Here is a 57,671-nt window from a genome sequence, read left to right as displayed (position 1 = left end):
CCGAATGCGGCGGCGGCTGGATGGGTTGGTGTGTTGCCGTTGACGATCTCTCGCCCTTCGAGGAACGCCTCGGCCGGCAGTCCGTCCCGGGCAACCGCAAGTTCCCCGACGGCCAGGAGCTGACCTGGCGGCAGATCGGCATCAACGGCTTGATTGCCGATCCGCAGGTGCCCTACCTGCTCCGCTGGGACGACGGCACAGCGGAGCTGCACCCCTCCAACGCCATTCCGGGAATGCCCGGTTCGGTGAAGCTGAAGTCCCTGACCATTGCCGGGTCCGCCGCACGCGTCACTGACTGGCTGGGCCATCCCGTGGAGAAGCCGCTGGAGAACGTGGATGTCACGTGGATTGCCCCGGCCGGCACCCCGGGCATCATGTCCGTCACCTTCGACACCGCGAACGGTCCTGTAGAGATCTAGCACTGGGTTTCTGCTGCTTCTGCTGCCGTTTTGGGGTTTTCCTGCCGGTTCGGGAAATCCCTGCGCTGCGCCGTGGCAGGAATTTCCCAAACCGGCAGCCTTTTCCCCAAAATGTGCCCGCACGGTGCCCGGACCCCCTGCGGTATGTCCGGTTCCCTGCGGTTTGTCCCCGCACTGAGTCCGAACCCCTGCGGTCTGTCCCTGCGCTGTGTCCGGATCCCTGCGGTCTGTCCCTGCGCTGTGTCCGGATCCCTGCGGTATGTCCGGATTCCTGCACCGCGCGGCGCAGGAATTGTCACAAACCGCAGGGATCGCGACAAACCGCAGGGCATTGCCACGCCGATGGGGCTCCACAAACCGCAGGGATCGCGACAAACCGCAGGGCTTCGCCACGCCGATGGGGCTCCACAAACCGCAGGCATCGCGACAAACCGCAGGGCTTCGCCAGACCGAGGCGCCCGAGGGTTTTCCACAATAGGGGGGCATACCCTCGCGGGTCCGCTGTTACCCATCCACCTTTGAGTTCATGGATCCGGAGCTCATTTTCACAGCCGATGCGGAGGCCCACGGTGCTGACCGCCGTGCCTTAGCCTCGAGCTGCCGGTCCGGTCAGCTGATTCGCGTCCGTCATGGTGCCTACATGAAGGCGGATGAGTGGCAGCATCTTTCTCCCTGGGAACAGCAACGGGTGCGGATCCGGGCGGCCGTGGAACAGGGACACGGTCAGCGCATCCTTATCCAGCAATCTGCTGCCGTCATGTGGGGGCTGCCCGTCATTGGACACTCTGCTGAGGTTCTGCTGTTGGCCGTACCTCCCACTCATGGCCAGCGCCGTGGTGGGCTCCGCTGGGTGGAGCGTCAGCTGTTGGAACCGGTCACCACCTTGGATGAGGTGGCCCTGACGTCCCGGGCGCAGACCGTCCTGGACATGGCTGCCTATCTCCCTTTCGAGCACGCAGTTCCGGCCATGGACCACGTGCTACGGCCGGATACCGTTCGTGGTTTGCCTCCCCTGGCAAAGGACCGCCTGCGGGAAACAGCCGGGAACCTGCCCGGTCAGGTTAAGCAGCTCCGAGCTCAGCGGGTTGTCGACTTCGCCGATCCACATTCCGAATCGGCGGGTGAGTCCTACTCCCGGGCAGTGATTCACCGGCACCGTTTCCTTCCGCCGGAACTCCAGCAACAGTTCAACACGTCCGCCGGCCGCTTCCGCGTCGACTTTTATTGGCGCGAGCAGAGGCTCGTTGGGGAATTCGACGGCGCAGTGAAATACGGTCGGGGCGATGCAGCCCTTGCCCCTTCGTGGGACACGCTGCGTCAGGAGAAACGGCGTGAAGATGCCCTCCGCGCAACGGGGGTCAGTTTTATACGCTGGTCCTGGGACGACATCTCAAGAGAGCCCCAGCACCCTGAGTCCTTGGTACAGCGCTTGCTCCGCGCGGGTCTCCCCCGCGCCCGACGCCACTGATTCCCTCCGGATTGTCCGAATCCCTGCGGTTTGTGGCAATCCCTGCGCCGCGCGGTGCAGGGAATCGGACAATCTGCAGGGATCCGGACAAAACGAGGCAAACCCGCAGCAAGACGGGTCAGCCCCCGGCAGCCCGGCGAAGCCCCGCATTGATCCCCCGCACCAGCTCGGCGTCGAGCTTTACCACCCGGCGGTCATAGGTAAGCAGCCCGTTGACCTCGTCCTCGACGTCGGTGAGCTGGGTGTAGACCGTGGCGGCCAGCCCGCCGGCAACCGCAGGTTCAATCTGCCGCCGGTGCAGCCGCTCGTAGGCGCGGGCCAGGGCACTCCGGGACCGGAACCGCCGGTAACCGAACTCCTTGTTGTTGAAGGTGTGCCCGGGGATCCGCAGGCTGTACCCGCCGTATTCGGACAGCACCACTGCACGGCCGCCGGCCAGCCAGCCCTTCCGCAGCCGGAAGGGCACAAAGTAGACGTGCACGCTTTTGAGGTCTCCCCCGCCCTGGTCATGCCAGCCGCTGGCGTGGTCGATGGTCCGGGTCGGGTCCAGGCTCCGCAGCAGTTCGGCGACGGCATTGGCATCGAACTGGCCCCATCCTTCATTGAACGGCACCCACACCGCGATGGAGGGGCTATTGTCCAGCAGCTCCACCGTGCCGTGCAGTTCGGCCAGGAACTGTTTCCTCCCCTGCTCGTCGGCCCGCCCGAAGGCCGCGTAGTCGTCGTCGGCCCGGTGCGCCGCACCCACCGCGGGGGCAGCGACCACGGAGTGTTTATAGGTCGTGCCGCCGTTGACCAGGTCCTGCCAGACGAGGATGCCCAGCCGGTCTGCGTGGTAATACCAGCGCAGGGGCTCGATCTTGATGTGCTTGCGCAGCATGTTGAAGCCCAGGTCCTTCGCCGCACGGATGTCGGAGGCCAGGGCCTCGTCCGACGGCGCGGTGTACAGCCCGTCCGGCCAGTACCCCTGGTCCAGCAGGCCCGCGTGAAAATACGGCCGCCCGTTCAGCAGCAGCCGGAGGTGCCCGGCGTCGTCGGGTCCCGTTCCTACGGTCCGCAGCGCCGTATAGCTGCGCACACGGTCCGCTTCCTTCCCGCCGGTGAGCAGCCGCACGGTGACGTCGTAAAGGAACGGGTCCTCCGGGGACCAGAGGTGCGGATCCGGTATCGGGATCCGCACCGGGGTACCGGGAACGACGACGGCGGCCGCCACCGGGTGCCCGCCCGCGGTCACGGTGACTTCCGCCTGCAGGTCAGTGCTGTCCGGGGCGGACCGGACATCGTCGACCAGCACCGTGGCGGTCACCGAGTCCAGGTCCGGAACAAGGACCAGACGGGTGATGCTCGCCTGCGGCACCGCTTCCAGCCAGACCGTCTGCCAGATCCCGGACTGTGCGGTGTACCAGATCCCGCCGCGGTCCAGGGTCTGCTTGCCGCGGCTGGCGGAACCGGCGTTGCTTAGGTCACGGACCCGGACCACGATTTCGTGCTCAGCCCCGGGGGAACCGCCGTCCGGACCCGCAGCCAGCGCGTCGGTGATGTCCAGGGAGAACGGCAGGTAGCCGCCGTCGTGCCCGCCCACGGAAATGCCGTTGACCGTGACCCGGCAGCTGGAGTCCACAGCGCCGAAGTGCAGCAGTACCCGCTCCCCCGCGAAGCCCTCGGGCAGGGTCACGGTCCGCCGGTACCAGAGCAGCTGCTGCGGCTGGAGGTACCGGTTCACTCCGGAGAGCGGCGCTTCGGGTGAGAACGGCACCAGGATGTGCCCGTCCCAGTCCCCGTCCCGGGGCGGCTGCTCCCGACGGGTGCCTGTGATGGCATACTGCCAGTAGCCGTTGAGATTGAGGTAGCTGTCGCGGGCCAACTGGGGTCGGGGGTATTCCGGCAGGACGGATTCGGGGTCCAGGGCTGCACCCCAGGAGGTCATCAGTGTCACGGGGCCATACTATGTGCCCGTGGAGTCGCAGTGCCCGAGGAGTCGCAGTGCCCGCTAGTCGCCGATCCCGATTGCCGAACCGAAGAGGGCGAACCCGACAAACCCGGCAACGTCCACCAGCGCGTGCGCGATCACGAGCGGCATCACCCGCCGCGTCTTGGTGTAGACGTAGCCGAAGAGCAGGCCCATCAGGAAGTTCCCGATACCGGGGCCGATGCCCTGGTAGAGGTGGTAGCTGGCCCGGATCAGGGCGCTGGTGAGGATGATCGCCGGCGTCCCCCAGCCCAGTTGCCGCAGCCGCAGGAACAGGTAGCCCACCACAATGACTTCCTCGAGCACGGCGTGCCGCATGGCAGAGAGGATCAGCACCGGCAGTGTCCACCAGTAGGTGTCCAGGGCTGCCGGGACAATGGCGGTGGTGATGCCCAGGGCCCGTCCGGCGGCGTAAACGCCAAGCGTGCCGATACCGATGACCGCTGCCAGAGCCGCCCCCAACGCGAAGTCCCGAAGCGGCCGGGCAAACGTGAACCCGATCCGGCGGAACGCGGACTTCCCCGGTTCGGTCAGCAGGAACAGGACCAGCGCCACGGGCAGCAGGGAGAAGAAGATCCCCAGCAGCTGGTACACCAGGTCGAAGTACGGCCGGTCATCGAGGACGGGATTCAGCGTGGTGGTCTGGTCGCCCAAGGGCGCCTCGGTGGCCTTTTCGATGAGTTCGACGACGGCGTAGACCCCGGACCTGCCGAGCGAAAGCCCCAGCACAATCAGGATTTCGAACACCAGCATCCGGCGTGCCCGCGGATCCAGGGATTCGGCGGGGGCGGAGGGGAAGGCAGCGCGCATGGACACCATTGTGCCGGACGCCGCCGGGTGGATCCCGGTGCGGAGCTGCCCGGATGCGGGCCTACCCCGTCTCGTATCGGACCTGGACCATGCCTTGCCCATCGAAGCGCCGTTCCCGTGCCAGCCGGAGGTTTGCCCTTAGCCCCTCGGGAAACACCCGGGTTCCGCCGCCCACCGTCACGGGCCAGATCATCAGTTCCACCACGTCCACGAGTCCCATCCGGAGGGCGGTTCCGGCCAGGGTGGGGCCTTCAATGGTGAGGTCGCCGGGCGTTTCGGCTTGCGCCCGCTCGACGGCCTGAGCCGTGAGTTCCCTTTCCAATCGGGTCCGTTGCGTCCAGACATCGTCCAGCGTCCTGGAAAAGACCACCTTTCGGGCGCGCTTCCAGACCTCGACGAAGCTGGCCGATTCCGGTGACTCGTCGGCTGCGGAGGGGTCGGTCTCCCAGACGGCCATGGTTTCGTACATCCGCCGTCCGTACAGGTACGTGGTCACGTTCGCCATGTCCTCGGTGAGCGCTGCAATCACTGCTTCGGCGGGAAAGGCCCAGGAAAAGTCGCCCTGGGCATCTGCAATGTAGCCGTCCAGGGTTGAGGAAACCGAATAGATGATCTTTCCCATGCGTCAACTCAACCCGGCACCTCAGCGGAGGACAAGGGTGCGATCAGCGGAGGACAAGGGTGCGATCAGCGGCGCACCGGCACCCCGGCTCGAAACACCATGCCGGTCAGCGGCATGCCGGGCCGGTACGCCAGATGGGCGGCCGAGGGAGCGTTGAGCAGCTGCAGGTCGGCACGGTGCCCGACGGCGAGCGACCCGACAGCCCGTGCACCGTCCCGGTCCTCCCCGGTGTGCACCCGCAGTGCCAGAGCGCCGCCGTAAGTGGCGGCCCGGACGGCTTCCTGCACGGTCAGTCCCATCTGGAGCACAGCGGTGGCCACGCAGAAGGCCATGGAGCTGGTGAAGGACGTTCCCGGGTTGCAGTTGGACGCCAATGCCACCTGCACGCCGGCGTCCAGCAGCTGCCGTGCCGGAGCCAGCGGTGCCCGGGTGGACAGGTCGCAGGCGGGCAGGCATGTTGCCACGGTGCCGGGAACTCCGGTACCCGCATCCCACCCGGACCATGTGTCCGCGAGCGCGGCCACGTCGTCGTCGGACAGGTGGTTCACGTGGTCGACGCTGGCCGCCCCGAACTCCACGGCGAGCCGCACACCGGCCCCCGGGCCGAGCTGGTTGCCGTGCACCCGCAGCCCCAGGCCCGCATCCCGGGCCGCCTGCAGCACCCGGCGGGACTGTTCCTCGGTGAAGGCTCCCTTTTCGCAGAAAACGTCTGCCCACTGCACATACGGGCGCACTGCAGCGAGCATGTCGGTGCAGACCAGCTCCGTGTACTCGTCGGCGTCGGCTCCGTCCGGAACGAGGTGCGCGCCCAGGAAGGTGACGGTGTCCGCCACCGTGGAAGCGATCCGGGCATGCCGGCGTTCCTCTTCCACGCTCAGCCCGTAGCCGGTCTTGGTTTCCAGGTAGGTGGTCCCGCCCGCCGCCGCTTCGGCAGCCCGGGCCAGGAGCATCCGGGTCAGGTCATAGTCCGACGCCGCCCGGGTGGCTTCCGTCGTGACGGCGATCCCGCCTGCTTCGTAGGCCTGCCCCGCCATCCGTGCCTCGAACTCCGCGCTGCGGTCCCCGGCAAACACCAGATGGGTGTGCGAGTCCACCCAGCCCGGCAGCCCGGCCCGCCCGCCGGCGTCGATGACCTCGTCAGCCGCCGGAGCGTTCCCCGCCGGGCCGATCCAGCTGATCCGTTCCCCCTCGAACACCACGGCCGCGTCCCGCAGCACGGGGGTATCCGCGGTGTCGTCCTGGGTGGATAGTTCGCCGATGTTCGTGATCAGTGTTGAAGCGGAGCTCATGGGCGCCGGGTTCCTTCCAAGCGGGTTTCGTCCCCCGGTACGGCCGCAGAGTCGACGGCGGCAATGGCCTCCCGCAGCAGGGCGGCCGGGTCTCCGAGTGAAGTGTGCGAACCGTTCCGGGCGCGAAGCCGGCCGCCGACGACGACGGCGGTTACGTCCGCAGCGGTGGCGGAGAAGGCCAGCTGGTCGGGCCGTGACCCGGCGGTACGTAGGCTGTGGGAGTCCACGGCCATCAGGTCGCAGGCCTTCCCCGGTTCCAGCCCGGGCGCTGTCCGTCCCTGGGCGCGCGCACCGGCCTCGGACACAGCGAAATGCAGGGCGGCCGGAGCGAAGGCCCCGCGCTTGCCGCTCCGCAGCCGCTCTCCGTATTCCAGCGCCCGCATTTCCAGCCACGGATCGACGACGGCGTGCTGGTCACTGCCCAGCGCCAGGGCAACTCCGGCTTTCCGCAGGGCTGACGCCGGTCCGAGTCCGTCAGCGAGGTCGGCCTCCGTGGTGGGGCAGAACACCGCGGTGGCGCCGGCGTCTCCCAGCAGGGCGATGTCGGCGTCGGTCAGGTGCGTCGCGTGGACCACGGAGAGTCGGGGCCCGAGCAGCCCGTGCCGGTGCAGCAGCCCGGTGGGGGTCAGCCCGGTGGCAGCGAGGCAGTCGGCGTTCTCCTGCGGCTGTTCGGACAGGTGGATGTGCAGCGGAATCCCGGCCGGGAGCCGCTCCGCGATGCGGGCCAATGCAGCTTCCGGTACGGCGCGGACCGAGTGCAGGGCGGCCCCGACACTCACCTGCTCCGGATCGAACCGCTCCCCGACCACCACCTGCAGCGACGCGAACCGCTCCAGCCAGGCATCGGCGTCGGCATCCCCGAACCGCCGCTGCCGGGCGTCCAGCGGTGTCCCCGAACTACGTGTCCCGGAACCGCCTGGTCCGAAACCGCCGGAAAGATAGCAGGTGTCCAGCAGGGTCAGCCGGATGCCGGCGGCAACTGCGGCCCGGGCCAGGGCCAGTTCCATTGCGTGCCCGGGATACGCGGAGCCGTCCGACGCATGGTGCACATAGTGGAATTCGGCCACGCTGGTGTATCCCGAGACCACCATCTCCGCGAAGACCGCCGTCGCCAGCTGCTCGTAGAGTTCCGGCGTGAGGGTGCCCGCGGCCGAGTACATCTGCTCGCGCCAGCTCCAGAAGTCCCCGGCGGTGTGGGTGCGTCCACGCAGCACCCGGTGGAAGGCATGCGAGTGGGCGTTGGCGGCTGCCGGATAGACGACGCCGGACAGCACCAGGTCCCCGGGTTCGGCTTCCGTTCCGGGTGCGGCTGCCGTGACTTCGCCGGCGGAGCCGACCGTCAGCCGGATGCCCTCCCGGATACTGCCCTCGTACCACCCGGCCTCGCACCAGACGGCGGCACCCTCGACCGAAGGACCCGCGGCATCTTTCACAGCAGCGCCTCCAGCGCGTCGGCAAGCGCCACGGCGCCGGCATCGGCGTCCTCGGCCTCCACGTGTTCCTCCGGGGAGTGCGAGATCCCGGTCGGGTTGCGGACAAACAGCATTCCGGAAGGCACGTGTCCGGCGAGGATGCCGGCGTCGTGCCCCGCCCCCGTGGCCAGCACCGGGGCCCCGGGAAGAGCCAGCTCCAGGCTGCGGCCCAGTGCGGCGTCGAAGCTGACTGCGCCGGTCCACGATTCCGGTGTCAGGGAGACGGTGCAGCCTTCGAACGCAGCGATTTTCTGCGCCTTGCCGTGGATGTTTTCCACGAGGGCCAGAGCGGTGGTGTCGTCGGGGTGCCGGGCGTCGAGCCAGAGGTCCACCCGGGAGGCGATGACATTGGTGCCGCCGGGCACCGGAGCGATGCGGCCCACCGTGGCCCGGGCACCGTCGACGGCTTCGGCGGCCTTCTGGACGGCAACGATGATCTGCGCGGCTGCAACCATGGGGTCGGCGCGGTCCGCCATGGCCGTGGTGCCGGCGTGGTTTCCCTGCCCGGAAACGCTGATCCGCCAGCGGCCGTGGCCCAGCACCGATCCGCCCACTGCCACCGCCGGTCCGTCCTCGCCGAGCCCGCGGCCCTGCTCCACATGCAGTTCCACGAAGTCGCCGATCCGGGCCAGCGCCTCGTCGTCGCGTCCCAGCCGTGCGGGGTCGAGTCCGTTGGCCCGGGCGGCGTCGGCGAAGGTGGTGCCGTCGGCATCGCGCAGGTTCCGGGCCTTGTCGGCATCGATTTCGCCGGTCAGCAGCCGCGAGCCCAGGCAGGCGACCCCGAAGCGGGATCCTTCCTCTTCCGGGAAGACGGTGATGGCGAGGGAGCGGTTCCGGCTAATCCCGCGCCCGCGCAGCAGGTCCACGGCGGCAAGCGCGGAGGCCACCCCCAGCGGCCCGTCGAAGGCTCCGCCGCCCGGCACCGAGTCCAGGTGGCTGCCGGTCACCAGTGCCCCTCGTTCGGGTTCTCCCCACCAGGCCCAGAGGATGCCGTTGCGGTCCGTTTCCACGTCCAGGCCACGGCGCTGTGCCTCCTGGACGAACCACTCGCGGAGCGTCAGCTCCGGTGTGGAGAACACCGGGCGCGAGTAGCCGCCGCGCCGGGAATCCCGTCCGACGTCGGCAATGGAAGCGAGCAGGCCGGTAACAGTGTCAGTGTCCATGGTTTTCTCCAGGCGGGATGCTTATTCGTTCATGGGGATGCGTACTCCGCGTTCGGCGGCGACGTCCGCTGCCCGGGAGTAGCCGGCGTCCGCGTGCCGCATCACGCCGGTGCCCGGATCATTGGTCAGAAGGGTTTCCAGTTTACGGGCGGCCAGCTCGGTTCCGTCCGCCACGCCCACCTGGCCGGCGTGGATGGATCGGCCGATGCCCACGCCGCCGCCGTGGTGCAGGGACACCCAGGTGGCGCCGGAGGCAGTGTTCAGCAGGGCGTTGAGCAGCGGCCAGTCCGCAATGGCGTCCGACCCGTCGGCCATGGCCTCGGTCTCCCGGTAGGGTGAGGCCACCGACCCCGAATCCAGGTGGTCACGGCCGATCACAATGGGGGCGCTCACCTTGCCCTCGGCGACGAGCCGGTTGAACAGGAGCCCGGCCTTGGCACGGTCACCGTAGCCCAGCCAGCAGATGCGTGCGGGCAGGCCTTCGAACTCGACGTGTTCGGCCGCGGCGTCGATCCAGCGGTGCAGGCGGAGGTTCTCGGGGAACAGCTCCTTGATGGCTGCATCGGTCACCGCTATGTCCTGCGGATCGCCGGAGAGCGCCACCCAGCGGAAGGGCCCCATTCCCTCGCAGAAGAGCGGACGGATGTACGCGGGGACGAAGCCGGGGAAGTCAAAGGCCCGCGCATAGCCGCCCTGGCGTGCTTCGTCGCGGATGGAATTGCCGTAGTCGAACACTTCGGCACCCGCGTCCTGGAATCCGACCATGGCGGCAACCTGCCGGGCCATGGATTCGCGGGCCTGCTTGGTGAAGCCTTCCGGATCCGCGGCGGCTTCGGCCTGCCAGCGGTCCACGGGGATACCGGCGGGCAGGTAGCTCAGCGGGTCGTGGGCGGAGGTCTGGTCGGTGACAATGTCGACGGTGACCTCCCCGGCCTGCTGCCGGCGCAGCAGCTCCTCGAACACTTCGGCGGCGTTGCCCACCAGCCCCACGGACAGGGCACGTTTTTCGTTCCGTGCAGCCATAACGCGGGCGACGGCGGTGTCCAGGTCCGGTGCCACCTCGTCCAGGTAGCGCTTCCCGACGCGTCGGCGCAGGCGTGACTCGTCGACGTCGACAATCAGGACCGCCCCGCCGTTCAGGGTGACAGCCAGCGGCTGCGCACCGCCCATGCCGCCGCAGCCGCCGGTCAAGGTCAGGGTGCCGGCCAGGGTGGCGTTTTCGTCGCCGAAGAGCTTCCGGGCCACGGCCCCGAAGGTTTCAAAGGTGCCCTGCAGGATGCCCTGGGTGCCGATGTAGATCCACGAACCGGCGGTCATCTGGCCGTACATCAGCAGGCCCTCCGCTTCCAGCCGGCGGAACTCCGGCCAAGTGGCCCAGTCCCCCACCAGGTTGGAGTTGGCGATCAGGACACGCGGCGCCCATTCGTGGGTGCGGAAAACCCCCACCGGTTTCCCCGACTGCACCAGCAGTGTTTCGTCGTCGGCCAGCGTGGAGAGGGTCCGGATGATGGCGTCATAGGCTTCCCAGCTGCGGGCAGCCCGCCCGGTGCCGCCGTAGACCACCAGGTCCTCGGGCCGTTCGGCTACTTCCGGGTCCAGGTTGTTCATCAGCATCCGCAGCGGCGCCTCGGTCTGCCAGCTGTGCGCGGTGAGGGTGGTGCCGCGGGGCGCCCGGATGCGGCGGGACGGGTCAGAGGTGGAAGACATAGCCAGACCGTAGCCCCCGGGCGGTTCAGGGTACATCCGCCCCGGTGGTGACGTCTGGGATGCCAGACACATTGGAAGCAGGTTGCGGCCGGGCACCGAGCCGGCGGGAAAGCTCTGCGGCGCACCGCAGCAGAGCGGGCAGGACCTGGTCCGCCAGAGCCTCGATGCCCGGTACCGGTGCACGGTTGGGTGCGGTCAGGGTCAGGCCGGCAACCGCATGCCCGGAGCGGTCCGGCACGGGCACGGCAATGGAAGAGAATCCCTCAGTGACTTCGTCCTCCTCCCAGGCATAACCGCGCCTTCGGACCTCTTCAAGCAGGCCCGGCAGGCGGGTACCGCTGCTGCGGGAGGACCGCACCGCCCCGGGGTCCGGGTAGAGCGCGCGCAGCTGTGCACCGGTCATCCCGGCCAGCAGGACCCGGCCGCTGGCAGTGCGGTGTGCCGGAAGCCGGATGCCGGCGTCGGTTACCAGCGGCTGCTGGCGCGGAGCCCGTTCCTCAATCACGTAAATCACGTCCGTTCCCTGCAGCACTGCCAGATGCGCGGTGAAGCGGGTCTGCGCCACCAGCCGGCGCAGCGGGAACCGGGCAATGCGCTGCAGCGGAGCCTGCCGGGCATAGCCGGTGCCCAGTTCGTGTGCCGTAGCGCCGAGGGCATACCGGCGTTCTTCCGGCAGGTGCACGGCAAACCCATCGCCTACCAGTGCTGCGAGCAGGTGGTAGGTGGTGGAGCGAGGCAAGGAAAGGTCCCGCGCGACGGCGGACGCACTGACCGGTCCGGCCTGTTGTCCCAGATAGCGCAGGATGGCCAGGACCTGGGCTGCGGCCGGGACCTGGACACGGGTATAGGCGGCGGGCATGTCCAGAGTCTAGGCCAGTGTCTGGGATCCCAGAAGCCGAATCTGCCCGGGTCCCTCCCCGCACCGGATTGAAAGGGCAAGATGGATAGCAACCACCGGCACGAGCAGGCCGGGCACCTAAGCCCGGACCGCCAAGTTGCCGAAGCGCAGGAGGAATAAGCATGCAGGCAAGGGACAACGTGGGCACGGCCGCCGTGGAGCTGGGGGTCGGTCCGCTCTCCGGCGAAGATATCCTCGCCGTCGCCCGGCACGGGGTGCGGGTGTCGCTGGCTCCCGAGGCCCTGGCTGCCCTGGCCTCCTCGCGCGGGGTCATCGAGGCCCTTGCCGCAGACGACAAGCCGCACTACGGCGTCTCCACCGGGTTCGGTGCCCTGGCGGTCAAGCAGATCCCGCCGGAGCAGCGCGTCCAGTTGCAGCGCTCGCTGATCCGCAGCCACGCGGCGTCGTCGGGCTCCGAAGTGGACCGGGAGGTGGTGCGTGCCCTGATGCTCAACCGCCTGGCCACGCTGGCCACGGGCCGGACCGGAGTGCGTCCCGCCGTCGCACTGGCCTACGCGGGGATACTCAACGCGGGCATCACCCCTGTGGTCGGTGAATACGGGTCCCTGGGCTGCTCCGGAGACCTTGCTCCCCTCTCCCACTGTGCCCTGGCGCTGATGGGTGAAGGGGAAGTGCGCGACGCCGGCGGGCAGCTGGTGCCCGCTTCGACAGCGCTCGCCGCGGCCGGGTTGGAACCGGTGGAGCTGCAGGAGAAGGAGGGGCTGGCCCTGATTAACGGCACGGACGGGATGCTGGGCATGCTGACCCTGGCCATCGCGGACCTGCACCGGCTGCTGGCCACGGCGGACCTCGCCGCGGCCATGAGCGTGGAGGGCCTGCTCGGCAGCGACAGTGTGTTTGCCGCCGACCTCCAGGCGCTGCGGCCCCAGCCCGGGCAAAGCGAATCAGCCGAGAACATCCGCTCGGTCCTGTCCGGATCGGCGTTGATCGAAGAACAGAAGACGGGCGGATTCACCCGGGTGCAGGATGCCTACTCGCTGCGCTGTGCGCCCCAGGTTCATGGCGCCGCCCGCTCCACGCTGCTGCATGCCGAAGCCGTGGCAGCAGCCGAGCGGGCATCGGCCATCGACAACCCGGTGGTGACGCTGGACGGACGGTTGGAGTCCAACGGCAACTTCCACGGCGCCCCGGTGGCCTATGTGCTGGATTTCCTGGCCATCGCCGTCGCGGACGTGGCCTCCATGAGCGAGCGGCGCACCGACCGGTTCCTGGACCGGTCCCGCAGCCACGGCCTCAATGCCTTCCTCGCCCACGACCCCGGTGTGGACTCCGGGCACATGATCGCGCAGTACACGCAGGCCGGAATAGTCTCGGAGCTCAAGCGCCTGGCGGTGCCGGCATCAGTGGATTCCATCCCGTCCTCCGCTATGCAGGAGGACCACGTTTCCATGGGCTGGGCGGCGGGGCTGAAGCTGCGCCGGGCACTGGACGGACTGACCCGGGTACTGGCCATTGAGCTGCTGACCTCGGCGCGGGGTCTGGATATGCGCGACGGCGGCACGGCCACTTCCCGGAGCGCTCCCGCAGTGACGGCGGCACGGGCCGTGATTCGGACCGTTGTCCCCGGCCCCGGTCCGGACCGGTACCTTGCCCCGGAAATCGAGGCTCTCAGGGTGCTCGTCGACGGCGGCTCCCTGCTGGCAGCCGTGGAGGCGCAGCTGGGTACCCGCCTGCACTGATTTTCCCTCCGAAGGAACTCCCCGCCGTCCGGAGGCGATCCCTCGGTGCTCCCCCGGCGCTACGCTGTGCAGATGGCGCTACGCTGTCCAGATGAATGAGCAAGAGCATCCGGAAGGAACTGCCCGCCGGCTGACGGCCCGGATTACCGGGGAGGTCCAGGGTGTCGGATTCCGGTACCGCACCCTTCGGCAGGCCGTGCAGCTTGGCTTGACCGGTGTGGTCTCCAACGCGGCGGACGGATCCGTCCATGTGGTGGCCGAGGGCAGGGAACCGGCCTTGGACGGACTTCGGGAATTCCTGCGCGGCCCGAAGGCACCGGGCGTGGTGGCCGACGTCGAAGAATCCTTTTCCCCGGCCACCGGAGAATTCCGCGAGTTCAGCGCCGAATAGCACAGTCGATTACTGCACTGCCGGGTTGCTTCCGAGCACCGGGCCGCAAGACCTGCGGGTTAAAAGGGAAAACGCCGGCAGACTTGGGGCTGGTTGGGGGAAACAACCCTAGTCTGCCGGCGTCCGGACCGGTCACTACTCGGTCCATTCATCACTCGCACCCTTATGAGGTACTAACGACGATAAACGGCCCGTCTGGGTAGGTGCTGAAGACAACCTGACAACTACCTGAGTATGCGGCACCGCTGAAGATCAGGCGGCGACGAGCTGACGCGCGACTGGACCACCGGGACGGGCTGCACCGGCGGAGAGACCACAGGACGGTGCGCTTGTCTGGCGGGGAAGAATTTCCTGCTGAGCCGTGCGGATCCCGGGCATGCTCATGCCGGTCTCGGAGTGGGCAGCCTTCGCTTCCGGAGCCGTGGCTCGTTCGGGCTTCTTGGTTCCGGCCGACCCGCTGTTGGAGGCCTTCCCCCCACCGGAACCCTTCCCTGCCGACCCCGGCTTCTTGCCGCCGGTGCTCTTTTTCGGAGCAGTGGAGGCCTGGCCGACGGTGCCGCGCGAGCCGTTGTTGTTGGCGGGGCGGGACTTTGCAGCCTGGGCCTTCTTCGGCTGGGCAGGCTGTTTCGGAGCAGCCTTCTTCTTGACGGCGGACTTGTTCACGGCGGACTTGTTCACAGCGGACGTGCTGCCAGTCGACTTTCCGGGAGCAACCATCGCAGCGGCCGCAGCGGCGGACTTCTCGGCGGCCGCGGCAGAGGTCATTGCAGCCGTCCGTGCCGTCAGGGCGGCAGCCACGTCCAGGGCATCCACCGTCTGGGGCATCCGCACGGATACGCCGGGGCGGCCATGCGGCGAGGCCGGACGGAGAGCGGCCATGATTTCTTCTGTCGCTGACCGCGTGGTGTCCACGAACACGGCGGCGGCGCTGTCATCGGGTGCGGCTTCAACCCGCTCGCGTGCGGCCCGGTTGAGGACGCGGTAAAGCGCCGAAATGACAATCAGCAGGGCCGCACCCGTGCCGTAAAGAAGAATCAGGGAAAAGGCGAGCGACGTGGTCCCGCCGGAAAAGAAACCAATGCCGATAACGGCAGAAATCAGCCACAGCGTACTAAGAATTTCCAGGATGGAACGAACCCGGATGTAAAGCGGACGCTGCTGCACGCCAACAAATTTTGGCGGCAAGAAATCTGGCACTGAGACTGACCTTTCGGGCACCGAATTTTTAATGCATTCGGATTTTTGGGAACGCGGTTGTTACTACAACTCTAGGCATGTCTCGGGAACCTAATGACCATACGCGCGCACCTTGGCTGATTCGTTACGCGCCGACTGGTGAGACTTTCGTCACACTTGCACCCGGGCGGGACTAAGGGCCTTCCGGGCATCATTTCCCCCGGTCTCGGCAAGCAGGATTCCCGCTGCCAGCTCCGCGATGGCGGACGAGGTCTGGAACCCGTATCCGCCTTGTCCCGCCAACCAGAAGAACCCCGGCACAGCCGGATCCCAGCCCGCTACGGGCAACCCGTCGGGCGCCTCCGTCCGCAGCCCGGTCCAGGCCCGGGCAACCCCTGTGATGCCCATGGTTGTGACACTGTTCACCACCTCCACGAGCGCCTGCACATCCGCGTTCCGTGGCCGGGCATCCTCCGCCACGCTTGGTTCACTCTCCGCCGGCGAGATCAGGACCTGCCTGCCCTCCGGCCTGTAGTAGAACCGGTCAGAGGCGTCAGCCACCATCGGCGCACCGGCTTCCAGCGGTCGCTCAACCTCGACGACGGCGGCGGTGCGGCGATAAGGCGTGAGCCGCAAGGGATGCGCCCCAAAGATACCGGCGAGAGTGTCCGCCCAGGCGCCGGCCGCGTTGACCACCGTGGAAGCCTCGAAGCGCATGCCCGGTGCAGACACCTTCCATCGCGTCCCCTCCCGGGCCTGCCGGGCCGCTTCGACCCGCTGCCCGGTAATGATCCTTCCCCCCGCTGCCAGCAGCCGTGCCCGATGGAATTCCAGCAGGGCGTCCGTGTTGCAGGACACCGAGGTGGTATCCAACCCGGCGGCGCTGAAAGTCTCCGGCCGCAGCTCCGGCGCCAGCCCCAGGGCTTCAGCCGGCATGACCGGATGCATGTGGGTGCTTGCCCTGTCCCGCACCGCCTCTTCATCCCCGATCAGCAGGAAGCTCCGCGGCGCCAGGATCGGCTCGGACAGATCTGCTTCCGCTGCCCGAATCAACGCCAGGGTACGCAGGGTCAGGTCCTGGATAAGGGGCGGACCGTAGCTGGGGATCAGCTGCCGGGCCGAGCGCGAAGACGTGTGGTAGCCCAATGTCGGTTCAGCTTCCACCAGGACAACGCCGCCTGCCCTCCCCCGGGTTTCCGGGGATGCCGCCAGCCGAGAGGCTACTTCGGCGGCCAGGGACAGGCCTGCAATTCCTCCGCCGATCACCAGGACGTCGCAGGAAATGTCAGCGGTCATGGAAGGTCCTTTCCAGGGTAAGGATGGTGGCATCGTCAGCGCTTTCGTCCAGCTCTGACTGCAGCGTGCGCAGGGCCAGCAGCATCTCCTGGGCGGGGACTGCGGAGCCTGCCGCGGCCAGGAAGCCGCCCGGCCCGTCGACAACGCCCAGATCCACTGCCCGCCACGCACCGTCGGAGGCAAGCACTACCCGCCGTGCCGGGCCAAGCCGGACAGTGCGTGCCTGGTACGCGGCTTCTGCTTCCCGCCGGGCCACCCACAGCCGTCCGGGAGTATTGCGCAGTTCCCGGTCCAGCACCCGCAGCTCGCGTTCCCGCACCGGGTCCGCCGAAAGTTCGGTGCCGATCCGGATATCGGCAGGTTCGTGGGTGACATGGACCAATGAGCCGTCCTCCAGTTCCACCACGGCGTGGCAGTCCGCCAGTGTGAGGATCTCCACGCCGTCCCCGGTCAGCTGCGCCAGGCACAGGGCAGCAGACGGGAAGCGGATCCGCTCCTCGCCGGCCAGGGTGCGGGCCAGCTGGTCCATCCGGGTCAGGGCGTCGGCCAGCACCTGCGGGGCGGGTGCAACACCGGCCGCCACCGCGGCATCCGTCAGCAACAGGTCGAGATTCCGGGCATACCAGGCCGGGTCCGAGGGGCCCGGCAGTCCGAGCTGAGGCAAGAGGGCACTGGCGCCGTCGATCACCCAGGCAGTGGCGCCCGCGTAGCCGCAGGTGTCCTCCTGCACGTGCCCGTCGCCTTCAGTGGAAATCCGGACGGAGTGCTTCCAGCTGCCGGCCGCCACCGGGCTAGAACCTCTCCCGGTCGCCGGTGAGGATCTCCATCAGGGTTTCCGAGCCCACCAGGTTCAACCCGGGAGCGTCATCGGAGTTTGCCAGCAGAATGGTGGCAATGCAGAGGGCCCAGCCGCGGGCCCGCTCCCAGATATAGGGATCCCCGTCGTATTGCGGGCCAAGGGCGGCCCGGAACGCGCGCCTGCCCTCTGCCTCGAACACCAGCCAGGCGGTGGCCAGATCAGTGGCTGGATCCCCAGCTGTCATATCACCAAAGTCGATCACGGCCTGCAGGGCGTTGTCCTTGGAAATGAGGTTCGCGGAATGCAGGTCCCCGTGCAGCCACAGCGGCGGTCCGGGCCAGGCAGGGAGTTGCTGCACCTGGTCCCAGAGTTCCCCCACCCGGGCGGCATGCGGCACCATGCCGCTGTCCAGTCGTTCCAGCACGGAGTCATACCGGCTGGACAACGGCCCCCCGCGGTACGGGTTGCGGGGGTAGTCCGATGGCGCCGGGCGGTGGAATGCGTTGAGGAACCCGGCCAGTCCGGAGGCCAGGCACACGTTGCGGTCCCGCGGCTGCAGCGAGACATCCTGCCCGTCAAACCAACTGGTGATGCTCCACGGCCAGGGGTAGAGCGCGGAGGGCGTGCCGCAGAACACGGGGGCCGACGTCGCGACGGGCACATCTGCGGTCAGGTCCGGCAGCCACCGCTGTTCGTTCGCGGTCAGCCCTGCGGCGGAGCGGCGGCGCGGCAACCGGATGGCGTAGTCGGTGCCCAGCCGGTAAATGTGGTTGTCCCACCCGCTGCCCGCTGACCGCAGGTCCAATTCGGCCAGATCGGGCCGCTGTTCCTGCACCAGCTGACGGACCAAAGCCAGATCGGCGGAGATATCAGCTGCGGGAAGGTTGGCCATTTCGAAAGCCTACCCGGCAGCTGTGTCTCCGGTCACCTTGAGGAAGCTCCCGCTTAAACGGCAGGACCCCGGCAGGCACAATGCCTACCGGGGTCCCCCGTCAATCTCTCGCTGCGTTAGCCCTGCACGCCGAGGCGTTCCAGGATCAGCTCGCGGACGCGGCCGGCGTCGGCCTGCCCGCGGGTGGCCTTCATAACGCCGCCCACGATGGCGCCGACGGCCTGGACCTTGCCGCCGCGGATCTTGTCCGCGACGTCCGGCTGGGCCGCCAGTGCGGCGTCGATCGCTTCGAGGAGGGGGCCGTCGTCGGACACCACGGCCAGGCCGCGCTTATCGATGACTTCCTCCGGGGTGCCTTCGCCGGCGAGGACACCGTCGAGGACCTGGCGTGCCAGCTTGTCGTTGATCTTGCCGGCCTGGACCAGGCGGTCCAGTTCCACGATGAGCTCGGGCGTGACGCCTACGTCCACCGGATCCACTTCGGCTTCCTTGGCGCGGCGGGCAACCTCACCCATCCACCACTTGCGGGCAACCTGTGCGGAAGCGCCGGCGGCAATGGTTTCCTCGATGGCTTCCATGACTCCGGCGTTGACGACGTCGCGGAACTCGGCGTCGGAGTAGCCCCAGTCTTCCTTGAGCCGCTTGCGGCGCTCGGCCGGCGGCTCGGGCAGGCGGGAGCGCAGCTCTTCGATCCATTCCGTGGTGGTGACCACGGGCAGGAGGTCCGGTTCCGGGAAGTACCGGTAGTCGTCGGCGTCGGACTTCGGCCGACCCGAGGTGGTGGACCGGGTGTCCTCGTGCCAGTGGCGCGTTTCCTGGACAATCTCGTTGCCGGAGTCCAGGACGGCGGCGTGGCGCTGGATCTCGAAGCGCACGGCGCGTTCGACGGCGCGCAGTGAGTTCACGTTCTTCGTTTCCGAACGCGTGCCGAACTTTTCCTGGCCGTACGGGCGCAGCGAAACGTTGGCGTCGCAGCGGACATTTCCGCGCTCCATCTTCGCGTCGGAGACACCGAGATTCTTCACGATTTCCCGGATGGCTGCCACGTAGGCCTTGGCCAGTTCAGGGGCACGCGATCCGGCGCCCTCGATCGGCTTGGTGACAATCTCGACCAGCGGCACGCCGGCACGGTTGTAGTCCACCAGGGAGAAGTCGGCGCCCTGGATGCGGCCGGCGGCCCCGCCCATGTGGGTGAGCTTGCCGGCGTCCTCCTCCATGTGCGCGCGTTCGATCTCGACGCGGAACACGGTGCCGTCTTCAAGCTCAATGTCCAGGTAGCCGTCGTACGCGATGGGGTCTTCGTACTGGGAGGTCTGGAAGTTCTTGGGTGTGTCCGGGTAGAAGTACTGCTTCCGGGCGAAGGTGCAGGATTCTGCAATCTTGCAGTTCAGCGCCAGGCCGATGAGGATCGAGTACTCCACAGCCTTCTTGTTCACCACCGGCAGCACGCCGGGCATGCCCAGGTCCACCGGGGTGACGGCCGTGTTGGGCTCGTCGCCGAAGATGTTCGGGGCATCGGAGAACATCTTGGTTTTGGTGTTCAGCTCCACGTGGACCTCGAACCCCAGCACCGGGTCGTACTTCTCCATGGCCTCTTCGAAGGACAGGGTTTCATCCTGGATATGGACGGACATTTACTTCACTCCTCCGAGTACGGGTGCCGAGGCCAGCAGCGGGCCGCCCCACTTCTGCTCGAGCAGGCCCTCCAGGGCTGCGCCGGCACGGTAGAGGCGGATGTCTTCGCGGGCCGGGGCCAGGAACTGGATGCCGACGGGCAGTCCGTCGGACAGGCCGCCGGGGATGGAGATGCCCGGCACGCCGGCCATGTTGGCCGGGATGGTGGCGACGTCGTTCAGGTACATGGCCAGCGGATCGTCCAGCTTTTCACCGAGCTTGAAGGCCGTGTTGGGCGAGGTCGGGGAAATGAGCACGTCGGCCTGGGCGAACGCGGCGTTGAAGTCGCGCTGGATCAGGGTGCGCACCTTCTGGGCCGAGCCGTAGTAGGCGTCGTAGTAGCCGGCGGAAAGGGCGTAGGTTCCCAGGATGATACGGCGCTTGACCTCGTCGCCGAAGCCGGCGGCACGGGTGGCCCCCATGACACGTTCGATGGTCAGCGGCGGCTCGGCGGGCAGCTCGCGCATGCCGTACCGGACGCCGTCGTACTTGGCCAGGTTCGAGGAGGCCTCGGACGGCATGATCAGGTAGTAGGCGCCGAGGGCGTACTTGAAGTTGGGGCAGGACACCTCAACGATTTCCGCGCCCGCATCCCGCAGCATGTCCAGGGACTCGGTGAAGCGGGCCTGGACGCCAGCTTCGTAGCCTTCGCCCTGGAGTTCCTTGATGACGCCGATCCGCATGCCGGCGACGCTGCCGTTGCGGGCGGCGTCGGCCAGTGACCCCACGGGGTCCGTCAGGGAGGTGGAGTCGCGCGGATCGTGGCCGCCGATGAGTTCCTGCAGCAGGGCAGCGTCCAGCACGGTGCGGGAGACCGGGCCGATCTGGTCCAGCGAGGAGGCCATGGCGATTGCGCCGTAGCGGGAGACGCCGCCGTAGGTGGGCTTCACGCCCACGGAACCGGTGACGGATGCCGGCTGGCGGATGGAGCCGCCGGTGTCGGTGCCCAGCGCCAGCGGAGCTTCGAAAGCGGCGACGGCGGCTGCGGACCCGCCGCCGGATCCGCCGGGAATGCGGTCCAGGTCCCACGGGTTGCGGGTGGGGCCGTAGGCAGAGTGTTCCGTGGAGGAGCCCATGGCGAACTCGTCCAGGTTGGTCTTGCCGAGCATCGGCAGGCGGGCGGCACGGATCTTCGAGATCACCGTGGCGTCGTAGGGGCTCATCCAGCCCTCGAGCATCTTGGAGCCGGCTGTGGTGGGCTGGCCCTTGGTGACGATCAGGTCCTTGATGGCGATGGGGACGCCGGCCAGTTCGTGCAGTTCCTCGCCGTTGGCGCGTGCCTTGTCGACCTCGGCGGCAACCTGCAGCGCCTCATCGGTGTTGACGTGCAGGAAGGCGTTGATGGCGCCGTCCACCTCGGCGATGCGGTCCAGGTGGGCCTGTGTGACCTCGACGGCGGACACTTCACCGGCAGCCAGCTTGGCGGCCAGTTGTGCGGCGCTTGATGTAATCAGTTCACTCATGGAAGCTTTTACTCCTCATCCAGGATGGCAGGGACCTTGAAGCGGCCGGCGGCGTTGTCCGGGGCGCCGGACAGTGCTTCTTCATTGGTCAGCGTCTGCCCCACAACGTCTTCACGGAAGACATTGACCAGCGGGATGGGGTGGGAGGTTGCCGGGATGTCCTCGCCGGCAACTTCGCTTACGGATTTGATCGAATCCACGATGACATCGAGTTCGCCGGCCATCTTGTCCAGCTCGTCGTTGGTCATCTCAATGTGGGCCAGCCGCGCCAGATGCGCCACAGCCTCACGATTGATCTCAGACATGAGTCTCCCATGCGTCTTTTAGGAACGTTTTTCGGCTTTACGCCGGTATCCGTTCCAGTCTACGGCGTTTCGGGGCAGGGCATGGAGGCCGCCGCCACACCCTGCCGGCACGCTGCCACACGCTGCCGACGCTGCCGACGCGCTGCCGACGCTGCCGACGCGCAAAAGCCGTCCCGCCGCCGTCGGGCACCGGGACGGCCGGGGCCGCGTACTGATGAAGGACTAAACGGCCTTGCGGAACACCCAGAGAATGTAGTCTTCGCCGGGAACGGTCCAGTCCCGCTCCGGAGCCCGTTCAAACCCGCAGGACAGGTAGAGGGCATGGGCGTTCAGCATGGTGGTCATGCTGGTGAGGCTGACCGCCTCGATACCGTCCTTGTTCCGGGCGTAATCGACAATGGCGTTAACCATCGCGCGGCCCACTCCCCCGCGCTGGAGGGTCGGATCCACGGCGAGCATCCGGAATTCCAGTTCGCCTTCAATCGCGATGTCGGTGTAGGGCTGGCCCGCGTAGGTGATTGCGGCGGAGGCAGCCACCTTGCCGTCGAGCTCTGCTACCCACAGTTCGGTGTGCTTGGCGCGGTCCTCGACGTTTTCCAGTTCCTTGACATAGGGGTTGTCGGCCTCGATGTGATTGCCGTGCAGGTAAGCCTCACGGGTAATCCGGCGGATGTCGTCAAAGTCAGCCTCGGTGGCAAGCCGGATGGTGATGCTCATGCGTGGTACGAGTCCTTAAGATCTTGGTTGAAGTGCACGTAGATTCTATCCCCGCCCCGCCGCGGTTCCGGACGGCGGTGAGGAGGCGCACAGGTTCAACCGCACCGTCGGCGGCGCGATTACCTCCGGCGGACTGAAGCGCACTCCACGCAGAAGCGGGTTTCGGGGCGGATTTCGAGCCGGGCCGTCGGGATCGCCGTCCCGCAGCGTTCGCAGATGCCGTAGCTATCGGTGTTCAGGCGTTCCCGTGCCTCCATCAGTTCAAGGAGCGAGGTTTCCGCTGCGGCCAGCAGTGCCACCTCGTTGGCCCGTTCTACGGAAACCGTGGTTCCTTCGGGATCGTGCTCGTCGTCTGCCGGAATGTCCTTGGCGGCCAGGGTGACTTCGCGGATCACGGCCGTAAGCGTACTGATCTGCTCGCGGGCGTGTTCCATCCGCTCGTCGATCAGGCGGGCGAAGTAGCCCGCGTCCAGTTCCGGCGGGGTCTGTGGTGTGGGGGTCTGCGGCGCGGGCGTCTGCGGGGCGGGCGTCTGGGTGGTCGTCGCCTGCGGGGCGACCGCTACTGGCTCGGGCGTTCCGCGGATGGTTTTGCGGGGGGCCGTGGGTGCTTTCTTAGGCATGCGTTTTCCTCCTGTGAGTCGGTGCTGCACGGGATGCATCGGGAATAAATTATCCGACGTCGGAGTGTGGAAACGGGCCCCGCAGGACGGTCCTTTCCTCAGGGCTTAATCCCGGTAAGATTCGGCTCAACTGTCCGAAATCCGGGGGAATGATGGTTGACACGTTCTACAACGAGCCGCGGTTGGTGGCTCTCTATGACGAAGACAATGCCGGGCAATGGGACACCGACTTTTACGCCGGTTTGATTGGCGATAAACCGCTCCGCATCGCCGACGTCGGATGCGGTACCGGCAGTTTCGCCGTGCGTCTGGCGCAGGCGGGCCACACAATGACCGGCGTCGATCCGGCCTCCGGCATGCTGGAGATGGCGCGGTCGCGTGACGGCGGCGAACTGATTACGTGGCTGCAGGGTACCGCCGCGGATCTGCCTCCGGGTCCGTTTGATGCTGCCCTGATGACCGGGCATGCGTTTCAGTGCCTCCTGACGGAGGCCGAGATCCTCGAAACGCTGACGGCCGTTCGGTCGCGGCTTGTGCCCGGTGGCACCTTCTATTTCGAGACCCGGAATCCTGCGGCGAAGGCCTGGCTGGAGTGGGACAGCGGCAATGCTGGCCCGTCGGTCCAGGAATCTTCTGCGGGAACTCTGGAGGTGGAGTGGGAGCTGATCTCGGTGGAAGGCCAACCCGACGGCGCGTTGGTCACCTTCGAGGACCGCACCGTCTTCCGGTCCGACGGCGAGCGGTTCGTCAGCCGCAGCACATTGAAGTTTGTTCGGGCAGAGGTGCTGAAGGAGCTGCTGGATCGGGCCGGGTTCGGCTTCGTGGACTGGTACGGAGACTGGGAGGGCGGGCCGTTCATGGAAGCGTCCAGCCGGGAGATCATTGTGGCCGCGCGGCGGTAGCCCGGGAGTAGGTGCCGCTAGCTGTACTGTCACGTTCTCGGGGCGCGGGGGCAGGGGCAGGACGTTCCCCCAACGAGGCACCGCCCGGGCAGGACGTTCCATGGCCGCGCGCGATTCGTTTGGCTCAAGATCGCCGGGATCGACGTCTGGGCGGCTCAGAATGGTGCTGGTTCCTGATTGGGTTCGGCCTGCACATAATCCTTCCGCAGGTGGTCCAACTGCCCATGGTCCTTTCGCGGGTCCGATGCTGTGTCCGGTGGTCCAAGTTCCAGAAACGGCTCTGTGCGGTAGACCCGGCCGGTAGGCGAAGTCCACTCGATCACTCCGGGGGTGGGTTGGGATGCTTTCCAGAAACCCAGCGTCTTGAACCGGTGGTGGCGTCGGCAAAGGTGCTCCAGGTTTCCATGGTCGGTGGGTCCGCCTCGGGCCCAGTCGACGGTGTGGTCGATATCCGCATTTGCGGTGCTGACCCGGCAGCCGGGGAACCTGCAGGTTCCATCCCTTGCCCGGAGCCATCGGCGGAGTCCTGCCGGGACTTTTCTGCGCCGTCCCACGCCCAGGATTTCACCTGTCTTTGGGTCCTGGGCCAGTCCGGTCCAGCCGGCGGCGTTGCGGGCGAGCCTGCGTGCCGCTTCGGCACTGATCGGACCGTAACCGTGCAGTTCAGCCGGCTGGTCGTCAGCTCCGAAGAGGGTCTCTGCGTTGATCAGGACCATGATTTCCGCCCGAGGGACGATCCCCTCGTCCGGCCCGGTTGGGCGATCGTGTGCGCCCTCGGGGCCGCTGCCAAGACCGGTTCCGTCCGCGTCCCGGGCGGCTGCGCCAGTGTCATTCCTGGTGTCGCCGGTGCCGGGTCGGGTTCCAGTCGCGTCTCGGGTTCCGGTCGCGTCTCCGGTTCCGGTCGCGTCTCCGGTTCCGGCCTCGTCCCGGGCGGCTGCGCCAGTGTCATTACTGGTGTGGCCGGTGCCGGGTCGGGTTCCGGGCGCCGTAAAAAGTCCCCGGCTGCCGCCCATGAGCAGCTGCGCCAGAATATCCGCACGCAGCTGGTCCGTGGTCCGGGAATCCCCTCCCGCCTGCTCACCCCGCGCCGCAGCGCTTAGCGCCGTATAGATCTGCTGCGCTTCCGCTGCACGCAGATAGGCCGACAGGCAGGACATGCCGTCCTCTTCCCGGTCCAGGGTGACCTTGCGCTGCTCGAACGCGGTCAGGTGCCGTGTGCTGACGGTCTCCGGATAGCATTTCTCCCGCAGCCGGCGGGCCTTGGCGGAGAACTGGGACCGGGTCTGGCCCTCCGCAGCCTTCAGCAGGTCCGCTTCGAACCCGGGGAGTTTCTCCGCAGGAACGTTCTGGCACTGGTCCAGCACCATTTGGGCGTGCTGGTAGGAAAGGCGTCCCTCTTCCAGCCCGGTCAGGGTTGCCGTATGGGAAGTGCACAGGCTTATCGCTTCGCTGAGGAGCCGCTGTCCGGTGACCTGCGGGACATTCAGGATGGTCGCGCATTCGGAAGCTGCGAGGCTGAAGGCCAGCCCCGGGTCGATCCATTTGAAAGCGGCATACATGTCGTCGCGGAAGAGCTCCCCCATCCGGTTGACCAGGCGGGCTTCCTGCGCCTGCATCCAGGACATCAAATGCGCCATCCGGGACAGGGCCTCGGCGACCGTCTGCGCATCAAAGGCTTCAACGTTCTTCAGGGCCAGCGTTCCGGTGAAACCGTCTGGGAAATCGGAGGCAGAACTATCGGCTCCGGAGGCACCGGCATCAGTGGTCTCGCCGTCAGGATTGAGGTTGGTGGCGGGAGCTTCGGGATCGGCTGGCTCGGCAGAGGAGGGGCCGGCATGAAGAGGGCCGGCATCGGGAACGGGATTCTCGGTTGACTGGGCGCCGGCCTCGGCGTCGTTCTCCGAAGTGGCAGTGGAAGTGTCGGCACCCGCGCCAGCGGTCCCGTCAGGCTTGGCAGGCTCGGCAGGCTCGGAGGTGGCCAGTTCAGCCCGGTACACCGACAGGGTGCAGGCCGCACTGGGCGTATCTGTTTCCCCAGTGGTGCCATCCGGCTGCTGGTCTTTACTGCCCTGCTCTTCGGTTGTCGGTTCGGTGTTCCCGAGCTGATCCATACCTCAGGATTTCATCCGGCACTGACATTTCCGGTCCAAAAACAGGCCAAAACCGGCCCCTTCGGAAACGGAAAATACCCGTCTTTCGAACGCAACTACCTACCCACAAACCAAGCCCCTGGCGGCGCTGAGCCAAACCCGTTCAAACCCCGAAACAGCACCTAATGACCTCCTCCTGGCAGGGTTGGCGGCGATGAAGGAGCGCTTCTCAGGCTGCCTCGTCAAACTCACTCCGGTCATATGAGCCGTTTCAGAAGTTCCCCAGCGCTTCCCGGAGCATCCGGTGGCCTTGTTCCTCAAACTTATGGTCACCGAATTGGTACGCCCAGGCAGCGGTCGAAACAGCTTCCCTCAGCAGCGCTACGTTCCAGAGTTCGCTGTCTCTGAAGTCTGTACCGTAGCCCTCGAAAAAGGCGGCCTCCAGATGGCTGCGAGACCTCCATTGCTGCACCGCCAACCGACAAAGGTCGGTCATGGCAGGACGGAATTCGAACCGGCCAAAGTCGATGATCCTCAACTCGCTGCCGTCCATGAGCCTGTTGCGAGGTTGCCAGTCACCATGGGTCGGAACGAGAACCACCGGCTTGGGCCGATAGGCGCCGAGAATGGCCCCGGCCTGTTTAACGTGGGATTTGGAAATGCGGTGCGGCTTCTCCAGCCAAGACAACGCTTTGGCAGTGGACCGCACCTCATAGTCGACGTCAGTACGCGCAGTTTGCTCATGGAATATCCGCAAAAGATTGCCGGCCTGCCGATACGTTTCCGTGTCGTATTCAGCTGCGGTCCCCTCAACGAGAGAACCTTCCAGATACTCCGTGACCAAGGTGTTTTCGGAACGGTCCGACTGTACGAGCATGGGCGCACGCTCCAGCCGCGCCCACACGCTGACCCAGGACTCGTGGGCGTCTATCTCGCGGCCGATGTGGTGGTTGGAAGGCCCGGCAGCTTTGATGACGTACCTGCGCTGTGCGTCCTCTACTTCAAGGACCGCGGTATCCAGTAGCTTCCAGGAGAGATCGGTAACGAGACGCACCCCCGGGAGCCAAGCCTCGACAAGTTCAGCCTGCCGCGCGCTCAGCCGGTTCCGATGCCAAGATTCCATCCCAGCAGACTAGCGTCCGGGGACAGCTAGCCCAGAAGCGCAGCCCCGGCGACAGTGACGGCGTCGAGCCGCTCGGCGTCGTTGGCAGGCTGCGGCGGACGCTGGACAGGCACACCGGCCTCCTCGGCAATCAGGGCACCGGCTGCGTAGTCGTATTCGTTGAGACCGCGCTCGATATAGGCGTCCAGGGAACCGTCCGCCACCATGCACAGGTCCAATGCCGCGGACCCCAGCCGTCGCACATCGGCGAACTGCCCGGCCAATTGGGGCAGGGCCGCGTACTGCTCCGACCGCACGCCGGCGTCATAGGAGAACCCGGTGCCGAGCAGCTTCCCGACCCGCTGCGGATCGGGACCGATTAGCTTCCGCACGCTGCCGTGCTCAGCCAGCCAGGCGCCATGCCCGCGGGCCGCCGAATACACGCGCACCAGAGCAGGAGCGTGGACGACGCCGGCCAGCCACTCGCCGTCGTCGTTCACCGCTGCCACCGAGGTGCCGTAATAGACGATGTCGCGGATGAAGTTGGTGGTGCCGTCCAGCGGATCGATGGACCAGCGGATGCCGGAGGGATGCACCGGGACAGCCGGCTCGAGCTCCTCCCCCAGCACTGTGTCGTGCGGGCGCAGGCGGGCCAGGACTTCCCGAACCGCCACCTCGGCTGCGGTGTCGAAGTCGGTGACCCAGTCGCCGTCGGCACTCTTGTTCACCGCATTGAGTCCGCCGGCCGAGCGCTGTGCCAGCACAGCGGCACCCGCTGCGGCAGCCTCGCGGGCCACTTCGAGCAGTTCCAGCGGGTCCGCCGCGTCGGGCAACGGCATCATTCGGACTCCCCGGCCAGCGCGGACTCCGGCTCAGGTTCGGGTAGCGGGCCGCCCGGCACCGATCCCTCGGCCAGCAGCGTGCGGAAGCCGTCTTCGTCGATCACGCGGACACCCAGCTGCTCTGCCTTGTCCAGCTTGGTGCCGGCGTTCTCCCCGGCCACTACATAGTCGGTCTTCTTGGAAACCGATCCGGAAGCCTTGCCGCCGCGGGTCAGAATCGCTTCCTTCGCCTCGTCGCGGCTGAAGTTGGGCAGCGTGCCGGTGACGACGACGGTCAGGCCCTCCAGCGTCCGCGGCACGGATTCGTCGCGCTCGTCGGCCATCCGCACCCCCGCAGCAGCCCAGGCGTCCACGATCTCGCGGTGCCAGTCCTCGGCGAACCATTCCTTCAGCGCGGCGGCGATCGTGGGGCCGACGCCGTCGACGTGCGCCAGCTGCTCTTCCGTGGCGGAACGGATGGCGTCCATGGAACCGAAGGCACCGGCCAGGGCGCGTGCCGCCGTCGGGCCTACGTGCCGGATGGACAGCGCCACCAGGACCCGCCACAGCGGCTGGGCCTTGGCCTTCTCAAGCTCCGTAAACAGCTTGTGCGTAGTGGCACTGGGCACGGACGGCTTCTTGGCGGTGCCCTTGGTGTAGAAGTACGGCACGAGTTCGGTCCCGTCCACCACGCCCTTCACCCGCTTCGGCCGTTCGATCCGCACGTCCGCCAGGTCTTCGATCTTCAAATCGAACAGACCCGCTTCGCTGCTGAGCGGCGGGGTTTCAGGCTCGGCCGGCGAGGTGAGCGCGATGGCCGCTTCCCAACCGAGCGCCTCGATGTCGAAGGCACCGCGCCCGGCCAGGTGGAACACCCGCTCGCGCAGCTGCGAAGGACAGGACTTGGAGTTGGGGCAGCGGATATCCACGTCCCCTTCCTTGGCCGGCTTCAGCTCCGTGCCGCAGGAAGGACAGTGGGTGGGCATCACGAAGTCGCGTTCGGTGCCGTCACGGAGTGCGACGACGGGGCCCACGATTTCCGGGATCACGTCACCGGCCTTGCGCAGCACCACGGTGTCGCCGATCTTCACGCCCTTGGCCTTCACCACGTCCTGGTTGTGCAGCGTGGCCATCTCCACCGTGGAACCTGAAACCAGCACCGGCGTCATCATCCCGTACGGCGTGACCCGCCCGGTGCGGCCGACGTTCACGCGGATGTCCAGCAGCTTGGTATTCACTTCCTCCGGCGGATACTTGTAGGCCACGGACCAGCGCGGCACACGCGAGGTATTGCCCAGGGCCCGCTGCAGGGAAAAGTCATCGACCTTGACCACAATGCCGTCGATTTCGTGGGAGAGATCGTGCCGGTGCTCGCCGTTGTCGGCAATGTACTTCAGCACTTCCTCGTAGGTGTCCAGCACCTTGTAATAGGGCGACGTCGGCAGTCCCCACTGCTTCAGCAGTTCGTAGGTTTCGGACTGGCTGGCCACGTTGAGTCCTTCGCGCGCCCCGATGCCGTGCACGTACATGCTCAGCGGGCGGCGGGCGGTGACTTCGGGGTCCTTCTGCCGCAGGGAACCGGCGGCGGCGTTGCGCGGGTTGGCGAAGGGGGCCTTGCCCGCTTCCACCATGGTTTCGTTCAGGTGCGCGAACTCCTTTGAGGGGATGAAGACCTCGCCGCGGATTTCCATTTCCGCCGGGAGGTCCTCGCCCTTGAGGGTGCGCGGGATGGAGGCGATGGTGAGTACGTTGTGGGTGATGTCCTCCCCCGTCGTGCCGTCCCCGCGGGTGGCGGCCCGGACCAGTTCGCCGTCGCGGTAGAGCAGGTTGACCGCAAGGCCGTCGATCTTCAGCTCGGTCAGCCACTTGATCTGCGCACCGGGGGCAATGTTGGCCACGGAGGACTCGGCCTTGCGTACCCAGGCGTCGAGCTCGTCGAGGGAGAAGACATCCTCGAGGCTGTACATCCGCTGCAGGTGTTCCACCGGCGAGAACGCCGCGGATACTTCGCCGCCTACCTCCTGGGTGGGCGAGTCATTGGTGACCAGCTCCGGGTGCAGCGCCTCGATCTCTTCCAACCGGCGGTACAACCGGTCGAACTCGGCGTCCGAAACCAGCGGTGCGTCTTCGTTGTAATACGCGAAGCGGTAGCGGCGCACCTGCTCGGAGAGCGTCCGGTACTCCTCGCGCAGGTCGTCTGCGGGCGGGGTGTCCGTGCTGACCGACTCGACGGCGGCTTCTGTGTCCGTGGGTTCCGGGGATGTCTTGGCTGTGCTCACCTAACCAATCTTGCCGTATAGCGCCCGGTTGCGGGAGTTGCGCGGGACGGCGACGCCGGACGTTCGGTCCGGCATCGGGATCGCCAGCCAAACAGGTCCATGGCCTGGATGAGGCGAACCCGAGCCGTACTCGCCGCCCTGGCCTCTGCCTCAGGACCCGAACGTCGGAGCCAACCACTCCGTTGGACCAAATCCAGGCCGCCATCCTTCAGGCAGTAGTTAGCCGATGTTCTGCACGGCGGACTTCGCCCGCGCACCCGCACCCGCAGCCGTCTCATCATTCTGCGACAGCGTCTGCTTCACCAACGCAATAATGTTCCGCGTCTCGTTGGCCGCGTTCCGGAAACGGTTCTCCACCGCCTGGTAATCCTCCGACACACCATCAGCCTGGAAATCCGACATAGCCGCATTCACGGCCTTTTCACGCTCACCGATCAACGACTCCAGCCGGGCAACAATCGACTGGATATCCCCCTGCACCGCAGAGGAAGTATCAGTGTCATAGCTCAAACGATCCTGGGACATGGCAAATCCTTTCAACACCGGCACCCACGTGCCGGAAAGCAACGGAACTAAGAAAAGGGACAGAAGAACTAGCGCGAGGAACCGAAACGCGCCGAGTCGAACGACGCCGAGCCCTGCTGCTGGGCCGCGTTGTCCGCAGCCTCCTGGTCACCGGTCTGGAAGTGCCGGTCCATCTCCGACTGACCCATCAGGATCGCCGAGAGGGAGCTGTTGAGCTCATTGGCAACCTCATCCGTGCGGGCCTTGAACTCGTCAAACTTCACCCGGCCGGCACCGTTGAACTTGCCCTCCAGCGGCGCCGCAGCCTCCATCAGGCTCCGCACCAGCTGCCCCAGATCCTCATTGGAGGAACCCGTCTGCTGCGTCAACGTCCCAAGGGTCGAAGAACCCATATCAAACTTCATGGCAAACCACCTTTTCGGCACCCCTCGGCGCCCTCGTCCGAACTGTTCCCCCGAGCAGCCGGACGAATTCACCCAAAGGTAAATCCCGTTCCATTTGCCGGTAACCCCCATCAAACCCACAGAAACCAACCCGGTCAAGGAAAACACATGGGCAGAACTACCCATCGGGACTGCGCTCGGCTAAAGGGCCGGCAGGGGGTCGGGTTAAAACGACAACGGCGCCGGACCCAGTCCGACGCCGTTGTTTTGGTACTCAGCAGTTAGCCGATGTTCTGCACGGCGGACTTCGCCCGCGCACCCGCACCCGCAGCCGTCTCATCATTCTGCGACAGCGTCTGCTTCACCAACGCAATAATGTTCCGCGTCTCGTTGGCCGCGTTCCGGAAACGGTTCTCCACCGCCTGGTAATCCTCCGACACACCATCAGCCTGGAAATCCGACATAGCCGCATTCACGGCCTTTTCACGCTCACCGATCAACGACTCCAGCCGGGCAACAATCGACTGGATATCCCCCTGCACCGCAGAGGAAGTATCAGTGTCATAGCTCAAACGATCCTGGGACATGGCAAATCCTTTCAACACCGGCACCCACGTGCCGGAAAGCAACGGAACTAAGAAAAGGGACAGAAGAACTAGCGCGAGGAACCGAAACGCGCCGAGTCGAACGACGCCGAGCCCTGCTGCTGGGCCGCGTTGTCCGCAGCCTCCTGGTCACCGGTCTGGAAGTGCCGGTCCATCTCCGACTGACCCATCAGGATCGCCGAGAGGGAGCTGTTGAGCTCATTGGCAACCTCATCCGTGCGGGCCTTGAACTCGTCAAACTTCACCCGGCCGGCACCGTTGAACTTGCCCTCCAGCGGCGCCGCAGCCTCCATCAGGCTCCGCACCAGCTGCCCCAGATCCTCATTGGAGGAACCCGTCTGCTGCGTCAACGTCCCAAGGGTCGAAGAACCCATATCAAACTTCATGGCAAACCACCTTTTCGGCACCCCTCGGCGCCCTCGTCCGAACTGTTCCCCCGAGCAGCCGGACGAATTCACCCAAAGGTAAATCCCGTTCCATTTGCCGGTAACCCCCATCAAACCCACAGAAACCAACCCGGTCAAGGAAAACACATGGGCAGAACTACCCATGCGGCCGGTGCCCGCGGATAATGTTCCGCTATTCCCAAGGCACCCGCCGCCGCTAGGACGGCAACAGTCCTTGCGGCGGTGCGCCCGGACTGCTAGGCCTGTTGGTAGATAAACTGCGACAGAAGCAGTCGCCGCCCCCAGCGGCAGACATCGCGATGAAGGGAAGTGCGGCGTGGCCAGGAAAGAACCCCGCGTTAAAGAAGTCAACGAGAGCGACATAGAGGTCAAGGGACAGCCGAAGGAGTGGGCGGCGGGACTTCCTGCCGTCTACCACTCCATGAAGCCGGCGATTGAACACATGGGGCTCGCCCGCGCCTTGGGGACCACCTTCCGCATGAACCAGAAGCACGGATTCGACTGCCCGAGCTGCGCCTGGCCGGACCCGAAGGACCGCAGCCCGTTCGAATACTGCGAAGAGGGAGTCAAGGCCGTCACGTGGGAAGCCACCCCGGTGGTTATTTCCTCGGACTTCTGGGCCGAACACAGCCTCACGGACCTGCGCGGTCGTTCGGAATACTGGTTGGGCATGCAGGGCAGGCTGACCGAGCCCCTGTACAAGCCGGCTGGTGAAGACCATTACCGGCCCGTCAGCTGGGATGAAGCACTGGGGATCGTGGCTGACCGGCTCAAGGCCCTGGATTCCCCGCACGAAGCGGCGTTCTACACCAGCGGGCGCACCTCCAACGAGGCGGCCTTCCTGTACCAGCTCTTCGTTCGCGCCTATGGCACGAACAACCTGCCCGACTGCTCCAACATGTGCCACGAGTCCTCAGGCTGGGCCATGGGCCAGACCATCGGAATCGGCAAGGCCACAGTGACTTATGACGATTTCGGCCAGGCCGACCTGATCATCCTCATGGGCCAGAACCCGGGTACCAACCATCCGCGCATGCTTACCGCACTGGAGCTGTGCAAGCGCAACGGCGGCAACATCGTAGCCGTGAACCCGCTTCCCGAGGCCGGGCTGAAGCGCTACAAGAACCCCCAGAAGGCCCGGGGCATCGCAGGAAAGGGCACCGAACTCGCGGACCAGTTCCTGCAGATCCGGCTCGGCGGGGACATGGCCCTGCTCCAGGCCATTTCCAAGCGGGTGTTCGAGGCGGAGGACAAGAACCCGGGAACCGTCCTTGACCACGAATTCCTCGAGGAGCACTGCGAAGGGCTGGCAGACCTCAAGGAACATCTGCTGCTGCTCGATGATGAGGAAGTGCTGGAAGCCACCGGACTGCGCGCCGAGGAAATCGACGAACTGGCCGAACGCTACCTGCGGGCCGAAAAGGTAATCATCACCTGGGCCATGGGCATCACCCAGCAGAAAAAGGGCGTCGCCACCATCAAGGAGATCATCAACCTCCTGCTGCTGCGCGGCAACATCGGCAAGACCGGCGCCGGCGCCGCCCCTATCCGCGGGCACAGCAACGTCCAGGGCGACCGCACCATGGGCATCTGGGAACAGATGCCGGGGACCTTCCTCGACTCGCTCGGCAAGGAGTTCAACTTCGACCCGCCGCGCGAGCACGGCGCCGACGCCGTGGAAACCTTCCTCCGGATGCAGGACGGCCGGATCAAATTCTTCATGGCGCTCGGCGGAAACCTGATCTCCGCCATCTCGGACACCCACTTCGCCGAGGCCGCCATGCAAAAGACGGACATGACCGTGCAGATGTCCATCAAGCTCAACCGCTCCCATCTGGTCACCGGCAAGGAAGCGCTGATCCTTCCGGTGCTGGGCCGTACCGAAATCGACGTCCAGGAAACGGGCCGGCAGTTCGTATCGGTGGAGGACACGGTCTGCGTTGTCCACGCTTCGCACGGCGGGGTGGAACCTGTCTCCAAGAACCTGCTCTCCGAACCGGCCCTCGTCGCCCGGCTCGGTGCCCTGGTGATCGGCGACCGGATCGATGCCGACTGGGCCGGCTTCGAGAAGGACTACGACCTGATCCGGGACCACATCTCCCGCGTAGTCGCGGGCTGCGAAGACTACAACGAGCGGATCCGCCACGAGGGCGGGTTTGTACTGCCCAACGGCCCCCGTGATTCGCGGACCTTCCACACGCCCACCGGCAAGGCGGTCCTGACGGTTAATGACCTGGAAGCGGTGCAGCGTCCGGAAGGCACCCTGCTGCTGCAGAGCATGCGCTCCCATGACCAGTGGAATACCACCATCTACGGGCACAATGACCGGTACCGGGGCATCAAGGGCGGCCGCCATGTGCTGTTTATGAACTCCGGTGACATCGAGGAACTCGGCCTGGCAGACGGCCAGTACATCGACATCCACGGTGTCCACCACGACGACGCCAAGCGTGTCCTGCGCAATTTCCGGGTGGTCTCGTACCCCACGCCCAAGGGCTGCGTGGCGGCGTACTACCCGGAAGCCAACGTGCTGGTACCGCTGGACCACGTTGCCGAGGGCAGCAACACCCCGGTATCCAAGACCGTGCTGGTCAAGGTGGTACCGGCCGCACAACAGACTGCGGGCCCGGAAGACAAGATGCGCCGCGAAACGGCACCCGTGTAGGCAGCAACAGCCACTACGCACAACAGGCCAGGATTTCGGTCCCGGCCTGTTGTGCGTATCGACGTCTCCTTACTGGGCAGAACCCTTCCAACCGGGCTGGTCCGGCCCTTCCAAGCCGGTTTCAGCCAGCTGGAAGGCGGTGTCTGCCGCTTTCTGGACCGCTTCTTCAGAGGATTTCCGCCCGCTGGTGGTGGTGAGTCCGGCTGCATACCCGACCACAAAGGCACTGACCAGGCCCGCGTTGTCTGCAACGGTCCGGGCCGACTTCTCCCCCAGCTCCATGAGCATCTTGTGGTCCACTTCAAGATCCAGGATCTGCAGGGCCTGGGTGAGGCGCCTGCTCCAATCGTTCAGTCGGCGCTCTTCAATCTCCGGGTTGGTGCTCATTGCGGCTCCTTCATCGGTGCGTGTGCGGTGATTAATTAGTCAAGCTTTAGCACCCGCGGCCCGGCATCCACAACGTACGCCTCAGCTTCGACGGTGCGGCACCGGCGCGTGTGACGCAGACCCCACCCGGATCGTGTAAGGATATGTCGGTACTTGTCCAAGTGGTGGGGGGACTTATTTTGGCGAGCGATTATGACAATCAGCTGATCGAATCCGTGACCGTGCGCCGGAACCGGCTGCTCGGCGCCCTGCTGTACGGGGAAAACCCGAACGAGCGCCGGTGGATGGACAGTGTGCGCCTCTTCCTGTTCAGCGTGGCGGCTGCAGCGGTCATCGCCGCGGTCTGCGTGGGGTATTCCTTTGTGAGCAACCTGCTGGAAGAGAACCGCCAAAAGCAGGAGGAGCAGCGCCGGCAGCAGAATTCGGCCGCCTACCACTCTTCGGACCCCCGCGATGCGCATTACGACGCCGGTCCCGCCGCCGGCCGGTACAACGTTGCCTTTTCGATGCAGACAGGATCCTAGCCGCCATGGCCCATGCCTTCACCCGAGTGACACTGATCGGTTCCCGGCGCCACCTGGACCTGCTCCTGCCGTCGGACCAGCCCGTCGGTGCACTGATGCCGCAGGTCCTGGAGCTGCTGAACGACCCGCCGGCAGATGAGGTGGCCGCCAAGGTCCTGGTCGGACCCGACGGCACCGAGTTGTCCGCGGAGAGCACGCTGAGCAGTGCGGCAATAGCCGATGGTTCCTCGCTGCTGCTCTGCAACGCGTCCGAGGCTCCCCCCGCCGCCGTCGTCTATGACGTCACGGACCTGGTGGTCAGCGAAACCGAGGCTGTCTCGGGCCGCTGGACCGACAGGTTCCGGGAACTGACCGCCGGCATCTTCGCTGCCGTGGGCCTGTGGGCAGGCGCAGAGATCCTCCTGGGCGCGGTGGCCCCCGACGACGCCTGGTGGCTGCTGCTCTCCGCGTCCCTGGTGCTCCTCACGGCCGGCACGGCGCTGGCACGGCCGCCCCGGACGTCCGCCATCGGCCCCACGCTGCAGGGGGCCGGCTGGCTGCTGGGCTTGGGTGCCCTGCTGCGCGGCGACCTGGAACCGGAAACAACCCTGCTGTTGTTCGCCGGACTGTCCGTGCTGACCCTTGTGGGAATGGGACTGAGCGCAGCCAACCCGCGGGCCCTCTTCACGGGCGCCGGCACCCTTGCCTTGGCCACCGTCATCTGGGCGGCGGCGGGAATCATTTCCGAGAACCCTTCCCGCACGGCAGCGCTGGCCGCCGTGGCGAGCGTCCTCCTGCTCGGCCTGCTCCCGAAGCTGGCGCTGTCCGCCTCCGGCCTGGCAACCCTGGATGACCAGCGTGCCACCGGTGGAACCATCAGCAGGACGGATGCGCTTGAGGCCGTGGCCGGCGCCCACCGGGGGCTCACCCTGGGCGCGATCCTTACGTCGGTTTCCATAGCGTTGGGGCTCTGGGTGCTCGGTACCGACGCGGAGCACCAGAAATGGACGCTGCCGCTGCTGTTCGCCCTGACCCTGGCGGTCTTCCTGCGGGCCCGCTCCTTCCCGCTCGCCGCCGAACGCATTTCGCTGTACGCCGCGTCCGGTGTGGGGCTGACCGCCCTCACCCTCGCGTCCCTGCGGTTTTTCTCCTCCGCGCCCTGGGCTGTGGGCCTGGCGGTGCTGATCCTTGCCGCCTGCATCGCGGTCAGCCTGACCCTTGACCTGCCGGACCACGCCGAAGCCCGCCTTCGACTGCTGGCCAAGCGCCTGGAGACCTTCGCCATCCTGGCATCGATTCCCCTGGTCATCGGGATGTTCGGCATTTACTCCCAGCTGTTGGACAGCTTCTGATGGGCGCATCGCTTCACCCGCGGGTTTGCCCGCCATCCGACACCTTTCATCCCGCTGATCCGGCCGCCGCGGCCGGTGGAGGACTATAGCCATGAGCTCACCTGTGAACGCCGAGCCGCTGCCCTACGGTGCCCCTGGCACCGCCACTCCGGACGGCTTCGAATCAACGCCCCAGCGACTCCGCCGCACCCTGCGGACCCGTCCGGCCGAGGGCCTGCTCCGCCGCTCGGTCAGCTCCGCGGGGAACCTCTTCCGCGGGGATGACTATCCGCACCGTCTGGCCGAGGCGGCGGCCGGTGCGCAGGCACCGGTATCCACCGGCCGGCGCATCGCCGTCGTCGGCTCCCGCGGCGGTGCCGGGAAGACCACGCTGGCGGCCCTGCTCGGATCGGTTTACTCCTCCATGCGCACCGACGCCGTGACGGTCCTGGACAACGCTCCCTCCGGCGGCACGCTGGCGCTGCGCACCGGCGTCCCCGACGCAGCCTCCCTGGATATCGCCGCAGCCGAGGTGTCCCGCCGCCCTCCGACGTCGCTGGCTGACCTCTCGGCACTGCTGACCCCCGCCGGCCGCGGTAACCTGCTGGTCACCGGGCGCCGCGGCACCGGTGGACGGCCGGCCGCCGACGACGCTGCCAAGGCACTGTCCCTGGCCATCTCCCGGTACTGCCCCATCACCGTGATGGACTGCGGCACCGGACTGGATCTCCCCAGCACGCGTTGGGCGCTTTCCCAGTCGCATCTGGCGGTCTTCGCGACAACGGCCTCCGTGGCAGGCCTGGAAGATGCCGGCCTGTACGCCACGGCCTGGCAGCGGGACCCGGCACTGGCGGCCGTGCCGCTGCTGGTGGTGGTAGTCCGGAACCAGCCGGACGGGCCGTTCCGGGCCGACGCCGAAGCGCGCCGTTTGACGCGCATGGGTATCGACGCCGTCGGGCTGGGATATGACCGGCACCTCGCCGCCGGAGTGGAAATCAGCCTTGGCCTGCTGGCCCGGCGAACCCGTCTCGAGGCGGCCGCCCTGGCCGCCGGCGTCCTGGCTCGGGCCACGGCATGAGCGTCCGGATCCTGCACCGGCCGGCCCGGACCACAGCGCCCGCCCGCGGCCTGGAACCGTTCACCATGGACGCCCCGCCGCAGATGGAACAGGGCAAGGGCGGCATGAACATGATGTCGTTGGTACCCCTCCTCGGCGCCGGCGTCTCCATGACGGTCATGATGCTCTTCCGCGGATCCCCGCTGGCTGCTGTGGGCGCACTGGCCATGGTGGTCACCATCCTGGCCTCCGTCATCATGATGGTCAGCCAGCGCGGAAAGCAGGGCCGCCAGCGCAAGGACCGGCGGGAAAACTATCTCGAATACCTCGAACGCTGCCGCGCCACGCTCCGAGCCGAGGAACACACGGCCGTCAAGGTGGCCCGGATTGCCAGCCCGCCGCCGGACGCCCTGTTCGACATCATCCGCAATACCCGCAGGATCTGGGAGCGGCGGCGCCACAACGAGGATTTCCTTGACGTGCGCATCGGCACCGGTCCGCGGCAGAACCGGGAAGTACAGATCATGAACTCCGGGTCCGCGGTGATGCAGAGTGACACCTTCATGATGACGGAACTGGAGATCCTCAAGCGGCGCTACGAGTCCAGCCCCGAACTGCCGTTGACGGTACCGCTGGACTGCGCCGGGAATGTCAGCATTGTCGGCTCACGGGAGTTCGTGCTGCGGGTCAGCCGCCTGCTGCTGGTCCAGGGTGCGGCCTTCCATTCCCCGGAGGACCTCCACCTGGCCCTGGCCGTGCCCGAGGCCGAACGGGAAAACTGGGAGTGGGCCACTTGGCTGCCGCACTTGGCGGACCAGAAAAGCACCCACCGCACCGGGCCTGTCCGGCGGCTCGCCCCGTCCATGGACGTCTTGTCGGACCTGCTGGCCGATGACCTCCACGGACGTTCCAGCCTGGCCGCGGAGTCCCGGAAAAACTTCCTGCGCGGAGGCGTGGGCACGGCACTGCCCCGCCTGCTGGTGGTTGCCGATTCCTACGGAGAGCTGCCGGTGGAGCTGGCAGTCCCGGACAAGCAGTCCTCCCCCGGCGCCCTTGGGATCACCACGCTGTTCCTGGTGCAGGAACGCCGGCAGGAACCCAGCGAAGTGGCCATCCGCATCAGTGAGGACGGCGAAGGTTTCCGGGTGGAAAACTACCGGACCGACCCCGTGGAGCCGGTGGTTGAGGCGGGCACCCTGGACCAGTTGCCGGTCCCGCTCGCGCAGTCCCTGGCCCGCAGCCTGGCCCCGCTGCGGCTCTCCCCCGATTCGATGGAACACGATTCCTCGGAAAACTCGGAGGGGTTCCTGGAAATGCTGGGCCTCTCCCCGCGGCTGGATGAAGCCGATATCCGCCGGTTGTGGAAGCCCCGCGGGGAGGTGGACTTCCTGCGGGTTCCGCTGGGCCCCGATGACCGCGGCCGTCCGGCCCTGCTGGACCTGAAGGAATCGGCACAGTTCGGGCACGGCCCACACGGCCTGTGCGTGGGTGCCACCGGCTCCGGCAAGTCCGAAATGCTGCGCAGCCTCGTGGTGGGCCTGCTGGCCACGCACTCCCCCGAGGTGCTGGCCATGGTGCTGGTGGACTACAAGGGCGGCGCCACCTTTGCCCCCTTCGCCAACGCACCCCAGGTCACCGGCGTCATCACCAACCTTTCCGACGACGTCAGCCTGATCGAACGCGTCTACGCCAGCCTCTCCGGCGAGATCCAGCGCCGGCAGGAAGTCCTCAAAGAAGCCGGCAACCTCGCCAACATCACCGACTACCAGCTGCACCGGCAGGAGCTGCTGGCCCAGGGCAAAGACCTGGCACCGCTGCCGCACCTGGTGGTGATCATTGACGAATTCGGCGAGCTGCTGACCGCACGCCCGGACTTCATCGAGCTCTTCCTGTCCATCGGCCGCATTGGGCGGTCGATCGGCGTGCACCTGCTGCTCTCCAGCCAGCGCATCGAGGGCGGCAAGCTCCGCGGCCTGGACACCTATCTCTCCTACCGGATCGGCCTGCGCACACTCTCCGAAGCTGAATCACGCACCGTGCTGGACACCCCCGACGCCTTCCACCTGCCGCCGGTCCCCGGGTTCGGGTACCTGAAGGTGGATACCACCACGTACACCCGGTTCAAGTCCGGGTATGTGTCCGGCCCGCTTGAGCTGGAAGAAGAGGACGAACCGGAGACCGACGACGCCGGGCGGCCCGCCGTCCTGCGCGTCCCGCGCTATGCCGCGACCCTCGAAGAGGCCGTACAGCAGGACCCCGCCAAACCGGCGTCGACCTCCGGCTCCAAACGGACCACCGGACCCACGGTGCTCTCCACCCTCATGGACACGCTCGCGAAATTCCCCCGCGCCGTCGAACCGATCTGGCTGCCGCCGCTCCCCGGAGGCATTGCGCTGGACATCGCCGCGGGTGGGCTGGACGCCACCAGCCACGGCATCCGGCTGGCTACCGGCGGCGGTTTGAAGGTCCCGGTAGGGCTGCTCGACGATCCGGCGAAGCAGTGGCAGGGTATCTGGGAAGTGGACCTGGCTGCCAACGGCGGCAATGCGGCAATTGTCGGCGGACCGCAGACCGGCAAGAGCACCGCCCTGCGCACGCTCGTCTCCAGCCTGTCCCTGACCCATTCCCCGGCCGAAGTGGGTATCTACGCCATTGACCTCCTCGGCAGCGGCCTGGTTCCGCTCGAAGGGCTCCCCCACGTGGGTGGCGTGGCGGTACGCACCAACCGTGAGGTGGTCCGCCGTACGGTGGATGAAATCCTGGCCATGCTCGCCCAGCGGGAGCGGATCTTCGAGAAGTACCAGATCGACTCGCTGCCCACTCTGCGCCGCCTCTGTGCGCAGGGCGGCATCCCGGAACTGCCCAGCGCGGACATCGTGATGGTGCTGGACGGCTACGGGCAGCTCTCGGACGAGTTCGAAGAGATTGAAAAATCCGTGCATGCCCTGATCAGCCGCGGCGGCGGGTACGGCATCCATGTGGTGGTGACCTGCTCGCGGATGAACGAAATCCGCATTGCCCAGCAAAGCTTCTTCGGTAACCGGATTGAACTGCGCCTATCCGATCCCGGGGAGTCGGCGCACGGCCGGAAACTGGCCGAGGCCGTGAGCCCGGGAACGCCCGGCCGGGCGCTGATGGACCGGAAGCTGCAGGGGCATTTCGCCCTTCCGCGCATCGACTCCGAATCGGACCCGGACACCGCCAACTCCGGGATGCGGGATCTTGTGGACGCGGTTTCCGCTTCCACGGACGAACGCGCCATGCAGGTTCGCGTGCTCCCCGCAGTGGTGGACGCAGCAAGCGCACCCACACCGACGGCCCCCGCCACGGTGCCGTTGGGCCAGCGCGAGACGGACCTGGGCACCGAACTGCTGGACCTGCACAACAAGGAACGCCATCTGGTGATCATGGGCGACGACGGCGCCGGCAAGACCAACGCCATGCGGTCGGTGATCCGCCGCCTGGCCGAACAGCACAACGCCGAGGACATTGTGTTCGCGGTTTTCGATCCGCGGCGCACGCTCACGGACGAGGTCCCGGACGACTACCTGGGCGGATATGCCACCAGCGCGGCCCTGGCCGAACAGCTGGCCTCTGCCGTGGCCGGCGAGCTGCAGAAACGGATCAGCGCCACCCCCGAAGAGGTCGCCGCCCTGCCCCGGGTGGTGCTGGTGATCGACGACTATGACGTACTGACCGCCGGCGGCTCGTCCCCCCTGAGCAGGTTGACGCCCTTCCTGCCGCTGGCCCCGGAAATCGGTCTGCACGCCGTGCTTTCCCGCCGGGTCCGCGGAGCCAGCCGGGGCATGTACGAGTCCTTCTTCACGGCCCTGCGTGATTCCGGTGCCGCGGCGCTGATTCTCTCCGGCGACCGCGGGGAAGGCACACTCATCAACGGTGTCCGGGCCCGGGCACTGCCGCCGGGACGCGCCCAGCTGGTCCAGCCCGGACGGCCGGTACAGACCCTGCAGCTGTTCTGGAACGAGACGGCCAGCGACGTGCTGGTGGGAGAACCGGGGCGCTGAGTTCGGGCTGGACGCCGCCCGGGAGTCCTATGCCCGGGAAACGGTGAAGCTGCGGTCACCGAAGAAAACGGTGCTGCCCACGGGGGCAAGGACGGGGCGCAGCGGTTCAAGTTCCTCCCGCAGTCCCTGGGCGGTGACGACGGCGCTGCCGTTGGTCGAATTGCGGTCCGTCACCCAGACGCCGTTCGGATCCGCCTGCAGGTGCAGATGGGTCTTGGAGACCGAGCGGCCCATGTCCGCGAAGTCGAGTAGCTGCCCCACCGTTTCCTGGGGCTTGGTTGCGGGATTCCGCCCCAGCAGCGCGGTGCCGGTGACGACGACGGCGGCACCGTCGTCGAACTGCACCAACACGCCGGTGGAGCGGTGCCGGGCCGCTACCCGGGTCATTTCCAGCTCATCGTCCGGATGCTGGGGAACGTCCGCCGGGGCAGGGGCTGGCACAGGGGCTGGCAGCGCCCCGGCAGTCAGCGCCGCAGCCGCCGCGCGCCGCGGTGAGACCGGCGCCGGTGCGGCAGGCGCACCAGCCGTTGCGGCAGGCACGGTCTGGAACGGGGAGGAAGCAGTCTGGGGGACGGCGGAGGCGGGGAACCCCGGCACCGCGGTGACCGGGCCGGCAGCAGGGACGGCGGTCGGCGTCGAGGACGGGCCGGCGCTCTGCTCCGGGGCAGCCGAACCGGCGGTACGGATTCCGCCGGTCAGCAGCGGATCACGGCCGGCCCGAACGTCCACCACCAGGGTGCCGGCAACCTTGTCATGCCAGCCCTGCCGCTGGTGGTTCTTATCCCACAGGTTGGAGACCAGCAGAACCACCGGCCCTACCACCACCACGCCGGACAGCCCCAGCAGTGCGTTTCGCAGCAGCACGGGGACCAGCCCCGGGGCGAGTCCGTTGCCGCCGGTGGTCCGGATGCCCAAGGCGAGGTTTCCCGGTGTCTTGCCGGAACCGGCTTCCCAGATCCAGAGCCACAACGCGTATCCGCCGGCCAGTACCGCTCCCGTTGTCATCCCCAGCATCCGGGCGTCGTCGCCCCCGACCAGCCGGAACAGCCAGGTCACGGCCAGCAACAGCACCGCGGACGGCAGCGCGTCCAGTGCCTTGGCTGCCACGCGCTGGAAAGCCGTGGCATTGACGAGGTTCGTGCTGGAGGCCATCTAGGTGTTCCTTGTCGTTCTGTTGATCGAAGTACGGGCCCCGGGCAATGCCGCTTCGGGTGCCTGCTGCTGCACTTTTTCGGGGCCGGGAGCGGTCCCTGCCGGATCATCGGCAGGTCGGTCCAGCAGTGCCAGGTCGGCCGATGTTACGAGCTGGGATGTTACGGCATGCTCCACCAGACGGGCCCGCCGGTTCGATGCCGGCTTTCCCTCGGCCCCGCGCAGGCCCGCCACGCCCACCCGGTCCAGCTTGTCGCACACGTTATCCAGCTTCCGGTTGAACCGGGTCTGCGACCAGCCCAGCCGCTCCGCTGCCTCCGCGGATGTCGGCAGGGCGCTGTAGCCGGTGCCGTCGCGCCGCAGCAGCGGTTCCGCCAGCGCCACCATCACTGCCTTCTGGGACTCTGTGAAGAGCACGGGACCGATGGTGGTGTCCCCGCCGTCGGCTGCGCTGAGGGGATCCTGCCGGAAGGTGGGCGTTTTCAGGTGGACATCGAATTCGTAGGTGGTGGAACCGGCGCTGAAGATGATCCGGGTCTGTTCAAAGACCACAGGAAGCCGGGCTCCGGGAGCCAACCAGGCCTGCATACCGCCGCCCGAGTCCGCAATGGTGGCCGAAATCCGGCTGCCGATATTCGTCAGCCACCAGATTCCGTTGTCCTTGGCAATGCTGAGGAACTTCCGGTGCAGGTAGGGATTGTCGTCGATAGCCAGGTCGCCCTCCCGGCCGATGCTGAAAACGGCAGGCTCCTGCGGCTCGTACCATTCGCCGCAGTACTCTATGGCAAGCTCCCCCACGCGTCTCCCCCTCGTCCGGTTACCCGGCCTTTCGTGCGGCTCCCCCATGGCCCCGCTACGTCCTCATTGTCCATCCGCACCTGCTGCTTCTCACTGCGGCGCGCAGAACGCGACCGGCGGCGATGCTTTTCCGTTGTCCCTCGCCACCTGCACTTCTATGCAGGTCTCGCCGTCCGACGCCGGAACCTGTGCGTTGGTCTCCGGTGTCCGGACCATCTCTCCCCGGGCCGTGGCGCTGACCGTCCTCCACAAATAGATGTCCCCGTCTGCGGGCTCCGGGTTGCTCCAGGTGAACAACACCGAACCGTCCGCCACCGTGGCCGCCAGCGATTCCGGCGGAAGGACCGCACCTTCGGTCCCCGCCAGGGGGTTTTGCGCGGATTTCGACGGCGTGGGCAGGACGCTCTTCGGCTCCGTCTCGGGCAGCAGCAGGGCCGCGGCGACAATGCCGACGGCGGCCGCTGCCGCTGTCACCAGACCGATGCGCAGTGCAGTCTTGCCCCGGCGCCGGGGCGGTTCCGGCCAGCTGAAAGCCTCCGGGGCTGCCGGGTCCACGGCCCCCGGGGCCGGTCCCGCCGTCGCAAGTCCCGAGCGCATTACCGTGCCCTCATGGACCGCAGCAGCAGCTTCACCGCCGCCGGAGGCGGGGCCCGGGGAAACCGCAGCGGGGACCGCCGCCCGCGCCGTCCCGGGTGCGCCGGTGACTGACGACGTCGGGCGCTGCAAGGGTGCCCGGCGCGGCGGCGTTGTGGTGCCCGGATCGATGGAGACCACGCGCCGGATGCGGGTGCGGTCCTCGTCCTCGCCGCTCTCCTCAGTCGGGTCCGGTTCCTGCAGCACCTCAAACGGCGTACTGGCGAGGTTCAGCTCACCTTGGATCCGCTGCAGTGCCAGCCCGAAGGCGTAGGCGGAAGAGAACCGGGACTCGGGCGACTTGGCCATCGCCGTGGCCAAAGCCAGTTCCAGCGATTCCGGGACATCCGCCCGTCCGGTGGGCCGCAGCGGCTGGCTGACAATCCGGTCGATCAGTTCACGCTGGGTATTGCCTTGCCCGGGCAGGACAAACGGCGAGCGTGCTGCCAGCAGGGTGTACAGGGTGGCGCCGAGGGCCCAGACGTCAACGCGGATTCCGTCCGCCCGGCCGCCGGTGAGCGCTTCCGGAGGCGACCAGGGAATGGACAGTCCCAGGTCCTCGTCCTCGGCGGCCTCGGTGGTGCCGGAAATCCCGAAGTCGGTCAGGGCGGGACGGTTGTAGTCCGTGGTGAGGATGTTGGCGGGTTTGATGTCCCGGTGGGCGATGCCGGCACGGTGGGCAGTCTCGACGGCGGAAGCCACCTGGATGCCGATGGTGAGTACTTCGGCCAACGGCAGGCCGCCCTGGCGGTACCTGATGTCGAGGCTGGGCCGGGAGCAGTACTCCATGGCCAGATAGGAGTGGCCGGCCTCAGTGATGTCCGCTTCATAGATGGTGACGATGTACGGGTGCGAGGACAGCTGGGCCATGAGGTTCGCTTCGGCCTCGAAGCTGCGCCGGGCGCTGTTGGTGCGCAGGTCCGAGAGGAGCACCTTGACGGCAACCCGCCGCCGGGGATGGTCCTGCTCATAGAGGTAGACGTCGGCAAAACCGCCGGAGCCCAGGTGCCGCAGGTAGCGGTAGCCGGTGATTTCCGGCGGGGGTGCCGGAGCACGCTTCTTCATGCCAGTCCTTCGAACCGGATCCAGACGTCGTCGCCCAGCTCGGCGGTATCGCCGTCGAGCACGATCACCCCTTCACCCTGGCCAAGGCGGTGCGGCAGCTGTCCGTTGCGGACCAGCACGGTGCCGTTCGTGGAGAACAGGTCCCGGAGCATCACATGCCATCCCTCCAGCCGGATCTCGGCGTGCGAGCGGGAAATGTCGCCCCCGCTGCTGGGCACCTGCACCATCCGCGGCATGTCGGACCCCTGAGCCCTGGCCACGGACGGCTGGCGTCCAACAACAATGTTCCGGTCCAGGACCTCCGCCTGGCCGGTGGAAAACACCGCCCGTCCCAGGGCAGGACGGCTAACCGGGTGGGGCTCTTCGCCCAGCTGCTGCCCGCAATGTACACACACGCTGCGCGTAGGCGGATTCGCATGTCCCTGCGGGCAGGTCCGGGCCAGAACCGTCGGGGCCGTATTCGGCTGGCCGGCAGGGGCCGGCGCCGGTGCTGCCTTCGTCAGTTCGCTGCTCATGATGGTGTCGCCGTCGTGGTCCAGATCTTCCGGAGCCTGACCGGCAGTTGCCGTCGGTGTTGCCGCCGGTACTGCCGGGGCGGCGGGTGCCGCCGGTGCTGGGGCCAACGGTGCCGGGGCTACCGGGGCTGCCGCAGCCGGAACCGGGACCGCAGGCACGGGGACTGTGGCCGGACGCCCGGGGGCACCGACGGGGCCCGTCGAGGTGCTGCCCAGCCACGGAACCGAATCGATCAGTGCACCGGACGGCGCGTCAGCCGCCTTCGGTGCAGGCGGAAGGGATGCTTCGGCAGGCTGGAGGGTGTCCGACGGGACGAACGCCTCCTCCGGGGGACGGACGGTCTCGCTCAGATCCGGCTCCTCCGCGGAAACCGGCTCCTGCGCGGGTTCGACGGATTGCCCCGCTGCCGGACCGGGCTCAAGAGGCTCCGCTGCCGGACCGGGTTTGAGAAGGTCGGCAGCTTTCCCTTCCGGGGAAGGGGCCTGGATTGGTGCCGGCTGGGATTCCACGGGTTGGACAGGCACGGGCTGGACAGGTCCCGACAGGACAGGCACGGGCTGGACCTGCGTAGGCTGGGACCCGGCGGGCTTCGCACCGGCGGTTCCCCGCGAGCCGACTTCCAGCGAACCGAATTCCAGCATCGAGACCAGGGCAGCGCCGCTTTCGAGCGGCAGCAGCGGCTTCTCCGCGGAACTTCCGGCAGCACCGTCCGAAGCCGCCGCCTTCAGGGTGAACGAGCCGCCGGCCGGCAGAACCCGCTCGCTCCAGGTGGTGACAAATTCGCCCGACGCCGCCGGCTCATCCTTCCCGGCCGCCTGCAGTTCCAGCGGACCGCGCAGGATGACATGCAGGCGCTCCCGGTCCCTCAGGGAAAGCACACCGAAGGAAGGCATATCGGCCAGGCTGCCGGAGAGTCCCCCGGAGACAGCCGAAAAAACGCGGTCGAGTGCCGGCGTCGTTCCCAGCAGGGACCAGATCTCCCGTATCCGCTCTTCCCCGGTGTCCGGGGGCAGCAGGCACAGCACCGAATCGCGAACCAGGCATAGCCACGTCCCGGGGCGGTAGCGCAGGTCTTTCATTCCTCTGCGGTCTTCCGTGATACCGCCGGGTCAGTGCCGGAACCCGCCGGGTCGCCTTCGACGGGACGTGAGCCGGTGGGCTGCTCGCCCTGGGCCGCTCCGGGCAATGTGATGGCGGCGGACTCGTGTCCGTCCGGTCCGCCCTCGGCGTCGATGACCAAAACCGTGACGTTGTCCCGCCCGCCCGAGCGCAATGCAGCCTGCACCAGGGCGGCACAGGCGTCCTGGGGGTTGGTGACGGACGTCAGGATCTGCAGGATGTGCCCGTCCGCAACCTCGCCGGTGAGGCCGTCGGAGCAGACCAGGAGCCGGTCCCCGGGTTCCACCGGGATCAGCCAGAAATCCGCCTCGGCATCATTGCCGGTGCCCAGGGCGCGGGTGACTACGTGGCGGCGCGGATGCACCAGGGCCTCGTCCGGAGTGATCTGTCCCAGATCCACCAGTTCCTGGACCTCGGAGTGGTCCACGGTGATCTGTTCCAGCACGCCGTGGCTCAGCCGGTAGGTGCGTGAATCGCCCACGTTGAACACCAGCCAGTAGGGGTTTCCCCCTTCCCGGACAAGGACGGCGCCGGTCAGTGTGGTGCCGGCCCGCCCGCCTGTGGCTTCACGGATGCGGTGGTCCGCCTCCTTGACCAGGGCCTCCAGCTGTTCGGCGGAGAACTCCGGCAGGTGCTTGCCCACTATCGGGGAATCACCAAGGGTCCGGACACAGATGCTGCTGGCCACCTCCCCCGCCTCATGCCCGCCCATGCCGTCGGCGATGGCAAAAATCGGGTCTGCGGCGATGAGCGAGTCCTCATTCAGTTCGCGGCGCAGTCCGCGGTCCGAGGCGTAGCCAAACACGGCGTGCATATCGGTATCCGGGGATGCAGTTTCGTCGGAGTTCATTCACGCCCTATCCGGAAGGTTCACTAAAGTGATCTGGCTTACGAGTTCTCTTGCTTACCCTAGCCGACGGCAGCGCCCAGCGGTCCGGGGTGAGGCGGCGGGTCCACATCCGCGCGTCGAGCAGCAGGGAGCGCGGCGAATAGCGGGCCCGCTGGCGCCGCCAGAAACCCACGGATCCTGCAAGCCTGCCCAGGTGCTCCTCGACCTGCTTCCAGTACTCTTCCACCTCCGCCTCGGAAGGTTCACCCGGGCCGAAGATACCTGCGTCGGCGCGCCGGGCCAGGAGAGCAGTCGAATCCGCCGTGACCGGGAACGCATGCTGCAGGAGGGCGGCATGTTCGCGTCGGGTCGCGTGGCTGGGCGGGCGGCTGCCGAGATCGGTCGCCAGGCTCACCACTTCCTTCCAGCCGCCGCCGACCCGCCGGGAGGGTGTGCCGGACTTCCGCCGGGACCGGCGCCGTCGGACCTTGACCAGCAGGATCAGCAGCAACGGGCCCAGCAGGATGACAAGCGGCAGCGAGGCCAGGGCCACAAGGCGCAGCCAGTACCGGAACGTGGCCCAGAAATCGTCTTCCTGCTCCTCGGGGTCCTGGGCCTCGGCCTCGGTGTCCGGAGGCAGCTCGGCCGGTTCCTGCGGCGGAGGCGGCGGCTGCAGGACCTGGGGTTTCGGCGTGGACTTCGGCTGCTGCTGCGGCGGCACCGGTTCGTTGTCCTCATCCGGGGTGGGGAAGAAAGGCACCCAACCCACGTGTTCGAACTCCACCTCCACCCAGGCGTGGACGTCGTCACCGGTGATTTCCAGCGGCGCCGACGGATCCTTCACTTCGTCCCAATCCGGATAGAAGCCCATGACCACGCGTGCCGGGATGCCCAGCTTGCGTGCCATCAATGCCATGGCGACGGCATACTGCTCGTCGTCGCCGACCATTTGGTCCGCGTCCATCAGCCGCAGCATCCGCGCGGCTCCGTGGCCTGGCAGCGAGGGGGTCTCCCCCTCCTTGCCGTTGCTGAAGAAGCCCTCCGAGGCGAGGATCTGCTGCAGGCGGCGCACGCGCTGGACCGGGCGGGACTCATCGCCCACGTAATCCGCCGCTTTCGAGCCCAGGATCGGCGGATCGTTGTAGACCCGGGGAAGCTGGGTGGAGGAGAAGCGGTATTTGGCCAGCTGGGCGTCGTCGGGCTCTTCGGGGAAAAGGACACTGGCCTCATAGGTGTCCCCGGGCTGCAGCTGTGCCACCGTCAAGGCCGTACCGGAGGCTTCGCTGTAATAGAGGCCGGCGGCAAGGTCCGCGGCCCGGTCACCCGCCACCTTGAAGCCCGTGGCCTGCCCGCCTGCCGGAACCCAGGCGCCGCTGTACTCACCAACGGTGAACTTCAGGTTCGCCTTGGTGCCGTCCTCGTCGGCCGCCTGGGCCAGGTCCGAGCGTGCGTCACCCACGCGGGTGAAGTTCCCGTTGCTGCCCGGGTCCACGGTGTAGACCACGCCGTCGTAGGCGTCCAGGGCGGCCAGGCGGATGCGCTGGCCCTCGGGCAGTCCTTCCACCGTAAAGAGCGTGGTGTCCGATTCGTCCTTCACGTACCGCCGGAAATCCGTGAGCGGGCTGGGATAGTCGAAGAGGTCCACGGGCGGCTCGACGACGTCGCGCAGCACCTGGCGGTCGGTGCCCTGGTCCAGCAGCGGAGCCGCGCCGAGGGACGCAGCCAGCGCTGCGGCAAGCACGGCCGCCCCGAAACCGAGCCGCCGGGCGCGGGCGGCGCGGGCCGCAGCGGACGGTTGCCCGGACGCACTGCGGAGGTTTCGCCGGGTAGCCTCCCCCGCGGACGCCGCGGCAGCCGGGCCGGTGCCCTCCAGGGTAATGGTTTCCACCGTGGACCGGCCCAGCTCCCGCCGGTAAGCGAGCCAAGGCATCGTCAGGGCAATCAGCACGGCCCCGCGGATGCCGGGCAGGGGCGCCTCGTCCGTGCCGAAGGCTATGCCTGCAACGAACACGGCCATGACAGGAACCGACACCCAGTAGGGCCGGCGGGCACGCCAGGCGAGGAGCCCGGCCACCAGTCCGCCGGCCAGGCCAAGCAGGAACGGCACTACCAGCATGCCCGCCGCGAGGCCGACCGGCGGCGCGATGGTCAGCAGGTCCTTCCACGCGAAAACGATGCCCAGGACCAGCACCCGGACGGAAGCGAACGAGGGGACGATGCCGGCGATGGCTTCGAGCGGTGCCGCGAAGGCGCTGCCCAGCAGCACATAGGTGCCGGCCGCAGCGCCTGCGGTGGCCCAGAATCCCCAGCGAAGCCGGGCGGACGCTTCGGCCAGGCCCAGGCCCAGCAGGATGCCGCCGATCCCGGCTACCAGGAACCGCATATCCCAGCCGAAGGTGGGCCCGAATCCCAGGATCCCGAGGGTCAGCACTGCCGTGAGCAGCGCCCAGTCAGCCAGCCGGGGCAGCAGGGCTGCCGCCTTCGGACCGGTTACGTCCATGCTCACGCGATAGCCTTCCGCAGCACGCCGGGGAGGGACTCCAGGTCCCCGATGTCCAGAACCGCAAGATCGCCGATGGCGGCCAAAGCGGGTTCCAGGCCCATTCCGCAGCGCAGCGCAATACAGCGGATGCCCGGTGGAACCTTCATCGAGGCGGACCGCAGCGCGGCGCCGTTGGGTTCGGTCCCCGTTACAAGGAACACGACAGAGGCGTTGGGCACGGCATCCGCCGTGATCCGGGCGAGGTCGACGATCCCGGAAGTGCGTGACCGGCCCTCTGCCTCGGTCAGGCCGTCCAGCATGGCACCCGCAGTGGTGCAGCGCAGCGGCCCGTCCTGGGTCAGCACCGACAGTGCCAGCTGTTCACGGAACGCCTGGATTCCCAGCGAACCCGCAACCGACACCGCCAGTTCAAGGTCCTCCTCGGAGGTGTACTCGGCGCTGCTCAAGGACAGTGCGACTGCCACGTGGGAACGCCGGGTTTCCTCGAACTGGCGGACCATCAGGGTACCCGTCCGCGCGGTGGTCTTCCAGTGGATGTGCCGGCGGTCATCACCGGGAACATAGGCCCTGAGGGCATGGAAGGCCACGTCCGAGCTGGACAGGTCCGTAGTGGGCTCGCCTTCCAGGTCCCGGATGAATCCTGTGGTGGAACCGCTGAGGGACACGGTGCGGGGGTGCACGTACAGGTCCACGGGATCGGCCCAGATGAGCCGCCTGCCCATCAGCCGCAGCGGATCCTGGCGTACGGATTCCACGGGTCCCACTTTAATGACGGCTCGGCGGCGCGTAGGGATACTGAAGAGTTCCTCATGTGTGTGTCCCGGACGCATGCGGGGCAGGTCGAACGCGGCGACGGCTCCGCCCACCGGAAGCTCAAAGGTCACCGGCAGCATCGACCGCGCGGCCGTGCTCGTGATGCTGAGGCTGCCTACCGCGGCGTCGCCGACGGCAACCCGGGTGCGGGCCAGGTCCAGTGCCACGTCATAGGAGAGCCGGCCGACGACGAACGCCGTTCCCAGCACCAGCAGGACACCGGAACCTACGGCGGCAACCAGCGCCTCCTGCCAGTTGAACACGGTGCCGAGGAGAACAAGAACAAAGGTGAGTCCCACGGCCAGCCAGCCCAGCGGGCTGACGGCGGCCATGGCCGCACGCAGGCGGCGTCCTGCAGAACCGAGTCCGGCTCCCGTCCGCGCCAGGACCGGAGCCAGGCGCCGGGCGGCCGGCGCCAGTTTGGGTGCTGCGGCCCGCCAGTAAGCGGAGCGGAGGACTGCACGGCGCATTCGCAGGGCGCGCCGGCGCAGGCTGACTGCGGCGCGCCGGCTCCAGCGGCCGGTGCGCCCGGAAAACTTTGGCATGGTCGTCCCTAGGCCTGCGCCTGGGCCCGCTGCTGGGGTGCAGCCACGTCGGCAAGCACTGACAGCAGGACGGCTTCAGGGCTGGCTCCGGCAAACTCGGCTTCCGGGTCCATCACCAGCCGGTGGGTCCAGACCGCCGGCGCCAGTGCCTTGACGTCGTCGGGCAGGACATAGTTCCGGCCCTCGGAGGCTGCCCGGATCTTCGCGACCCGAACCATCGCCAGGGCCCCGCGGACGCTGACGCCAAGCCGTGTTTCGGTTGCGGTACGGGTGGCTGACACGAGGTGTGAGATGTACTCCAGCACTGCGGGTTCCACGTGCACCGTGGTGCCCAGCTCGGCCATGTCCCGGACCGCCGTCGTCGTGATCACCGGGGTGAGGGCCGCCGAGCGGTCTCGGGTGGAGGAACCGGAGAGCAGTTCCAGGGTTGCCTCGTGGTCCGGGTAGCCGATGGAGGTCTTGATGAGGAAGCGGTCCAGCTGGGCTTCGGGAAGCCGGTAGGTGCCCGCCTGCTCGATCGGGTTCTGGGTGGCGATCACCATGAACGGACGGTCCTGGGTGTACGTCTCCCCGTCCACGGTGACCCGGGATTCCTCCATCACCTCCAGCAACGCTGACTGCGTCTTGGGAGACGCGCGGTTGATTTCATCCGCAAGCACGATGTTCGCGAAGATGGGCCCGCGGTGGAATTCGAACAGCTGCTGCTTCTGGTCGTAGATGGTGATGCCGGTGACGTCGGAAGGCAGCAGGTCCGGGGTGAACTGGATGCGGGAGTTGGATCCCTGCACCGTGGCGGCCAGCGCGCGGGCCAGCATGGTCTTGCCGGTTCCGGGGGCATCTTCAAGCAGCACGTGGCCTTCAGCCAGCATCGCGGTCAATACCAGCCGGACAACGTCCTTCTTACCCAGCACCGCTTCACCGACGTTCGCCGTGAGCCGTTCAAACGTCTCCGCGAACCAGGCTGCCTGCTCTTCGGTCATTGCCATCGTAGTCATTTCTCCAGTTGTTGTTCTCGGGCCGGTGTTCGGCGGGGTGGTGTTCGGCGGGTGCAGCAAGGTCAGTTATCGCCTTCGCTGCACATGGGCAGTACGGCTGGATTGGGCCCGGACACGTAGGTAACGTCGTTGGCATTCAGGTACCTCATCCCGTAGAAGCCGCCTTTGGGAATGTAAAGCCAGGTGTCCTTGTCCCCGATCCATTTACAGGTGGCCTCTACCGTCGTGTCGATTGCCGGAGCGCCGGTGACGCAGTACTCGCCCACGGGTTTCACCGGCCCCAGCGGGTGGCTCCAGCACGTCAGCTTGTTCACCGTGCCGGAGAACGGGATACCCGTCTTGTACGTCTTCTCCACCGGCTCGCTCTTGGTACCCAGGGAGTTCACCGAGTAGGCCCGCACCGTAACGGTCTGGTTCAGCCCGTTACCCAGCTCAAGCTGGCCGGAAAGGCCGTATGCGGGGGTGTACGGCTCGTCATTAACCTGGATCCAGACCTCGCGGGTGTCGTGGACGCTGGGGTCCGGCGGCTGCCAGGTGGCAACCGCATGGATGTTTTTGGGATTACCGTCGGTCCCGCCGAGAACGGGTTTCCCCGCCGCACCGTAGGGTTTCACCTCTGCCGCCGCGGCGCTTTGCGGACTCTCATACCTGGCTCCGTCAAAGCTGACGGAGGCCGTGAGCGAGGCCGTGATGGCATTACCGTTGGTGAAGCCGGTCAGGACCTGGTTGTTCTTCACCGGGACGGTAGTGCCGTTGCTGAAGTACGCGTAGTAGACAATCTCGCCCGCCTTGGCACCGTTCCGCTGCTCTTTGCTGAGCTCGCTGAAGGTTATCTTTACCGCTCCGCCGGCCTTGTCCGTGTTCTCGGCAACCAGCGTGGGAGGCTGCGGGGGCTCCGGATTACCCCGTGCCCGCCGCGGCGCCGACATGGGTCCGGTTTCGCCCCAGCCGGAACGGTTGTGGGCACGCACTGCATAGGAGTAATCCTCTTCCGAGTTGGACACCGTGATGGTGGTGCCCGTCTCGGCCGTGCCGGGGAAGCTTCCCACCTGGGCGCCGTTCTGGAAGACCAGCACCTCATATTTGTCGATCGGAGCACCGTTGTTCGGTGCTGCCTCCCAGCCGATTTTGAGCTGGGATTCGGTGCCCACCGGCTGGGCGGTAATAGTGTTCGGTATCCCCGGGGCACCCGGCAGCCCGTTGGGGGTTTCCGGGACGGAATACTCGCTCCACTCCGACGGGTCGGGGGCCAGATTGCGCGCCTGGATGCGGACGCGGTAGCTGGTCCCGTTCTCGAGGGAACCCCACGTGATCGAGCCCCCTGCCGCCGGAGCGGACTTCTGCGAGACCCCGTTGGGCGGCGCCGGGGAAATCTGGAGGTCGTAACCGGTGATTGGTGAGCCCTCGTTGGGCGGCGCCACCCAGTTCACCGTAAGCTCCTTGTCGCCGTAGACCAGGCCGGGCGGTGCCGGGCGGCCCGGCTGCGTGTCGGGCCTGGCAACTGCAGAGGTGGGCGAGGGCGCAGAGGTGCCGTTCGCGTTGGTCGCCGTGACCCGGAAGACGTACTCCACGTTGTTGGTCAGCCCGGTCAAGGTGCAGGTGGTGGCCGGGCAGGCCTGGCTGAAACCGTTTGCCGCTGTCACGGTGTACCCGGTAATGGGTGACCCGTTGGCCGCCGGCGGATTCCAGGCCAGCACCACGGTCCGGCTGCGGGTGGACTCAATCACCGGTGTGGAGGGCGCCGCAGGTTTTCCCTGTACTGTCAGCCGAATCTGGCCGACGGCGTTACGCCCGGGTTCGCCGGTCCGGTCCCTGATCGTGTAGCTGACGGTCATGTTGCCCACGAAGTCGGCCCCCGGCGTGACCACGACGGAGTCCCCCTGGCGGACAGCGGTTCCGTTTCCGTCCGCTGCCACGTCGACCAGTTCGAGCGGCTTGTCCTCGAAGGGATTGACATCGTTGGCCAGGACCGGAACCGTGACGGCACGGCCCTGGACCGCATCCGGAACAATGTCGTCGTTGGCGACGGGAAGTGGGCGGTTCGAGGCCAGGACGATGAGGTCCACCCGCCCGATGACCAGGTCCCCGCGGCCGTCCGTCACCGACACCGAGAGCTCACCCAGTGTGCCGACGGCGGCGTCATCGCGTGCGCTTACCTCAAGGAGGCTTCCGTCCAGCTTGGCGTCGAAGCCCAGCGGCACCGATCCTTCCAGACTGAACCGGAGCCGGCCGGCGTCCTCCGGGTTCGGGTCGGAGGCCAGGGAAGCCAGGTCCAGCACGGACGGGGCTTCCCCCTTTGCGGTTTCCAGGGAGCCCGAGCTGATGGTGGGCGGGAAATTCTGGGCCGGCAGCGGAATAACGTTCACCAACACGGTCAAGGTGGCCTTCAAACCCTCCGGATCCTCCGCGCTCACGCCGTCGGTTACCTCGAAGGTGACCGAACCGAGCCCCGAATAATCCGGATGGGGCGCATATCGAAGAACCGTCGGACTGATGATCCGCACCCCGCCGTCCTTCGTACCGATGGCCTTGATGCGTTCGGCTGTGGTGACGCGCGGAGTATGCCCGTCCCGCACGGTCACCAGACTCTTGAGGTTAAGGTCCAGGGTGCTTCCGGCGCGCACTTCCAGCGGCTCGCCCTGCCGCAGCATGGGATATTGGGTGCCCAGGCCGGGGACCCAGATGATGGCGCTGGATGTTCCGCCGTCCTGGTCCACCGCCGTGTACGGGACAATCTGTGCCTCTGTCGCCAAGTCGACCCGGACCACGCCGTCGCCGGAGACGGACGCACCCGGATGGTCGCCGAGGATCCGCACCTCCATCTCCGTGGCAAGCCCGTCAGGATCCTCGTCGTTTTCCAGTACGGGAACTTCCACGAAGCTCTGGTTCCGGATCTCGCTGACATCCACCAGATCATCGCGCGAGAGCGGCGGCAGCAGCGGGGCATTCTCGTCCGACGTCACCGTCACGTTGCCGGTTGTCGACGCCCCGCGGTTGTCCTTGAGTCCATAGCTGATGCTGTAAACCCCCGGTGTCTCCGGGGCGGAGAACAGCAGCCTCGGCGGATCTCCGCGGGTTTCCAGTGCCGGATCACTGCTTGTTATAGCCCCTACGTTAAGGGAAACCGGGTCCCCGTCAGGATCCGAATCGTTTCGAAGCACGGACATGGCATGGGCGCGGCCCGGCCGCAGCGCCACCACGTCATCAACGGCCACCGGTCTCTGGTTGGCCTCTGCCGCCGGGGCGATACCCACCTGCACCGTGCCGGTGTTCTCCAGGCCCAGACGGTCACGCACCGTATAGGTGAAGGTGTCCGTTCCGGCCGACTGGGCAAGGGCCGTGTAATCGATGTAGTTGGGACCCGCGAGCGCCGCTCCCAGGGTCGGCGCGGAACCAATACCGTTCAGGACCACGGAATCGCCGTCCGAGTCCAACCCGTCCAGCGGAATCGGGATGCGCACCGTGGCGCCGGCGACCACCCGCCCCTCCACGTTCTGCGGAATGGGGGGTGTGTTTTTCTCGTCGTCGCGGGGTCGGATGTTGATGCGGACCTGGGCCGAGTTCTTCTGCCCGGACTCGTCTGAGACTTCATAGATGGCGTACACGGTCTTCGCAGTCGGGCCCGCCACGAAACGCAGCTTGTCCTCCGATACGAACATCTGTCCGTCTGCCGGCTCCACCGACTGCGGAAGCACCGGGTTCAGCGTCAGCTTCTCTCCCACCGGCGAGGAATCATTGTCCAGCACCGGGATGGTCACCACGTCCCCTACCCGGACCACCGCTTCGTCGGGACCGGTGACGGGGGGCAGCACCGTTTCAGGCCGGTCAACCGGGATGACGTTGACTTCACCCGTTGCCGTGGATGTTCCGTTCGAGACGGCATATTCGATCGTCATCTGCCGGTTCAACCCCCGCACATCATGGATCTGCAGAAGGTTGCGGTCCAGGACAGCCACGTTCACGGGCGATTCGAGTGCAGAGGTAACGGACTGGACAACCAGCAGGCCGCCGGCCGGGTCCGTATCATTGCCAAGCACGTCCACAAGCACGCTGCCGCCGCTGGGAAGCAGGGCGACGTCGCGCACGGCCACCGGGGCTCCCTGCCGGCCGGCAGGCTGTGCATCAACGCGGATCAGGCCGCTGGCGCTCTGCGGACCGTTCGTGACCAGGTACTCGATGTAGTAAGTCCCCGCCTCCGTGGGCAGGAATCCAATGGAACCCGTTTGATAATCCGGCGTCAGTGCCAGGCCGTTCTCCCCCTCCGCCTTGGCCAGCGAAAGCTGGCCGCCCGCCGGGTCCAGGTCATTCTTCAACGGGAACATCTGGATGTGCTGGTCCACCGTGGCGGTGAAGTGGTCGAAGTTCACCACGGGAGGCAGGACGCCGGTGGGGCGGACGTCGAACGTCACGATGCCTTCCACCTCGTCAGTGCCGTCCGAAACGGTGATCGGCACTTCCTTGATCCCCTGGGTCTTGCCGACGTCCCTGAAATCCAGCAAACCGTCCGAGTTCGGATGGACCTGGTCTCCGTCTTCCGTCATTTGGGCATCGGTCAGGACCAGGTCATCTCCGTCAGCATCTTTCCAGTCGTTGAGGATGTTCTGGCTGACCGATTTCCCCTGTTCCAGCAGGATCTTTGTGCTGCGGCGCGGCTCAGGCGGGGTGTTGGTTCCCGTGCCGGGCACCGAGACCGTCACCGTGGCCGTGTCCGTGCCGCCCCGGCCGTCAGCGATCTCGTAGGTGAAGCTGCCGGTTCCAGCCGGTGTGCCGG

45 protein-coding genes (2 of these 45 running past the window's edge) are annotated in these 57,671 nt (G+C 67.0%); 10 read left to right on the top strand and 35 right to left on the bottom strand.

Annotation, left to right across the window (positions count from 1 at the left end):
- Positions 1 to 419 carry the 3' portion of a VOC family protein gene (locus tag N2K99_RS05255; protein ID WP_227924410.1) on the top strand. 232 nt of this gene lie to the left of the window's left edge, so the window shows 419 of its 651 coding nt (coding positions 233–651); its start codon lies beyond the left edge, outside the window; the stop codon is at positions 417 to 419.
- 640 nt (positions 420 to 1,059) lie between these two features.
- Complete coding sequence (locus tag N2K99_RS05250; RefSeq protein ID WP_227934536.1) at positions 1,060 to 1,887, top strand: endonuclease domain-containing protein; 828 nt, start codon at positions 1,060 to 1,062, stop codon at positions 1,885 to 1,887.
- A 118-nt stretch (positions 1,888 to 2,005) separates the two neighbouring features.
- On the opposite strand, the gene N2K99_RS05245 is transcribed toward N2K99_RS05250, so the two are convergent.
- From N2K99_RS05245 to N2K99_RS05210, 8 genes are all read right to left on the bottom strand, one after another.
- Entirely contained in the window at positions 2,006 to 3,814 is a 1,809-nt protein-coding gene (locus N2K99_RS05245) for a glycoside hydrolase family 2 protein (RefSeq protein WP_227934560.1), read from the bottom strand.
- A 63-nt stretch (positions 3,815 to 3,877) separates the two neighbouring features.
- Positions 3,878 to 4,666, bottom strand: coding sequence for a CPBP family intramembrane glutamic endopeptidase (locus N2K99_RS05240; protein ID WP_227934535.1), 789 nt, complete (start codon positions 4,664 to 4,666; stop codon positions 3,878 to 3,880).
- Positions 4,667 to 4,727: 61 nt separating this feature from the next.
- Positions 4,728 to 5,288, bottom strand: a complete 561-nt coding sequence (locus N2K99_RS05235; RefSeq protein WP_227934534.1) for a dihydrofolate reductase family protein — start codon at positions 5,286 to 5,288, stop codon at positions 4,728 to 4,730.
- 65 nt (positions 5,289 to 5,353) lie between these two features.
- The gene (hutI, locus tag N2K99_RS05230; RefSeq protein ID WP_227934533.1) at positions 5,354 to 6,577 is read right to left on the bottom strand and encodes an imidazolonepropionase; all 1,224 of its coding nucleotides are present in this window, start codon (positions 6,575 to 6,577) and stop codon (positions 5,354 to 5,356) included.
- Positions 6,574 to 8,010: a formimidoylglutamate deiminase gene (locus tag N2K99_RS05225; protein ID WP_227934532.1), complete on the bottom strand. Its 1,437-nt coding sequence runs from the start codon at positions 8,008 to 8,010 to the stop codon at positions 6,574 to 6,576. The genes hutI and N2K99_RS05225 overlap by 4 nt, the downstream gene beginning before the upstream one ends.
- The gene (locus N2K99_RS05220) at positions 8,007 to 9,212 is read right to left on the bottom strand and encodes an allantoate amidohydrolase (RefSeq protein WP_227934531.1); all 1,206 of its coding nucleotides are present in this window, start codon (positions 9,210 to 9,212) and stop codon (positions 8,007 to 8,009) included. The genes N2K99_RS05225 and N2K99_RS05220 overlap by 4 nt, the downstream gene beginning before the upstream one ends.
- 21 nt (positions 9,213 to 9,233) lie before the next feature.
- Positions 9,234 to 10,919 carry a urocanate hydratase gene (gene hutU, locus N2K99_RS05215; RefSeq protein ID WP_227934530.1) on the bottom strand — a complete coding sequence of 562 codons (1,686 nt, stop codon included), beginning with the start codon at positions 10,917 to 10,919 and terminating at the stop codon, positions 9,234 to 9,236.
- Between the two features lie 25 nt (positions 10,920 to 10,944).
- Positions 10,945 to 11,778 (bottom strand): IclR family transcriptional regulator, encoded by an 834-nt coding sequence (locus N2K99_RS05210; protein WP_227934529.1) that lies wholly within the window; start codon positions 11,776 to 11,778, stop codon positions 10,945 to 10,947.
- Positions 11,779 to 11,939: 161 nt separating this feature from the next.
- Here N2K99_RS05210 and hutH point away from each other — a divergent pair, with 161 nt between their 5' ends.
- The gene (gene hutH / locus N2K99_RS05205) at positions 11,940 to 13,517 is read left to right on the top strand and encodes a histidine ammonia-lyase (RefSeq protein ID WP_227934528.1); all 1,578 of its coding nucleotides are present in this window, start codon (positions 11,940 to 11,942) and stop codon (positions 13,515 to 13,517) included.
- A 91-nt stretch (positions 13,518 to 13,608) separates the two neighbouring features.
- Entirely contained in the window at positions 13,609 to 13,908 is a 300-nt protein-coding gene (locus tag N2K99_RS05200) for an acylphosphatase (protein WP_227934527.1), read from the top strand.
- 252 nt (positions 13,909 to 14,160) lie between these two features.
- Here the strand turns inward: N2K99_RS05200 and N2K99_RS05195 are convergent, their stop codons facing one another.
- From N2K99_RS05195 to N2K99_RS05155, 9 genes are all read right to left on the bottom strand, one after another.
- Positions 14,161 to 15,072: a hypothetical protein gene (locus N2K99_RS05195; protein ID WP_227934526.1), complete on the bottom strand. Its 912-nt coding sequence runs from the start codon at positions 15,070 to 15,072 to the stop codon at positions 14,161 to 14,163.
- A gap of 183 nt (positions 15,073 to 15,255) precedes the next feature.
- Positions 15,256 to 16,380, bottom strand: a complete 1,125-nt coding sequence (locus N2K99_RS05190; protein WP_227934525.1) for an FAD-binding oxidoreductase — start codon at positions 16,378 to 16,380, stop codon at positions 15,256 to 15,258.
- Entirely contained in the window at positions 16,370 to 17,167 is a 798-nt protein-coding gene (locus tag N2K99_RS05185; RefSeq protein WP_227934524.1) for a protein phosphatase 2C domain-containing protein, read from the bottom strand. Before N2K99_RS05185 ends, N2K99_RS05190 begins: the two co-directional genes overlap by 11 nt.
- A gap of 4 nt (positions 17,168 to 17,171) precedes the next feature.
- The gene (locus N2K99_RS05180; protein ID WP_227934523.1) at positions 17,172 to 18,071 is read right to left on the bottom strand and encodes an aminoglycoside phosphotransferase family protein; all 900 of its coding nucleotides are present in this window, start codon (positions 18,069 to 18,071) and stop codon (positions 17,172 to 17,174) included.
- 116 nt (positions 18,072 to 18,187) lie between these two features.
- Positions 18,188 to 19,705 (bottom strand): Asp-tRNA(Asn)/Glu-tRNA(Gln) amidotransferase subunit GatB, encoded by a 1,518-nt coding sequence (gatB, locus tag N2K99_RS05175; RefSeq protein WP_227924395.1) that lies wholly within the window; start codon positions 19,703 to 19,705, stop codon positions 18,188 to 18,190.
- On the bottom strand, positions 19,706 to 21,208 hold the full coding sequence (gene gatA, locus N2K99_RS05170) for an Asp-tRNA(Asn)/Glu-tRNA(Gln) amidotransferase subunit GatA (RefSeq protein ID WP_227934522.1): 1,503 nt from the start codon (positions 21,206 to 21,208) through the stop codon (positions 19,706 to 19,708).
- 8 nt (positions 21,209 to 21,216) lie between these two features.
- Positions 21,217 to 21,513 carry an Asp-tRNA(Asn)/Glu-tRNA(Gln) amidotransferase subunit GatC gene (gatC, locus tag N2K99_RS05165; RefSeq protein ID WP_227924393.1) on the bottom strand — a complete coding sequence of 99 codons (297 nt, stop codon included), beginning with the start codon at positions 21,511 to 21,513 and terminating at the stop codon, positions 21,217 to 21,219.
- 222 nt (positions 21,514 to 21,735) lie between these two features.
- Entirely contained in the window at positions 21,736 to 22,230 is a 495-nt protein-coding gene (locus N2K99_RS05160) for a GNAT family N-acetyltransferase (protein ID WP_227924392.1), read from the bottom strand.
- A gap of 119 nt (positions 22,231 to 22,349) precedes the next feature.
- Positions 22,350 to 22,850 (bottom strand): TraR/DksA C4-type zinc finger protein, encoded by a 501-nt coding sequence (locus N2K99_RS05155; protein ID WP_227934521.1) that lies wholly within the window; start codon positions 22,848 to 22,850, stop codon positions 22,350 to 22,352.
- 149 nt (positions 22,851 to 22,999) lie between these two features.
- Here N2K99_RS05155 and N2K99_RS05150 point away from each other — a divergent pair, with 149 nt between their 5' ends.
- Entirely contained in the window at positions 23,000 to 23,752 is a 753-nt protein-coding gene (locus N2K99_RS05150) for a bifunctional 2-polyprenyl-6-hydroxyphenol methylase/3-demethylubiquinol 3-O-methyltransferase UbiG (protein WP_227934520.1), read from the top strand.
- A 155-nt stretch (positions 23,753 to 23,907) separates the two neighbouring features.
- Here N2K99_RS05150 and N2K99_RS05145 read toward each other — a convergent pair whose 3' ends face one another.
- From N2K99_RS05145 to N2K99_RS05110, 8 genes are all read right to left on the bottom strand, one after another.
- Entirely contained in the window at positions 23,908 to 25,863 is a 1,956-nt protein-coding gene (locus tag N2K99_RS05145) for an HNH endonuclease signature motif containing protein (RefSeq protein ID WP_227934519.1), read from the bottom strand.
- Positions 25,864 to 26,113: 250 nt separating this feature from the next.
- On the bottom strand, positions 26,114 to 26,965 hold the full coding sequence (locus tag N2K99_RS05140) for a phosphotransferase (RefSeq protein WP_227934518.1): 852 nt from the start codon (positions 26,963 to 26,965) through the stop codon (positions 26,114 to 26,116).
- 26 nt (positions 26,966 to 26,991) lie between these two features.
- A complete protein-coding gene (locus N2K99_RS05135) occupies positions 26,992 to 27,786 on the bottom strand; it encodes an inositol monophosphatase family protein (protein WP_227934517.1) in 795 nt (264 codons plus the stop codon).
- Complete coding sequence (ligA, locus tag N2K99_RS05130) at positions 27,783 to 30,044, bottom strand: NAD-dependent DNA ligase LigA (protein ID WP_227924386.1); 2,262 nt, start codon at positions 30,042 to 30,044, stop codon at positions 27,783 to 27,785. Before ligA ends, N2K99_RS05135 begins: the two co-directional genes overlap by 4 nt.
- Before the next feature lie 219 nt (positions 30,045 to 30,263).
- Positions 30,264 to 30,569, bottom strand: coding sequence for a pore-forming ESAT-6 family protein (locus N2K99_RS05125; protein ID WP_227924368.1), 306 nt, complete (start codon positions 30,567 to 30,569; stop codon positions 30,264 to 30,266).
- 68 nt (positions 30,570 to 30,637) lie between these two features.
- Positions 30,638 to 30,973 carry a hypothetical protein gene (locus N2K99_RS05120; RefSeq protein ID WP_227924367.1) on the bottom strand — a complete coding sequence of 112 codons (336 nt, stop codon included), beginning with the start codon at positions 30,971 to 30,973 and terminating at the stop codon, positions 30,638 to 30,640.
- Between the two features lie 260 nt (positions 30,974 to 31,233).
- The gene (locus tag N2K99_RS05115; protein ID WP_227924368.1) at positions 31,234 to 31,539 is read right to left on the bottom strand and encodes a pore-forming ESAT-6 family protein; all 306 of its coding nucleotides are present in this window, start codon (positions 31,537 to 31,539) and stop codon (positions 31,234 to 31,236) included.
- A gap of 68 nt (positions 31,540 to 31,607) precedes the next feature.
- Positions 31,608 to 31,943 carry a hypothetical protein gene (locus N2K99_RS05110; protein WP_227924367.1) on the bottom strand — a complete coding sequence of 112 codons (336 nt, stop codon included), beginning with the start codon at positions 31,941 to 31,943 and terminating at the stop codon, positions 31,608 to 31,610.
- Between the two features lie 337 nt (positions 31,944 to 32,280).
- Here N2K99_RS05110 and N2K99_RS05105 point away from each other — a divergent pair, with 337 nt between their 5' ends.
- Positions 32,281 to 34,629 (top strand): FdhF/YdeP family oxidoreductase, encoded by a 2,349-nt coding sequence (locus N2K99_RS05105; RefSeq protein WP_227924366.1) that lies wholly within the window; start codon positions 32,281 to 32,283, stop codon positions 34,627 to 34,629.
- 69 nt (positions 34,630 to 34,698) lie between these two features.
- On the opposite strand, the gene N2K99_RS05100 is transcribed toward N2K99_RS05105, so the two are convergent.
- Positions 34,699 to 35,016 (bottom strand): DUF6457 domain-containing protein, encoded by a 318-nt coding sequence (locus tag N2K99_RS05100; RefSeq protein ID WP_227924365.1) that lies wholly within the window; start codon positions 35,014 to 35,016, stop codon positions 34,699 to 34,701.
- A gap of 143 nt (positions 35,017 to 35,159) precedes the next feature.
- Here N2K99_RS05100 and N2K99_RS05095 point away from each other — a divergent pair, with 143 nt between their 5' ends.
- The 4 genes from N2K99_RS05095 (at position 35,160) to eccCa (ending at position 41,932) form a co-directional block, all read left to right on the top strand.
- Positions 35,160 to 35,540 (top strand): hypothetical protein, encoded by a 381-nt coding sequence (locus tag N2K99_RS05095; protein ID WP_227924364.1) that lies wholly within the window; start codon positions 35,160 to 35,162, stop codon positions 35,538 to 35,540.
- A gap of 5 nt (positions 35,541 to 35,545) precedes the next feature.
- Positions 35,546 to 36,871 (top strand): type VII secretion integral membrane protein EccD, encoded by a 1,326-nt coding sequence (gene eccD, locus N2K99_RS05090; protein WP_227934069.1) that lies wholly within the window; start codon positions 35,546 to 35,548, stop codon positions 36,869 to 36,871.
- 91 nt (positions 36,872 to 36,962) lie between these two features.
- Positions 36,963 to 37,928 (top strand): hypothetical protein, encoded by a 966-nt coding sequence (locus N2K99_RS05085; protein WP_227934068.1) that lies wholly within the window; start codon positions 36,963 to 36,965, stop codon positions 37,926 to 37,928.
- Entirely contained in the window at positions 37,925 to 41,932 is a 4,008-nt protein-coding gene (gene eccCa, locus N2K99_RS05080) for a type VII secretion protein EccCa (protein ID WP_227924361.1), read from the top strand. Before N2K99_RS05085 ends, eccCa begins: the two co-directional genes overlap by 4 nt.
- Before the next feature lie 27 nt (positions 41,933 to 41,959).
- On the opposite strand, the gene N2K99_RS19070 is transcribed toward eccCa, so the two are convergent.
- The 9 genes from N2K99_RS19070 to N2K99_RS05035 all read right to left on the bottom strand — a co-directional run.
- The gene (locus N2K99_RS19070) at positions 41,960 to 43,084 is read right to left on the bottom strand and encodes an RDD family protein (RefSeq protein ID WP_308036440.1); all 1,125 of its coding nucleotides are present in this window, start codon (positions 43,082 to 43,084) and stop codon (positions 41,960 to 41,962) included.
- Positions 43,085 to 43,882, bottom strand: coding sequence for a hypothetical protein (locus N2K99_RS05070; protein WP_227924360.1), 798 nt, complete (start codon positions 43,880 to 43,882; stop codon positions 43,085 to 43,087).
- 90 nt (positions 43,883 to 43,972) lie between these two features.
- Entirely contained in the window at positions 43,973 to 45,580 is a 1,608-nt protein-coding gene (locus tag N2K99_RS05065; protein ID WP_227934067.1) for a serine/threonine-protein kinase, read from the bottom strand.
- On the bottom strand, positions 45,577 to 47,175 hold the full coding sequence (locus tag N2K99_RS05060) for an FHA domain-containing protein (protein WP_227934066.1): 1,599 nt from the start codon (positions 47,173 to 47,175) through the stop codon (positions 45,577 to 45,579). The genes N2K99_RS05065 and N2K99_RS05060 overlap by 4 nt, the downstream gene beginning before the upstream one ends.
- Positions 47,172 to 48,065 (bottom strand): PP2C family serine/threonine-protein phosphatase, encoded by an 894-nt coding sequence (locus N2K99_RS05055; protein WP_227934065.1) that lies wholly within the window; start codon positions 48,063 to 48,065, stop codon positions 47,172 to 47,174. Before N2K99_RS05055 ends, N2K99_RS05060 begins: the two co-directional genes overlap by 4 nt.
- A 7-nt stretch (positions 48,066 to 48,072) precedes the next feature.
- The gene (locus tag N2K99_RS05050) at positions 48,073 to 50,544 is read right to left on the bottom strand and encodes a transglutaminase domain-containing protein (RefSeq protein WP_227934078.1); all 2,472 of its coding nucleotides are present in this window, start codon (positions 50,542 to 50,544) and stop codon (positions 48,073 to 48,075) included.
- 2 nt (positions 50,545 to 50,546) lie between these two features.
- Entirely contained in the window at positions 50,547 to 51,905 is a 1,359-nt protein-coding gene (locus tag N2K99_RS05045) for a DUF58 domain-containing protein (RefSeq protein ID WP_227934064.1), read from the bottom strand.
- Between the two features lie 8 nt (positions 51,906 to 51,913).
- Positions 51,914 to 52,891, bottom strand: coding sequence for a MoxR family ATPase (locus N2K99_RS05040; RefSeq protein ID WP_227924384.1), 978 nt, complete (start codon positions 52,889 to 52,891; stop codon positions 51,914 to 51,916).
- Between the two features lie 71 nt (positions 52,892 to 52,962).
- Positions 52,963 to 57,671: the 3' portion of an Ig-like domain-containing protein gene (locus tag N2K99_RS05035; RefSeq protein WP_227934063.1), read on the bottom strand. The gene runs 1,312 nt beyond the window's last position; the window shows 4,709 of its 6,021 coding nt (coding positions 1,313–6,021); its start codon lies off the right edge, out of view; the stop codon is at positions 52,963 to 52,965.

It is taken from the genome of Arthrobacter sp. zg-Y1110 (genome assembly GCF_025244865.1).
Lineage (GTDB): Bacteria > Actinomycetota > Actinomycetes > Actinomycetales > Micrococcaceae > Arthrobacter_B.
The sequence above is the reverse complement of the archived record's forward strand: the minus strand, read 5'-3'. Positions and strand labels throughout refer to the sequence as shown.

Coding starts and splice junctions, on each gene's coding strand:
- hutU (WP_227934530.1), bottom strand. CDS start 10,919: ATGTCTTCCACCTCTGACCCGTCCCGCCGCATCCGGGCGCCCCGCGGC.
- gatA (WP_227934522.1), bottom strand. CDS start 21,208: ATGAGTGAACTGATTACATCAAGCGCCGCACAACTGGCCGCCAAGCTG.
- N2K99_RS05150 (WP_227934520.1), top strand. CDS start 23,000: ATGATGGTTGACACGTTCTACAACGAGCCGCGGTTGGTGGCTCTCTAT.
- N2K99_RS05140 (WP_227934518.1), bottom strand. CDS start 26,965: ATGGAATCTTGGCATCGGAACCGGCTGAGCGCGCGGCAGGCTGAACTT.
- N2K99_RS05095 (WP_227924364.1), top strand. CDS start 35,160: ATGTCGGTACTTGTCCAAGTGGTGGGGGGACTTATTTTGGCGAGCGAT.
- N2K99_RS19070 (WP_308036440.1), bottom strand. CDS start 43,084: ATGGCCTCCAGCACGAACCTCGTCAATGCCACGGCTTTCCAGCGCGTG.
- N2K99_RS05135 (WP_227934517.1), bottom strand. CDS start 27,786: ATGATGCCGTTGCCCGACGCGGCGGACCCGCTGGAACTGCTCGAAGTG.
- N2K99_RS05200 (WP_227934527.1), top strand. CDS start 13,609: ATGAATGAGCAAGAGCATCCGGAAGGAACTGCCCGCCGGCTGACGGCC.
- hutH (WP_227934528.1), top strand. CDS start 11,940: ATGCAGGCAAGGGACAACGTGGGCACGGCCGCCGTGGAGCTGGGGGTC.
- N2K99_RS05160 (WP_227924392.1), bottom strand. CDS start 22,230: ATGAGCATCACCATCCGGCTTGCCACCGAGGCTGACTTTGACGACATC.
- N2K99_RS05120 (WP_227924367.1), bottom strand. CDS start 30,973: ATGAAGTTTGATATGGGTTCTTCGACCCTTGGGACGTTGACGCAGCAG.
- eccD (WP_227934069.1), top strand. CDS start 35,546: ATGGCCCATGCCTTCACCCGAGTGACACTGATCGGTTCCCGGCGCCAC.
- eccCa (WP_227924361.1), top strand. CDS start 37,925: ATGAGCGTCCGGATCCTGCACCGGCCGGCCCGGACCACAGCGCCCGCC.
- N2K99_RS05060 (WP_227934066.1), bottom strand. CDS start 47,175: ATGAAAGACCTGCGCTACCGCCCCGGGACGTGGCTATGCCTGGTTCGC.
- N2K99_RS05045 (WP_227934064.1), bottom strand. CDS start 51,905: ATGCCAAAGTTTTCCGGGCGCACCGGCCGCTGGAGCCGGCGCGCCGCA.
- N2K99_RS05180 (WP_227934523.1), bottom strand. CDS start 18,071: ATGGCCAACCTTCCCGCAGCTGATATCTCCGCCGATCTGGCTTTGGTC.
- N2K99_RS05085 (WP_227934068.1), top strand. CDS start 36,963: ATGAGCTCACCTGTGAACGCCGAGCCGCTGCCCTACGGTGCCCCTGGC.
- N2K99_RS05055 (WP_227934065.1), bottom strand. CDS start 48,065: ATGAACTCCGACGAAACTGCATCCCCGGATACCGATATGCACGCCGTG.
- N2K99_RS05110 (WP_227924367.1), bottom strand. CDS start 31,943: ATGAAGTTTGATATGGGTTCTTCGACCCTTGGGACGTTGACGCAGCAG.
- N2K99_RS05115 (WP_227924368.1), bottom strand. CDS start 31,539: ATGTCCCAGGATCGTTTGAGCTATGACACTGATACTTCCTCTGCGGTG.
- N2K99_RS05240 (WP_227934535.1), bottom strand. CDS start 4,666: ATGCGCGCTGCCTTCCCCTCCGCCCCCGCCGAATCCCTGGATCCGCGG.
- N2K99_RS05125 (WP_227924368.1), bottom strand. CDS start 30,569: ATGTCCCAGGATCGTTTGAGCTATGACACTGATACTTCCTCTGCGGTG.
- N2K99_RS05220 (WP_227934531.1), bottom strand. CDS start 9,212: ATGGACACTGACACTGTTACCGGCCTGCTCGCTTCCATTGCCGACGTC.
- N2K99_RS05245 (WP_227934560.1), bottom strand. CDS start 3,814: ATGACCTCCTGGGGTGCAGCCCTGGACCCCGAATCCGTCCTGCCGGAA.
- N2K99_RS05250 (WP_227934536.1), top strand. CDS start 1,060: ATGAAGGCGGATGAGTGGCAGCATCTTTCTCCCTGGGAACAGCAACGG.
- N2K99_RS05190 (WP_227934525.1), bottom strand. CDS start 16,380: ATGACCGCTGACATTTCCTGCGACGTCCTGGTGATCGGCGGAGGAATT.
- hutI (WP_227934533.1), bottom strand. CDS start 6,577: ATGAGCTCCGCTTCAACACTGATCACGAACATCGGCGAACTATCCACC.
- N2K99_RS05050 (WP_227934078.1), bottom strand. CDS start 50,544: ATGGACGTAACCGGTCCGAAGGCGGCAGCCCTGCTGCCCCGGCTGGCT.
- N2K99_RS05100 (WP_227924365.1), bottom strand. CDS start 35,016: ATGAGCACCAACCCGGAGATTGAAGAGCGCCGACTGAACGATTGGAGC.
- gatB (WP_227924395.1), bottom strand. CDS start 19,705: ATGTCCGTCCATATCCAGGATGAAACCCTGTCCTTCGAAGAGGCCATG.
- N2K99_RS05210 (WP_227934529.1), bottom strand. CDS start 11,778: ATGCCCGCCGCCTATACCCGTGTCCAGGTCCCGGCCGCAGCCCAGGTC.
- N2K99_RS05235 (WP_227934534.1), bottom strand. CDS start 5,288: ATGGGAAAGATCATCTATTCGGTTTCCTCAACCCTGGACGGCTACATT.
- N2K99_RS05145 (WP_227934519.1), bottom strand. CDS start 25,863: ATGGATCAGCTCGGGAACACCGAACCGACAACCGAAGAGCAGGGCAGT.
- gatC (WP_227924393.1), bottom strand. CDS start 21,513: ATGTCTGAGATCAATCGTGAGGCTGTGGCGCATCTGGCGCGGCTGGCC.
- N2K99_RS05040 (WP_227924384.1), bottom strand. CDS start 52,891: ATGGCAATGACCGAAGAGCAGGCAGCCTGGTTCGCGGAGACGTTTGAA.
- N2K99_RS05065 (WP_227934067.1), bottom strand. CDS start 45,580: ATGAAGAAGCGTGCTCCGGCACCCCCGCCGGAAATCACCGGCTACCGC.
- N2K99_RS05155 (WP_227934521.1), bottom strand. CDS start 22,850: ATGCCTAAGAAAGCACCCACGGCCCCCCGCAAAACCATCCGCGGAACG.